The sequence below is a fragment of the Microvirga sp. HBU67558 genome (genome assembly GCF_018069605.1).
Classification (GTDB): Bacteria; Pseudomonadota; Alphaproteobacteria; order Rhizobiales; family Beijerinckiaceae; genus Microvirga; species Microvirga terrae.
On the sequence record NZ_JAGPUP010000561.1, the window covers coordinates 56,572 to 112,891 of the forward strand.

Sequence of the window (56,320 nt, forward strand, 5' to 3'; positions counted from 1 at the left end):
TGAACATTTCGGGCTTCAGTGCCCCCTGGCTCGGGAGCTTCAGCCCGATCGAGGCGAGCACCTCGCTCAGCGACCGCATCTTCTCGAGCGAAGGCTCATCGTGGACCCGGTAGATCAGATCGGAATCGGCCTTTTCCAGGCTCTCGGCCGCGGCCACGTTGGCGAGGATCATGAACTCCTCGATGAGCCTGTGCGCCTCGAGCCGTTCCGGAACGAACACGCGGTCCACGGTGCCGTCGGGATTGAGCACGATCTTGCGCTCGGGCAGGTCGAGGAACAGCGGCTCGCGGATATCACGGGCTTTCTTGACCAGCTCGTAGCCGGCCCAGAGAGGTTTGAGGATCGTGTCGAGGATGGGCTTCGTCACGTCGTCGGGCCGGCCGTCGATGGCCGCCTGGGCCTGCTGATAGGACAGCTTCTCCGCCGAGCGCATCATGATCCGGTGGAAGCTGTGCCGAATCTTCCGACCGTCGGGACCGATCACCATGCGAACCGCGAGGGCAGGGCGGTCCTCACGCGGCCGCAACGAGCACAGGTCGTTGGAGATACGCTCCGGCAGCATCGGCACGACACGGTCGGGGAAATAGACCGAGTTTCCGCGCTCCTGCGCCTCCCGGTCCATGGCCGAGCCGGGGCGCACATAGGCCGCCACATCGGCGATGGCGACCGTCAGGATGATGCCGCCCTCATTGTTCGGATCATCGTCCGGGACGGCATGGACCGCATCGTCATGGTCCTTCGCATCAGGCGGGTCGATCGTGACCAGGGGCAGGGTGCGCCAGTCCTCGCGACGGTCCAGGGTCACGGGCTTCGCGCTCGCGGCCTCGTCCAGCACCGCTTTCGGGAAGTCGTTGGGAATGTTGTGGGCGTATATCGCGATGAGGCTGATGGCCTTCTCCGATTGGATCGTGCCCAGGCGCTCCTTCACCTTGGCCGTAGGAAGGCCGAAGCGCCCGTGCTTCACCACCGCCACGGAGACCAGGTCGCCGTCCTTCGCCTCGCCCTCGTCGCCAGGTCTGATCTGGAGTTCCTGGTCGCGCGCCTTCTTGTCGACCGGCACGAGCCGGCCTCCGCCTTCCGGTAGGGCTCGGAAGAGGCCGAGCACCTGCGCCTGCTTCTTGGCGATGATCTTGATCACGCGGCCGGAATAGCGGTGGATGTCGCCGGGCTTAAGCGGGTCGACCCGCAGCAGAGCCCGGTCGCCCACGCCCGCGACGGGCATGCCGGGGCGCGGCTTGCGCGGGGACAGGATGATGATCGTCGGGATGGAGCCGTGCTCCTCCTCGTCCCATTCGGTCGGGACGGCAACCAGCTCGCCGTCCTGGTCCCGCCGGGTGATGTCCGCCAGAACGACCGGGGGGAGCTGGCCGGCCTTGTGCATCGTCTTGCCCCGTCGGTCGAGGATACCCTCATCCTCCAGGTCCTTGAGGATCTGCTTGAGCCAGATCCGGTCGTCGCCTTTGATGCCGAAGCGCTGCGCGATCTCCCGCTTGCCGACCTTGCCCTGCGCATGGGAGATGAAGGACACCACCTCCTCGCGGGAGGGAAGGGACGGCTGGTCGGCTTTCGGACGTTTGGGCAAGAGGAGTTCTCGTCGGGTTCGCGGGGTCTTGTCGCATGCAAGCGTGGCGGCGGCTAGTCCGTTCGGTCCGCCATGCTGAAGACGTTCCCGCGCGGCAAGAGATCCACGGAGGTGGAAGCGATTCGACCAAAAAATAAGGCCCCGAAATCGGAGCCTTTGAGGGACCGGCCCGTGGGGGCAGAATGAGCCGGTGAGCTTGTAAAACGCCCTGAACCGGGGTTGGTTCCAAAGATTCGGGAAAATTTCGAAAAATTTTCGGCGGCCCGAGGAGTACCCTGAGCCCGTCATGGCCAGGCTTGCTCTAGCCAGCCCGATCCTGAAGAGCACAGGGCGTTGCCGACTGCGATCACCGGCACAAGGTCGGTGATGACATTGTACGGCGGACGCTCGGGCCGAACGGGACTAAATATCCAGATCGGCCTCGTCGGCGAAGGCGGCGCGTTCCTGGATGAAGGCGAAGCGGGCTTCGGGCTTGTTGCCCATCAGGCGCTCCACCGCGTCGCTGGCCTCAGGCTTGTCGTCCGCCTCCACGATGACCTTCAGCAGCAGGCGCTTCTTCGGGTCCATGGTGGTTTCCTTGAGCTGAGCCGGCAGCATTTCGCCGAGGCCCTTGAAGCGGCCGATTTCGACCTTGCCGTTGCCCTTGAACACTGTCTTCATCAGCTTTTCCCGGTCCGCGTCGTCCCGAGCATAGGCCGATTTCGAGCCCTGGGTCAGCCGGTACAGGGGCGGGACGGCCAGGTACAGATGCCCATCGTCAATGAGCTTCGGCATCTGGCGGTAGAAGAAGGTGATCAGCAGGGACGCGATATGGGCGCCGTCCACGTCCGCGTCGGTCATGATGACGACCTTCTCGTAGCGCAGGTCGGTGGACTTGTAGTGGGAGCCCGTCCCGCAGCCCAGAGCCTGCACGAGATCGGAGAGCTGCTGGTTTTGGTGCAACTTCTCCCGCCCGGCCGAGGCCACGTTCAGGATCTTTCCCCTTAGCGGGAGCACCGCCTGGGTGGCACGGTCGCGGGCCTGCTTGGCGGAGCCGCCGGCCGAATCGCCCTCGACGATGAACAGCTCGGAGCCCTTGGCGCCGGCATTGGAGCAATCCGCGAGCTTGCCCGGCAGGCGCAGCTTGCGGGTCGCGGTCTTGCGGGCGACTTCCTTCTCCTGGCGGCGGCGCAGACGCTCCTCCGCCCGATCGATGACCCAGTCGAGCAGCTTGTTCGCCTGTTGCGGGGCTGCCGCGAGCCAATGGTCGAAGGTGTCGCGGATCGCGTTCTCGACGATGCGCCCCGCCTCGACGGTCGCGAGCTTGTCCTTGGTCTGGCCCTGGAATTCGGGCTCGCGAATGAAGACCGACAGCATGGACGCGCAGGTGGCCATCACGTCGTCGGTCGTCACTGCCGCCATGCGCTTGGACTGGCCGACGCGCTCCGCGTGCTCGCGCAGGGCACGCAGGAGGGCGATCCGCAGTCCATTCTCGTGAGTGCCACCCTCAGGCGTCGGGACGGTGTTGCAGTAGGAGGTCGAGAACCCGTCCTCGTTGGTCATCCAGGCGACGGCCCATTCCAGCGAGCCATGGCTGCCGGGCTTGGTGATCTTGCCGGCGAAGATCTGATCGGTGACCAGGTCCTTGCCCTCGATGTCGTGGAGCAGGTAGTCCTTCAGGCCGTTCGGGAACTTGAAGGTGGCTTCCGCGGGAACGTTCTCCACGCCTTCGATCAGGGATGGGGCGCATTTCCACCGGATCTCGACACCGCCGAAGAGATAGGCCTTGGACCGGGCCATCTTGAACAGGCGGCGGGGCTGGAAATGCGCCTCCTTGCCGAAGATCTGCCAATCGGGCTTGAAGCGCACTTTGGTGCCGCGCCGGTTGAGCACGCGGCCTACCGTCTCGAGCTTGCCCTGGGGAAGGCCGCGGGCGAAGATCTGGCGGTACAGGGTCTGGCCGCGCGCCACCTCGACCTCGAGGATCTCGGACAGGGCATTGACCACCGACACGCCGACGCCGTGCAGGCCGCCCGAGGTCTCGTAGACCTTCGAGTCAAACTTGCCACCCGCGTGGAGGGTGGTCATGATGACTTCGAGAGCGGATTTCTTCGGGAATTTGGGGTGCGGGTCAACCGGGATGCCGCGCCCGTTGTCGGTTACCGACAGCCAGCCGCCTTCCTCCAGCTCCACCTCGATGAAGCTCGCGTGTCCGGCGACCGCTTCGTCCATGGAGTTGTCGATCACCTCGGCGAAGAGGTGGTGCAGGGCCTTCTCGTCCGTTCCGCCGATATACATGCCGGGACGGCGGCGGACGGGCTCGAGCCCCTCCAGCACCTCAATGGCCGAAGCGTCATAGCCGGCTTCCCCCGGAGTGCCCTGCTGGGGCGCTGGCCGGGACACCTTCACGGCGGCGTTGCGGGCCGAGGCAGGCGCGGCGCGCTTGGCGCTCGCGCCTCCGAAGAGATCGTCGTTGTCTGTCATTGGGACCTTGGTCCGGGATGATGATTCGCGCTTCTTTACACTATTTCTCATTCCGTTTTTATACGAGAACAAAACGGAAACAGGAAGGGCCTTCGAGCTTAAAGGGTGGACAAATGTTCAATCAGGTTAGGCCGTAAAGGTTACCAACGTTTCCCTCGAAAGGATGTCTTCCGGCTGTCACGAGGAACTGTTTAAATTCCATTCACGTTAAATGGTTAAGCATGAGCTTGACAGGAGAAACGGACGTGACGACGCGGACGACATTGGGACCGGCACAGAAGCTTCATTTGGACCGCGCCGCACGCAATGCCGGCGAGGCCTTCGCTTTCGACGAGCCGGATGTCACGCGCACCGCCCACCGATCCTACGGGTCGAGCCTGATCTGGCTCTCCATGGCGGCCGTGGCCATTTTGGGCCTCGGGCTCGTTCTCTAATCGTCCTCGTCAACCTCTTCGCTCCGGCCGAAGAGCCGAATCAGCACCTCCTCGATCCGTTTGCCGAACGTCAGAAGAAAGAGCGTGACCAGGGTGCCTGTAACCGTAATGAACCAGGCGCCCAAGCCTGCCGTCACGCCGAGGCCGGCCGCAATCCAGACGGTCGCCGCCGTCGTCAGCCCCTGAACCTGCATCTGGTCCCGACCGCGGAGGATCGCACCAGCGCCCAGGAAGCCGAGCCCGGTCATGATGCCTTGGACGACGCGGCTGACGGCATCCTGGCCAAAATGCAGTCCCTCATAGACCGAGCCGGACAGGATCACGAGAGCTGCCCCTAGGGCAACGAGACCGAGCGTCCGCATCCCAATCGGCTTGTTGTGGATGTCCCGGTTGATTCCGACCGTCATGCCGGCGATGGCCGCGCCGCACAGGCGCAGCATCATTTCAAATTGGTCGGCATACTCAACCGAGAGCCAGGACAGCCACTCCCGCATCCGGATCAGCCTGCCTTCGCGGTCTTCTTGGCTGGCGCCTTCTTGGCCACCGGCTTCTTGGCGGCCGCCTTTTTTGCCGCCGTCTTGGGAGCGGCTTTCTTCGCGGCAGGTGCCTTGGCGGCCACCTTCTTGGCAGGAGCCTTGCGACCGCGGGCCGCCTTCTTCGACGGGCCGGCGGCGCGACGCACCTTCAGAAGCTCGACCGCCTCGTCCAGCGTCACCGCCTCCTGGGCCATCGTCCGCGGCAGGGTGGCGTTGGTCTCGCCGTCGGTAACGTAGGGGCCGAACCGGCCTGCCTTCACGACGATCGGCTTGCCGGATTCCGGATCGTCGCCCAGCGCACGGCCCGGATCGGCCGCGCCGCGGCGGGCGCCTCCGCCACCGCTCTCCTTCGTGACGATCAGGTCGATCGCCCGGTTGGCCCCGATCTCCAGCACATCGTCGCCGGGCCCGAGATTGGCATAGATCTTGCCGTGCTGAACGTAGGGTCCGTATCGGCCGATGCTCGCCAGGATCGGTTCGCCCGATTCTGGATGTGTCGCCACCTGGCGCGGCAACGCCAGGAGCTTCAAGGCCTTTTCCAGCTCGACCAGAGCCGGAGACAGCCCCTTTGGCAGGGACGAGCGCTTGGGCTTCTCGCCTTCGCCGAGCTGCACGAACGGGCCGAATCGGCCATCGCGCAAGGTAACTTCAAGCCCGGTCTCGGGATCGGTGCCCAGCACTTTCACGCCCGGCTGCCCACCATTCTCCGACGAGCCGTCGCCTTCGCCCTCGACGCCGTTGGCGGCGAGCTGGCGGGTGTACTTGCACTCAGGATAGTTCGAGCAGCCGATGAAGGCGCCGAACTTGCCAAGCTTCAGCGAGAGCTGCCCGGTGCCGCAGGTCGGGCAGGTGCGCGGGTTGGAGCCGTCGCCCTTGTCGGGAAAGATATGCGGCCCGAGAAGCTCGTTGAGGGCGTCAAGCACCTCCGTGGTGCGCAGCTCCTTGGTGCCGCCGATGGCGGCGGAGAAGTCGCGCCAGAAGTCGCGCAGCACCTGCTTCCAGTCGATCTCCGAATTGGAGATCCGGTCGAGCTGCTCCTCCAGATCGGCCGTGAAGTCGTATTCCACGTAGCGGCGGAAGAAGCTCTCCAGGAAGGCCGTGACGATCCGGCCCTTGTCCTCGGGCACGAGCCTCTTCTTCTCGATGCGCACGTATTCCCGGTCGCGCAGGGTCTGGAGCACGGCCGCGTAAGTCGAGGGGCGCCCGATGCCGAGCTCCTCCATGCGCTTCACGAGAGAGGCCTCCGAGTAGCGGGGCGGCGGCTCGGTGAAGTGCTGGGAGGCGTTGATGCGGCGGCGCTCCAGTGGATCTCCGGCCGTCATCGGGGGCAGACGTCCCTCGTCCTCGTCGCCTTCGTCGTCCTTGCTCTCATTGTAGAGGGTGAGGAAGCCGTCGAACTTGATCACCTGGCCGGTGGCGCGAAGGTCGAGCTTGCGCGGACCGACCCGGGCGGCGATCTCGGCCGTGGTCCGCTCGAGTTCGGCCGATTCCATCTGGCTCGCCACGGTGCGGGTCCAGATCAGATCGTAGAGGCGGGCCTGCTCCGGCTCCAGATACTTGGCCACGGCCTTCGGCAGACGGCCCATGTCCGTCGGCCTGATGGCCTCGTGGGCCTCCTGGGCGTTCTTGGCCTTGGTCGTGTACTTGCGGGGCACGGATGGCACGTAGCGGTCGCCGTACTCCTTGCCGATCACCCGGCGGGCGGCCTGCACGGCCTCTGGCGCCATGTCGACGCCATCCGTTCGCATATAGGTGATGAGGCCGACCGTCTCACCGCCGATATCGACGCCCTCGTAGAGACGCTGCGCGATGCGCATGGTCTGGGCCGGGGCGAGGCCGAGCTTGCGCGAGGCCTCCTGCTGCAGGGTCGAGGTGGTGAAGGGCGGATAAGGATGGCGCTTGGCCGGCTTGGCCTCGATGTTGGCCACCGAGAAGGTCGCCAGCTCCAGGTCCTTCTTGAAGGCTTCCGCGTCCTTGCCGTTGCCGATGTCGAGGCGCTGGATCTTCTTGCCGTCGGCGCCGACGAGCCGCGCGTCGAACACCCCGCCGTCTTTCGTGGCGAGCGTGGCGATCAACGACCAGTATTCCCTGGGCTTGAAGGTCTCGATCTCGAGTTCCCGGTCGCAGACCAGGCGCAGAGCCACCGACTGGACGCGGCCGGCCGAGCGGGCGCCCGGCAGCTTGCGCCAGAGAACCGGCGAGAGGGTGAAGCCCACGAGGTAGTCCAGCGCCCGGCGGGCCAGATAGGCGTCGACGAGCGCCTGGTCGATCTCCCGCGGCTGACGCAGGGCGGCCTGAACGGCGTCCTTGGTGATGGCGTTGAAGGTCACCCGCTCGACGGGCAGGTCCTTGAGGACGCGCTTCTCGCGCAGAGCTTCCAGGACGTGCCAGGATATCGCCTCGCCCTCGCGATCCGGGTCGGTGGCCAGGATGAGCTTCTCGGCGCCCTTGATCGCCTTGGCAATATCGGAGACCCGCTTCGAGCCCCGGTCCTCGAGCGTCCAGATCATGCGGAAATCGGCATCCGGGTCGACCGAGCCATCCTTGGCGGGCAGATCGCGGATATGCCCGAAGGAGGCCAGGACCTCGTAATCCTTGCCGAGATATTTGTTGATCGTCTTGGCCTTCGCAGGCGACTCGACGACGAGGACTTTCATGAACGACTTCCTAAAAGCGGGAGCAGGCAGACGCCCTGTCGCCAGGGCCGATGCGCCGGTCAGCCCCGGGCCAGCGCAGGGCGGGATAAGTGGTAGATGATTGCAGACAAGTCAAATCGGACTTGTACGTATGTTTCCTATATGGCCACGAATGCCCGCTCCAGCAAGGGATTCGCCGCTCCTCCGATGTCGTTGGCCCCGATCGTTCGCGACGGGGCGGCCAAGCGGGTGAGGGCATAAGCCTCGACTATCTGGGACGGAGCAGACCGGGTCAGGGCCGCGGCGGCAGCAAGGACGAAAAGCCGCTCGGCCACGAATCTGGCCTTCGCCTCCGGGTCGGTGGATTGCAGGGCCAGGACGATGTCACGGGCCGCATCCGAGGCGCCCGGAAGGTCGCCGGCATCGTTCATCAGGCGCTCCAGCACGGAGGCAGCAACCTCCGGCTCCCGGTTCTCGGCGCGGAGGATATCAAGGGCGATCACGTTGCCCGAGCCTTCCCAGATCGCGTTGACCGGCGCCTCCCGGTAGAGCCGCGACAGGGCGCTCTCCTCCACATAGCCGTTGCCGCCGAGGCACTCCATGGCCTCGTAGAGGAGGCGCGGGGCGGCCTTGCAGATGCCGAACTTGGCCGCCGGGGTCACAACGCGGGCAAAGGCGGCTTCGTGACCATCCGCCTGCTGAAGGTCGAAGCTGCCGGCCGCCCGCAGGGCAAGGGCCGTCATGGCCTCGCTCTCCAGTGCGAGGTCGGCGAGCACCATCCGCATGGCCGGCTGGTCGATAAGCCGCTTCTGGAACACCTTGCGGTGCCGGACGTGATGGGCGGCGAGCGCCAGTCCCATCCGGATGAGCCCGGCCGAGGCCACGGCGCAGTCGAGCCGGGTCAGCTGCACCATCTCGATGATGGTGCGCACCCCGCGACCTTCCTCGCCGATCCGCCAGCCGAAGGCCTCCCGGAACTCGACCTCCGAGGAGGCGTTCGAGCGGTTTCCGAGCTTGTCCTTCAGCCGCTGCAGCCGCAGGGCGTTGAGCGAACCGTCGGGCCTGAAGCGGGGAACGAGGAAGCAGGTGAGCCCGCCGGGCGCCTGGGCGAGCATGAGGAAGGCGTCGCACATGGGGGCCGACATGAACCACTTGTGACCCGTCAGCTCGTATTCGTCCCCAGCCTTGGGCGCAGCCCGAGTCGTGTTCGCCCGGACGTCGGTGCCGCCCTGCTTCTCGGTCATGCCCATGCCGAGCGTGACGGCATCCTTCTCCCAGAAGGGGATGAAGCGGGAATCGTAGACTCGTGAGCGGATTTTCGGCAGCCACTCCGCAAGCCGGTTCGGCGAGGCTGCAAGCGCCCCCACCGAGGCATGGGTCATGGTGATGGGGCAGACATGTCCGCTCTCGACGCCTGCCGCCGTGTAGAGCCGGGCCGCCCTCGCCACGTGGGCGTGGCTGGTCCCGGGCTCGTCCCAGGTCGAGGCGTGAAGGCCATCCTCCATGCTGGCCCGCATGAGCAGATGGTAGGCCGGGTGGAACTCCACCGCGTCGATCCGGTAGCCACGCGAATCGTGCGTGCGCAGCTTGGGCGGGTTCTCATTGGCGAGACGGCCGATATCGAGCCGCTCGGCGGATCCCCAGGTCCCGCCGAATTCAAGGAGCCGTTCTCCCTCGGTGTCGAGGCCACTCGCCTTCAAGGCATCGAGCAGGGGCTGGTTGGCGGCGATCAGGTTCACGTCACTGAAGGGCGGTGGCTGATTGAGAACGTCGTGGGTCTCGAACGCATGCATGGTGATCGCCCCTCGGCACAATCCCTCATGATTCTAGGGTCGAATGGCGTCCGGCGTAGAGACCCTGCTTGCCGCGGTTTCCCGGAGCGCCTATAGCCATCGCTTTAAGATGACTGACGCCCCCCGATCCGTTTTCCCCCACCGGCATCTCCTCGGCATCGAGGGGCTGTCTCCCCTGGATATTCAGGCGCTGCTCGATCTGGCCGACGAACAGGTCGAGGTGAGCCGCCAGATCGAGAAGAGCAAGTCGACCCTCAGGGGCCGGACGCAGATCAACCTGTTCTTCGAGGCCTCCACCCGCACGCAATCCTCCTTCGAGATCGCCGGAAAGCGGTTGGGCGCCGACGTGATGAACATGCAGGTCGCCTCGTCCTCCGTGAAGAAGGGCGAGACCCTGATCGACACGGCCGTGACGCTGAACGCCATGCGGCCCGACATCATCGTGGTGCGCCACCATGCGGCGGGCGCAGTTCACCTGCTGGCCCAGAAGGTCGATTGCGCAGTGGTTAATGCAGGCGACGGCGCCCACGAGCATCCGACGCAAGCACTGCTGGACGCGCTCACGATCCGCCGCAACAAGGGGCGGATCGAAGGCCTGACCGTGGCGATCTGCGGCGACATCCTGCATTCCCGCGTGGCGCGCTCCAACATGATCCTGCTCGCCGCCATGGGCGCGCGGGTGCGCCTCGTGGCTCCCTCGACCCTGCTGCCGCCCGGCATTGCGCGTCTCGGGTTCGAGACCTTCACCAGCATGGAGAAGGGGTTGAAGGATGCCGACATCGTCATGATGCTGCGCCTGCAGCGCGAGCGCATGAACGGCTCGTTCGTGCCCTCTGTGAAGGAATATTTCCGCTTCTACGGCCTCGATCAGGAAAAGCTCGCCTTCGCCAAACCGGACGCGCTCGTGATGCATCCCGGACCCATGAACCGGGGCGTGGAGATCTCGTCGGACGTCGCGGACGGGGCCCAGTCGCTCATCCGTGAACAGGTCGAAATGGGCGTCGCCGTGCGCATGGCGGTGCTGGAGGCTCTGGCGAGCCATCTGCCGAACCGGTGAGGCGCGTCATGAGCAACGGACCCATCCTCTTCAAGAACGCCCGTCTCATCGATCCCGCGAGCGACCGCGAGGAGCGGGGTGGCGTGCTGGTGCGCGACGGCCTCATCCAGGCGGTGGGACCGCAGGTGACCGAGGCTTCCGACGCGCAGGCGATCGATTGCGGCGGCCAAGTGCTGGCCCCGGGCCTCATCGACATGCGCGCCTTCATCGGCGAGCCCGGCGGGCCGTATCGCGAGACGCTGAAGAGCGCCGGCGAGGCCGCCGCCGCTGGCGGCGTCACCACAGTCGTGTCCATGCCCGACACCAGCCCGGCGCTCGACGATCCGGCGGTCATCGACTTCATCGTGCGCCGCGCACGCGACACCTCCATCGTCAACGTCCGCCCCGCCGCCGCCCTGACCAAGGGACTCGAGGGCCGGGAGATGGCCGAGATCGGCCGTCTCAGGGAGGCGGGCGCGATCGCCTTCACGGACGGTGCCCGCTCCGTGACGAACGCCCAGGTGATGCGCCGTGCCCTGACCTACGCGGGCGATTTCGACGCACTCATCATCCATCACGTGGAGGATCCCGACCTTGTCGGGCAGGGGGTCATGAACGAGGGCGAGTTCGCCTCGCGGCTCGGGCTCCCCGGCATTCCGCGGGAGGCCGAGACGGTGATGCTCGAGCGCGACGTCCGGCTCGTGCGCCTCACGGGCGGGCGCTATCACGCGGCGATGATCTCCTGCGCCGATTCGGCCGGGATCGTGCGGAATGCGAAGGACCGGGGGCTGCCGGTGACCTGCGGGGTCTCGATCAACCACTTGGCGCTCAACGAGAACGATATCGGCGATTACCGCACCTTCCTGAAGCTCTCGCCGCCCCTGCGCCACGAGGACGACCGGCAGGCCATGATCGAAGCTCTGGCCGATGGGACCATCGACGTGATCGTTTCCGACCACAATCCACAGGATGTGGAAAACAAGCGGCTGCCCTTCGCCGAGGCCGCCGACGGAGCCGTGGGGCTGGAAACGCTGCTCTCGGCCGCCCTTCGGCTCGTCCATTCAGGTCGCCTTTCCCTGCCGAGACTGCTGCGTGCCATGTCCACGAGGCCCGCTGAGATCCTGGGGCTTCCGGCCGGGCGGCTCGCGGTGGGCGCTCCGGCCGATCTGATCGTCTTCGATCCGGACGCGCCCTACGTGCTGGACAAGCGACAGCTCAGGTCCCTGTCCAAGAACACACCCTTCGACGAGGCACGGCTGGAGGGGCAGGTTTCGACCACGATGGTTGCGGGCAGGGTGGTCTTTCAACGCGATACGATGTAACGAGAAGAGAATGTCCGACGAAGCCAACCTCCTCCACCTGCTGGCCGCCCTGATCTTCGGCTATCTGCTGGGCTCGATCCCATTCGGCCTGATCTTCACCCGCATGGCGGGCTTGGGAGACGTTAGGAAGATCGGCTCCGGGAATATCGGCGCCACGAATGTCCTGCGGACCGGACGCAAGGGCCTCGCGGCCGCGACCCTCGTGGGCGATGCCCTCAAGGGGACGGCGGCGGTGGTCATCGCCGCGCAATGGGGGCCGCAATTCGCCACCGTGGCGGCGCTCGGCGCCTTTCTGGGTCATCTTTTCCCGGTATGGCTCGGGTTCAAGGGCGGCAAGGGCGTGGCGACCTTCATCGGGGTGCTGATCGGGCTTAAGCCGGTCGCGGCGCTCGTCTTCTGCCTGATCTGGCTGGGCGTGGCGTTCGCGTCCAAGTACTCGTCGCTCTCCGCCCTGATCGCCAGCGCGGCGACACCGGTCGTCCTGTGGCTCTTGGGCGAGCCCGGCATGGCCGGCATCGCGGTCATCCTCGTGGCACTGCTTTGGTGGAAGCACAGCCAGAACATCAGCCGCCTTCTGGCCGGGACCGAAGGCAAAATCGGCCAGAAGGGATAAGGCATGATCCTCACGGATGAGCAGCGTCTCGATTGGCTTCGCCTCATCCGCTCAGAGAAGGTCGGCCCCCGCACGTTCCGGGCGCTGGTCAACCAATATGGAGGCGCTGCCGGGGCACTGGAGGCCTTGCCCGACCTCGCCCGTCGCAGCGGACGCCTGATGCTGAAGGTCTGCAGCCGGGCTGAGGCCGAGAAAGAAATGGCCGCCGCGGCGCGTCTTGGCATCCGGTTCATCGCCATGGGCGAGCCCGATTACCCGAAGACCCTTCAGGCCATCGACACCGCACCGCCGCTGATTGCCCTCCGGGGTTCGGCCGAAATTCTGGCCAAACCGTCGGTCGCCATCGTGGGGTCGCGCAACGCGTCCGCGTCAGGGCTGACTTTCGCCGAGCGCCTCGCACGGCAAATCGGCGAAGCCGGCTACGCTGTCGTGTCGGGACTGGCGCGCGGCGTCGACACGAAGGCCCACAAGGCGAGCTTGGCAACCGGCACCGTCGCGGTGTTGGCCGGAGGGCACGACCGGATCTATCCGGTCCAGAATGCACAATTGGTAGAGATCATCGTGGAGCAGGGTGGGGCTGTGCTCTCCGAGATGCCCATGGACTGGGAGCCTCGCGGACGGGACTTTCCGCGCCGGAACCGGATCGTGTCGGGTCTGTCCTACGGCGTGGTGGTCGTCGAGGCGGCGCGGCGCTCGGGTTCTCTCATCACGGCCCGCTTCGCCCTGGAGCAGGGACGCGAGGTCTTTGCCGTGCCGGGTTCCCCCCTCGATCCCCGCGCCGAAGGAACCAACGATCTGATCCGGGACGGTGCAACCCTGTGCGCCGGCGTCGAGCATGTGACGAGCGTCCTGGAGCCGCTGATCGCGTCTGGTCCCCGCCTCGATCAAAGCGCCGAGGAGCCGATCCACATTCTCGGCTCGGAAGAGCTCTGGGACGAACTTGATCTTCCCGACATCCTGCGCGCACCCGTGCGCCCGATCATGCCTGAAGCCGGGGTGGACGAGGATACCGCTGACCGCCAGTCCGATCTTGTGGCGCTCCTCGGCCCTTCGCCAGTGGCGGTCGACGATCTGGTCCGGCAGTCCGGCCAGTCGATCCGCAACGTCCAGATGGCTCTCCTGGAGCTTGAGATCGCAGGACGCCTTGAGCGGCACGGGGGCAACGCGGTCTCGTTGATCACCAATCCTTAACGGTCCTTGGCGGGGGCTTGGAGGGCCCGGACGGCTTCCAACCGTGCCATGTCCAGCAGGTAGGCCAGAAGGTCGAGCTTCGCCTCTCGAGCGAGGGAGGACAACACGGCAGAGAATTCCGAAATGTACTGAGCCGTCTCCATTACCGACGTGTCCAGACGGCCCGCATCGGCTGCCCGGTTCCCGTGCTGTTCATCCGCCAGGGGAGCTTTGAGAGATCGGTGCGGAGGTTTGGACATCGATGCCGACGCTGTCTCTTTGTTTCAATTCCTCTAGATAGCAGCACAACTAAAAATAAGACAAGGCCATTTAGTTAAGCCACAAGTTGTATAATTAGCTGAACACTGAGATCAGAAGTGGCATCGAGATCAGAGCCAACACGGTTTGCAGGGTGAGGATCTCGGCCATGAGACCCGCATTGCCGCCCATCTGGCGTGCCAGCACGAACGCGGCGCTGGCCGAGGGTACGGATGCTGCGACGATCGTCACGGTCAGGTCGTTGCCTTCCACGCCGATGAGACCCGCGTAGGCGACGGCCATCACAGGCATCAGAACGAGCTTGAGACCGGCTGTCAGCAGGTGGGGGACCCCTGGGCGGGCGAGCCTGCGGATGTCAAGACCCGCGCCGACGATCAGCAGACCGGCCGCGAGCGCCGCGCGTCCCATGACGTCGATGTAGGCGGCCAGAGGCTTAGGCAGTGGCGGCGCCAGGACGTTCAGCAATAGGCCGATGGCGCAGGACCAGATGAACGGATTGGTCACGAACGAGCGGAGAATGTCCCATGGACTTTGCTTGGGCCTGCCGGCGAAGCGGATGAAGACGTAGAAGGCCAGCAGGTTGAGGAGCGGCACCATGGCCGCGATGGCGACGGCGATCAGGGCGATCCCCCGCTGGCCATAGAGGCTTCCGGCGACCGCCAGCCCGACGAAGGTGTTCCAGCGGGTTGCTCCCTGGAAGATCGACGTGAAGCTCGGTCCGTCGATCTTGAGTCTGCGTTCGAGGATGGGCCGCAACCCGAGCACCAGCACGGCCATGGTCAGAATGGCGCCGATCAACGCACCGCCGACGCCGAGGACGGGCACCGAGGTCAGATCGGCCCGGGAGAGGGTATCGATGATAAGGGCCGGGAAAAAGATCACATAGGTGACCCGCTCGAGACCAGACCAGTGCTGCTCGCTGACGAAACTCGTCGCCCGGCAGAGCCATCCGGTCGCGATGATCAGGAAGGTGGGGATCAGGCTGGCGAGGATGGCGGACATGGAGAGCCACGGGAGAGGCCGGATCATATGATCCGGAAAAGCGGGGTGTATGAGGCGCTTAAGACGTCCCGAGCCCATCGACAAGCGCCGGATAAGCTTGCATTGGAATTACGCTCTGATGCTCCACTTGTCTTAAATCCGTCCGGACCGAGGCCTTTGATGATCCAGGTGACGAATTCCATCGCCCTCGACGAGGCGGAGCTTCAGGAGAGCTTCATTCGCGCCTCAGGACCAGGAGGCCAGAACGTCAACAAGGTCGAGACGGCCGTCCAGTTGCGATTCGATGTCCGTAACTCCCCTTCGCTGCCGGATTTCGTAAAGGAGAAGCTGGAGCGACTTGCCGGCAGGCGCGTGACGAATGACGGCGTTCTCGTGATCACGGCACAGCGCTTCCGCAGTCAGGACCGCAACCGTGAGGATGCACTCGCGCGCCTGGTCGAACTGATCCGGCAGGCAACGGAGCGCCCCAAGCCGCGCCGGCCCACCCGTCCGACCCTGGCCTCGAAGAAGCGCAGGCTCGAGGCGAAAGGGCGGCGGTCCGAGATCAAGAAAGGGCGCAGCGGCAAGCCGGGCTTCGACTAGAGCAGCAGACCGAAAAATGGACCGACTTTTCGCTGATGCGGCCCGCTGGGCGGGTATGGTGTGCTCGGCGTCATCCCTGAAGGACGATGCCGCCGAACCCGAGGAGGTCGGCGAAGACAGCGAGCACCACGCCCAGGCCGACGAGGCTGAGCCCTGTGAGGAAGAACCGAACCGAGCGGTTGTACCGCTTGAGCTGGAGCGACGACACCAGGAGCAGATCGGCCAGGGCTTTGACCTGAAGGGCCAAGCCCATCGTGATCAGCGCGACCGATACCAAGTCTGAATTGGCCCAATCACCCGGCAGCGCCGACCAGCGACTCAGGAAGCTCAGGGAGAAGCCGACCACCACGCCGATCGCCGTGATCGAGCCGTTGCGGAAGGTGGAATCGACGCGCTGGGGCTCCTCGGCCGGCTTGACCGCATCGTTCGCCATCGTCGGGCTCCGCCTCCGGCAGGTTCCGATGATCCTGCTTCAAGGCGATCCTAGCGCACTTTCCCGCCAGGGTCCTCCCGCGATGGTCGAAAGGGTTCTCAACCGTAGTCGCGGCCCACACCGATCTCGGCCGAGCCGGAGACGGGGATCGTCGTCAGGGCGACGGCGATCTCGAACAGTCCGACGATGACATGGGGCCAGTGCACCTGATCCGCGAAGCCGAAGAGCCAGGGGGAGGCGGCCAGCAGCAGGCCGCCGGCCGCATCGACCCCCAGATGAGCCCGCATGGGGATGAGGCGTCCCAAGGACAGTTCGTAGTCGGTCATGAGGCTCGTGATCAGGATGGCGGCTCCAAGGATCATCGGCACCCATTGGGCCGGCCCGTTGTCGGCGAAGCCCAGCACGAACGGCGCCATGATCAGGGCGAGCCCGGTCAGGTAGTCGATGGCGCCATGGATACGGGTTGGAATGAAGCGCATGAACAATCCTCTTCCGACAGGGCTAGGTAAGGGTGCGCGAGGGCACCAGTCAAAGTCTGCCTGGCGGGCAATGTTCCCGAATGTCCTGCGCTAAGTATATGAGTTAACTTATGTTATTTCTCAGGCGGATAGGCGTGCTCGCGGCCCCTGTAGTCTGAGACCGAGTAGCAGCCCTCAGTGCCCCGGATCGCATCGGGACCGATGACCGCCTTGCCGTGACCGCCCGGAATGTCGAGGATATAGGTCGGCTGGCACAATCCCGAGATCCGCCCGCGCAGACCAGCGACGAGAGCCCGGCCTTCCTCGATCGTCAGGCGGAAGTGGCTCGTCCCGGGAGCAAGGTCCGGATGATGCAGGTAATAAGGCTTCACCCGCGTTTCCACGAAGGCGCGCATGAGGGCCGCGAGCGTGTCGGGATCGTCGTTGACGCCCTTCAGCAGGACGGACTGGCTGATCATGACGATGCCTGAATCGACGAGCCGCGCGCAGGCGGTCCGCGCATCGTCCGTCAACTCGCGCGGATGGTTGGCGTGAAGGGCCACGTAGGCTGTCTTGCCGCTGGCCGTCAGAGCCGCGATCAGGGCATCGTCAATCCGCTCCGGCTCCACCACGGGGACCCGGGTGTGGAAACGAACGATCTTCACGTGATCGATGGCGGCAAGCCGCTCCATGATTTCCGCGAGACGACGAGGCGCGAGAACCAGCGGATCTCCCCCGGTCAGGATTACTTCCCAGATCTCCGGGTGACCGGCGATATAGGCGAAGGCTCTGTCCATGGCGTCCGGCGACAGGGTGCCGAGCCCCTGCGGCCCGACCATCTCGCGGCGGAAGCAGAATCGGCAATAAACCGGGCAGACATGGACGGCCTTGAGCAGGACCCGATCCGGGTAGCGGTGAACGATGCCTTCCACGGGACTGTGCGGGAGATCGCCGATGGGATCGGCGCGCTCTTCCGGCAGGATCGTCAATTCGGCTGCATCCGGCACGAACTGACGGGCGATCGGGTCATTCGGATCGTTCCGGTCGATCAGTCTTGCCATGGCGGGGCTGATCGCGACCGCGTAGCGCTCGGCCACGGCTTCGATCCCCGCGCGCTCTTCGGGCCCGACCAGGCCCGCCTCGCTGAGTTCGACAGGGGTACGGATGGGGCGGATCGCGTTCATTGGCTTGGCTCCGGCACGGGTGCCCAGAGCACCTGGTCGATGCGCGCGGCGCCGGTGGCGAGCATCACAAGGCGGTCGAAGCCGAGCGCGATGCCGCTCGCCTCGGGCATCCGGGCCAGTGCCGCCAGGAAATCTTCGTCCACCGGATAGTTTTCCCCGTAAATCCGCGTCTTTTCCGCCATTTCGGCCTCGAAGCGCCGCCGCTGTTCGGCTGCATCCGTGAGCTCGCCGAAGGCGTTGGCGAGCTCGACCCCGCAGGCATAGAGCTCGAATCGCTCCGCCACTCGCGGGTCGCGGGCAGTCGGCCGGGCGAGGGCCGCTTCCGCGACCGGGTACTCGTCCAGGATCGTGGCGCGACCGAGGCCGAGATTGGGTTCCACCCGTTCCACGATGACGCGACTGAACAGGTCCGACCAGGTGTCGTCCTCGGCCACCCGGATTCGCGCCGCCTCCAGGCTTGCGGCCAGATGGTCCCGATCCGTCGCGCCCTGCGGGTCGATGGAGGCGAGGAGGTCGATTCCGGCAAAGCGGTCGAACGCCTCGGCCACGCTCAGGCGCTCCGGCTCCTTGAACGGATCCGTCTCGCGGCCCCGCCAAGCGAGGCTGCGGGTGCCGGCGGTTTCCGCTGCCAGACGCAGGATCTCGGCGCAGTCTCGCATGAGAGCCTCATAGCTCTCGCCCGCACGGTACCATTCGAGCATGGTGAATTCGGGGTGGTGCAGGGGGCCGCGCTCCCGATTGCGGTAGACATGGGCGAAGCAGGCGATGCGGGTCTCGCCGGCCGCCAGGAGCTTCTTGCAGGCGAATTCCGGCGAGGTATGCAGGTAAAGGGGGGCCCGCGAGCCGTCGAGCCCGACGGCCTCCGTGGCGAAGGCGTGAAGATGCGCCTCGTTGCCAGGAGAGGTCTGGAGCGTGGCCGTATCGACCTCCACGAAGTCCCGTGAGGCGAAGAACGCCCGGAGCCCAGCCTGGATCCGGTTCCTGCTCAAAAGGAAGGGCCGGCGGTCCGCATGGACGTGGGGCGTCCACCAGGGGGAGGGGGAAGGTACGGGTCGATCCATTCCAAAGGGCTCATCAAGGTCGGACTGGCGATTTGCGCGAAGATAGGCTACTGCGGCTCGGAAAACCGTTTTCGGTGCTCCTGAAGGCTCGGCGACCCGACCCTCATGACGCGCCCCTATCTGTCACAAGGAAAGCTTCCCGTGAAGGTCATCGCCTCAACGCTCCGCAAAGGCAACGTCGTCGACATGGACGGCAGGCTCTATGTGGTTCTCACCGCTCAGAACATCCACCCCGGCAAGGGTACGCCGGTCACCCAGCTCGACATGCGCCGCATCTCCGACGGCGTGAAGGTGTCCGAGCGCTACCGTACCACCGAGCAGGTCGAGCGTGCCTTCGTGGAAGACCGCGAGCACACCTTCCTCTACGAGGACGGCGAGGGCTTCCATTTCATGAACCCGGAAACCTACGACCAGGTGACCGTGCCCGAGGACATCATCGGCGACCAGAAGGCCTATCTTCAGGAAGGCATGGCCGTGATGCTCTCGACCCATAACGGCGTGGCAATCGCCATCGAACTGCCGGCCCGCGTCACCCTCGAGATCACCGACACGGAGCCGGTGGTGAAAGGCCAGACCGCGTCGTCGTCCTACAAGCCCGCCATGCTGTCTAACGGCGTGCGCACCCTGGTGCCGCCCCACATCACGGCCGGCACCCGCGTCGTGATCATGACGGAAGACGGCTCCTACGTGGAGCGTGCGAAGGACTGACGGCCCGAGCCCTCGTCACCGGTCTTGTGCCGGCCTCGAGGGCCGACGGAACAATCAGGTCTTGAAGGGCAGGAGGTTTCGGTGGAAGGCTCGCCGGACGTCCTGCCCTTTTCTCTTATGTCGGAAGCGGATGGTTTCATGACGCGCGGTCTCGCGAACCCCATCAACCCTCTTGTTGCCGATGTCGGCTCTCCTCCGATTCCCGAAGCTCAGGCCTGGACCAAGCGCTATGACGGCTCCCTCGGCCCGCTGATCAACCTCTCGCAGGCCGTTCCGGGCAACCCGCCCCATGCCGATCTGCTCGCCCGGATGGGCGCTGCCGCGGGCTCTGCGGCAGGCTCGCAATATGGTCCGATCAATGGGGATGCGGATCTGCGTCAGGCCTACGCGGCGGATCTGTCCCGCTTGTACGAGGGCCGGATCGGGCCCGAGGACACGGCGGTGACCGCCGGCTGCAACATGGCGTTCTTCGCCGCCATGATGCTGCTCGCGCATCGCGGCGAAGCGGTATTGCTGCCGACGCCCTGGTACTTCAACCACCAGATGACCCTCGACATGCTCGGCATCGAGCCGCGCCCGCTGCCGTGCCGGGCGGACCATGGGTTCGTGCCCCGCGTGGAAGATGCGGAACCTCTGATCGACGAGAAAGTCCGGGCCATCGTTCTCGTCACCCCCAACAATCCCACAGGGGCCGTCTATCCCGCCCACGTGATCGAGGCCTTCGCTCAGCTCTGCGCCAGACGTGGCATTTATCTCGTGATCGACGAGACTTACCGGGACTTCCTGCCGCAGGGCATGAACCGGGCGCACGGTCTGTTCATTGGCGAGGAATGGCGCAAAACGGTTGTTCAGCTCTATTCCTTCTCGAAATCCTACGCGATCCCGGGGCACCGCACCGGAGCCGTCACGGCCGATGCGGCGCTCATCGAGCAGATCGCCAAGATCCTCGACTGCATCCAGATCTGTGCACCTCGAACCGCCCAGGCTGCACTGCCCTGGGCCATCGACGCCTTGCACGACTGGCGCGAGGACAACCGGGCCGAGATCAACCGGCGTGCACAGGTTTTTCAGGAGGCGCTCGCTCCACTGCCGGAATGGACGATCGACTCGGTGGGAGCTTATTTCGCCTATCTGCGCCACCCGTTCCCGCAGGCCAAGGCCCAGCAGGTTGCGGAGAAGCTCGCGACGGAGAGAGGGGTTTTGTGCCTGCCGGGGAGTTATTTCGGGCCCGGGCAGGAAGAGCATCTGCGCGTTGCCATCGCCAATGTCGGGGCCGATGTCTTGAAGGGGCTCACGGAGCGCTTCAAGGGGTTCCGGCTCTGACCGTCCCGGAAGAGGTAGGGTACAATCTGCGGCGCTTGCCCTTGGCAGGACCGCACGGCGATGGTTACTCTCTTGGTCAAATGCGGCGTCCGATCGGGATGCCCGGGGATTCGTTTTGACCGTCAAAGTGGACGCGACAGCAGAACCAGGAGACCGACATGCGGATCCGCTGAACGGGTCCGCAAACGGCGCCTCCTTGGTCGCGGAGCGTCCCGCGCCGACGCGGACGGATCCTCGCCGGCGGTCTTCCAAAAGCTATGCTGCGCTCGATCTCGGCACGAACAACTGCCGCCTTCTCATTGCGGAACCTGCACATTTCGGCTTTCGGGTCGTCGACGCGTTCTCCCGCATCGTCCGGCTCGGCGAAGGTCTCGGCCTCGGCAACCGCCTGAGTGATGACGCGATTGCCCGCACGATCGACGCCCTGCGCGTGTGCCGTGAGAAGATGGCCGCGAAGGACGTCACGCGGACGCGCCTTGTCGCCACGGAGGCCTGTCGTCTCGCCGAGAACGGGCCGTCCTTCATCGGCCGTGTGCGCGACGAACTCGACCTGGAGCTCGAGATCGTCGATCGCAAGACCGAAGCCTATCTGGCCGTGACCGGATGCGCATCCCTGGTCGATCCCAAGGCGCATTCCGTCATCATCTTCGACATCGGTGGTGGGTCGACGGAAATCGCCTGGCTCGACGGGCAGGCGCCGCACGCCTTCGCCGATCCCTGCAAGCGGATCCGCGCCTGGGACTCGCTCCCCGTGGGCGTGGTGACCCTGGCCGAGCGCTGGGGCGGCATCGATGTCACGCCCGAGACCTTCGAGGGAATGGTCGAGGAGGTGTCCGACCTTCTGCTCGATTTCGCCCTTGTGGCAGCACAGGCGGGACGGGCCCGCAATTTCCATCTTCTCGGGACCTCGGGAACCGTCACCACGGTCGGGGGCATTCATTTGGGACTCGCGCGCTACGACCGGCGCCGCGTGGACGGAATGTGGATGCGCAACGGCGAGATCTCGACAGTGATGCAGCGTTTGCTGCATTCGGATTTTACGCAGCGGGCAGAGAATCCCTGCATCGGCAAGGAGCGCGCCGATCTGGTTCTCGCGGGCTGCGCCATATTGGAAGCAATCCGCCGGGCTTTCCCGTCGGAGCGCCTGCGCATTGCGGATCGCGGATTGCGCGAAGGAATCCTGATGAAGATGATGCGAGAGGATTTCGTGTGGCGAGGGGGCCAGCGGTGAGCGCGAAAACGGGATCCGGGGCCCGCAATCTCAAGCAGCGCGTAAAAACCGCCCACAAGCGGACGCTCTCGTCTCAGAAGTGGCTCGAACGCCAGCTCAACGACCCTTATGTCGCGCGCGCCAAGCGCGAAGGTTATCGCTCGCGCGCGGCCTTCAAGCTGCTGGAGATCGACGAGAAGTATCATCTCCTCAAGCCCGGTCAGCGGATCGTCGACCTTGGTGCCGCGCCCGGCGGCTGGTCGCAGATCGCCGCCACGAAGGTCGGCCCGAAGGGCAAGGTGGTCGGCATCGATCTCCTGCCGATCGATCCCATGCCGGGGGTCGAGTTCATCCAGCTCGACTTCCTGGACGAGAGCGCTCCCGGCCGGCTGATCGAGATGCTCGGCGGTCCGGCCGACATCGTCATGTCCGACATGGCGGCCAATACAACCGGCCACAAGAAGACCGATCACCTGCGCATCATCGGCCTGGCGGAGGCCGCGATCTATTTCGCCCGCGAGATCCTGGCGCCGGGCGGCGCCTTCGTGGCCAAGGTGTTCCAGGGGGGCACCGAGAACCAGCTGCTGGCCGATCTCAAGCGCGACTTCGCCGTGGTGCGCCACGTGAAGCCGGCGGCGAGCCGAGCCGACTCGGCGGAACTCTACGTGATGGCGACCGGTTTCCGGGGGCGGGCCGACGAGACACCGGGCGCCTGACGGGGCTCGCCACGAGGCCTGATTTTGCAAAGGACACGACCATGGCAGCGCACCAGATCGGCATCATCGGCCTCGGCAAGATCGCGCAGGATCAGCATCTGCCGGTCATCAAGGCCAACCCGGACTTCGAACTCCTGGCGGTTGCGAGCCAGCGCGGGCTGCAGCCGGACGAGGCGAAATACAGCTTTCAGGATTACCGGGACCTCCTGAAGATCCCCGAGGTGGAGGCGGTGTCGATCTGCACGCCGCCTCAGGTCCGACACCAGATCGCCCGCGAGGCGCTTCTCGCCGGCAAGAGCGTGCTGCTCGAAAAACCGCCGGCCGCCACCTTGAGCGAGCTCGAGGATCTCAAGGAGCTCGCCGCCAAGGTGGGGAAGGTCGTGTTCACCACTTGGCACGCCCAGTACAACAAAGCCGTCGAGGAGGCCAAGAAGGCGCTCGCCGGCTGGACGATCAAGCGCCTTCTGGTGACCTGGAAGGAGGACGTGCGGCACTGGCATCCGGGCCAGCAATGGATCTGGCAGGCGGGCGGCTTCGGCGTGTTCGATCCCGGGATCAACGCGCTCTCCATCGTCACCCGCATCATGCCCGAGCCGGTCTTCATCAAGGCATCGGAACTCGAATTTCCTGCCAACCGCGATGCGCCGATCGCCGCCCATCTGACGTTCTCCATGAGCCACGGACAAGGCGACCTGCAGGCGGTGTTCGACTGGCGCCAGACCGGGCCGCAGACCTGGGACATCGAGGTCGAGACGGAAGCGGGCCTGAACCTCAAACTCAGCCATGGCGGCAGCTGCCTGGAAATCGGCGGCCGGCAGGTGGTGCAGGAGGAGTCCGCGGAATACCAAGGAATCTACCGTCGCTTCGACGAATTGCTGAACGCCCGCCAGTCCGAGGTCGACGACGCTCCGTTCCGCCTCGTGGGCGACGCCTTTATGATCGGCAGGCGGGTTCAGGTCGAGCCGTTCCAGGATTAACTCCACGCCGTCATGGCCGGGCCTGTCCCGGCCATCCCGATGGGAGAAGCGTTGCGCCCTCCCGTAACGGGATCACCGGCACGAGGCCGGTGGTGACGAGGCAGGGAACCGCCCAATCCGAGCCGACGCTGCCGCGGCACCCCTCAAGCCAAAGTCTTCTTCAGGAACCCGATCGTCCGGCTCCAGGCAAGATCGGCGGCCTCCTTGTTGTAGCGGGCAGCGCCGGTGTCGTTGTTGAAGGCGTGGTTGGCGCCCTCGTAGACGTAGATCTCGTAGGTCTTGCCCGCCTGCTTCAGGGCTGCCTCGTAGGCCGGGATGCCGGCATTAATGCGCTCGTCCATCCCGCCGTAATGCAGCATCATGCCGGCATTGATCTTCGGCACGTCCTCCGCCTTGGGCTGCCCGCCGTAATAGGCAACGCCCGCATTGAGGTTCGGCTCGTTCACCGCCAGGTTGTTCACCGCGCCGCCGCCCCAGCAGAAGCCGATGGCTCCGACCTTGCCATTGCCGTCCGGACGTCCTTTCAGGTACGCGACCGCCGCCTTTCCGGAGGCGATCACGTCCGGCTGCTTCAACTGGCCGATCATCTCGCGGCCCTTGTCCTCGTCGGCCGGCGTTCCGCCCATGGGCGACAGATAGTCGAGGCCGAGCGCCACGAAGCCCTGGGTGGCGACGCGACGGGTCACGTCCTTGATGTGAGGGTTGAGGCCGCGGTTCTCATGGATGACGATCACGGTCGGCAGCTTGCCCGCACTGTCCTTCGGCCTGACAAGATAGCCCTTCAGCCCTGGAACGCCGGGGATATCCACGGTCTCCGTGGTGATCCGCGGATCGCTCTCCTCGACGGTCTGGGCCTTCGCGTAATTGCTCTGCAGGACCGACAGGAGGGTCGTCGCGGCGGCGGTGCTGCCGGCCAGCGCTGCGAGCTTGTCGAGAAAGTTGCGGCGGTTCATGCCGCCATGCGTGAAGTCGTCGTAGAGATCGATGATGCGTTGATCCATGCGGGCCTCCCGAAGCACCGGATTGGGCCGGTGCGTTTATTCCCAGCCGGAAGGTAGCGCGGCCTAGCGTCCCGACATACCGTCACCGAGGCCAGTGGAGGCAGGTTTTTCCTTCACAATCCTGTGTCCCGACATCTCGGCGCCGGCCGTCGGCGCGAGGCCGATGAAGACGAAGCCGGCTAGAGCCGACACGGTCGCGACGGCCCAGAACGCCGGGCCGAAATCGGCCGCCGTGATCGTAGCGTCACCGTCGAGGCTGGCCGCCGTCTCCAGCACGAAGGCCCCGAATGCGACGCCGATGCTCAGCGAAACCTGCTGGAGGGCGCTGGACAGGCTCGTGGCATAGCTCATCTCCCGGTTGGAGATCTCCGCATACCCGATGGCGTTGAGGCTGGTGAACTGGAGCGACCGGAAGCAGCCGCCGACCAGCAGGATGATCATGATCAGCCAGTGCGGCGTCTCCGGCGTGAAGAAGCCGTTGGCGGCGACGAAAGCCGCCCCGATGAAGGCGTTGATGATCAGAAGCCGGCGAAATCCCGTCCGCTCCAGGATGCGTTTCGCCATGGTCTTCATGAACAGGGCGCCGACCGCCGCGATGAAGGTGAGCGATCCGGATGCCAGGGGGCTGAGGCCGAAGCCCACCTGGAGCATCAGCGGCAGCAGGAACGGGATCGCCCCGATGCCGACCCGGAACAGGAACCCGCCGACCACGCTGATGCGGAAGGTCGGGATCTTCAGGAGGCCGAGATGCAGCACCGGGTACGGGGTGCGCTTGGCGTGGACGACGTAGAGGACGAGGCAGATCGCGCCGATCACCACACAGCCGGTCGAGATTTCGGCCGGAATGAGATGCCGGCCGCCCGAGGCGAAGCCGAGCATGAGCAGGGCGAACCCGAAGCCTGAGAGCAGGAAGCCGATCACGTCGAGCGGCGGCGTGTCCTCCTCCTTGATGTTCGGCACGTAGATCGTGGCCAGGACGATGCCGAGGATGCCGATCGGGATGTTGATGAAGAAGATCCACCGCCAGTCGAAATAGGTGGTGATGAAGCCGCCGAGCGGCGGGCCCACGATGGGGCCGACGAGGGCTGGGATCGTCAGGGTCGCGAGCGCCTGAACCACCTCGCTACGGGCGACGCTGCGCAGCAGAACGAGGCGCCCCACGGGAACCATCATGGCGCCGCCGGCCCCCTGGACGAACCGGGCGATCACGAACCATTCCAAGGAATTGGCGCCCGCGCAGGCAAGAGAGCCCGCCATGAACACCCCGATGGCCGCGGTGAAGATCGTCCGGGCCCCGTACTTGTCGGCCATCCAGCCGGAGATTGGGATGAAGATCGCAAGGCTCACCAGATAGGAGGTCAGAGCGAGCTTGAGGGCGATCGGGTCCGTCCCCAGGCTCTGCGCGATCATCGGCAGCGACGTGGAGATGACGGTCGAATCCGTGTTCTCCATGAACAGGGCGGTCGCGATGATCAGCGGGAGAAGGCGGGACGGACGCATGACTCGCAGGACTTAGCGTCCGGCAACCCCGTTGCAAAGGGCAAAAAGGCGCAGAGCAGGTCTACGGGGGAAGCGCCTCTTCGACCCTTTGCGAATTGACAAGCCCGTGCTACGGACCCGTGCCAACTCGCCAAAGCGTTATTCTCTCATATCCGCACCCTTGAAGGAGTTGGTCATGGCCTCTGTATTCGCCGATAAGTTCATCGAAGGACTGACCTTCGATGACGTACTCCTCCGGCCAGGCCGCTCCGAAGTCCTGCCCGGCGACGTGGACGTGGCGACCCGGCTGACCCGGACCATCCGCCTGAACATGCCGATCATCGCGTCCGCCATGGACACGGTCACGGAAGCCCGCATGGCCATCGCCATGGCCCAAAACGGCGGCCTCGGCGTAATCCACCGCAACCTGGAGCCGGAAGCCCAGGCCGAGCAGGTCCGCCTGGTCAAGCGCTACGAGTCGGGCATGGTGATGAACCCGATCACGATCCACCCGGACGAGACGCTGGCCGATGCCCTCGCGATGATGAAGCATCACGGCATCTCGGGCATCCCGGTGGTCGAGCGCGGACCGAACGGGACCAAGGGGAAGCTCGTCGGCATCCTGACCAACCGAGACGTGCGTTTCGCCAACAACCCTGGCCAGCCGATCTCCGAGCTGATGACCAAGGACCGCCTGATCACCGTTCGCGAGGGCGTGAGCCAGGATGAGGCGCGCCGCCTCCTGCACCAGTTCCGCATCGAGAAGCTCCTGGTCGTCGACGATCATTACCGCTGCATCGGCCTCATCACCGTGAAGGACATTGAGAAGCAGGTCGCCTATCCGAACGCCGCCAAGGACGCGCAGGGCCGTCTCCTCGTGGCCGCCGCCACCACGACCGGCGAGCAGGGCTTCGAGCGGGCCGAGCGCCTCATCGATGCGGGTTGCGACGTGGTCGTGGTCGACACCGCTCACGGCCATTCCGTCAAGGTGCTGGAGAGCGTCACCCGCGTGAAGAAGCTTTCCAACGCCGTCCAGGTCGTGGCCGGAAACGTCGCGACGCGGGAAGGGGCCCAGGCCCTGATCGACGCCGGCGCCGATGCGATCAAGGTCGGCATCGGGCCTGGCTCCATCTGCACCACCCGGATCGTGGCGGGCGTCGGTGTGCCCCAGCTCACTGCCATCATGGAGGCGGTCGAGGCGGCGTCCCAGGCGGATGTTCCGGTGATCGCCGACGGCGGCATCAAGTTCTCGGGCGACCTCGCCAAGGCGCTCGCAGCCGGCGCCTCCTGCGCCATGGTTGGCTCGCTGCTCGCCGGCACAGACGAGACCCCCGGCGAGGTGTTCCTCTACCAGGGCCGCTCCTACAAGTCCTACCGCGGCATGGGGTCGGTCGGAGCCATGGCCCGCGGCTCAGCGGACCGCTACTTCCAGGCCGAAGTGCGCGATACCCTCAAGCTCGTTCCGGAGGGCATCGAGGGCCAGGTGGCCTACAAGGGCCCGGTCTCGGCGGTGCTGCACCAGCTTACCGGCGGCCTGCGCGCTTCCATGGGCTATGTCGGGGCCGCGACCCTGCCGGAGTTCCAGGAGAAGGCCCGCTTCATCCGCATCACGAGCGCGGGCTTGCGCGAGAGCCACGTTCACGACGTGACGATTACGCGGGAAAGCCCTAATTACCCGACTCGCAGCTAAGCTTCAGTCGAGTGAGTGTCCATGAGCATCAGTTCCGTCATCCTGCCCGTCCTCGTCCAGGTCGGGCTCACCTTCCTGCTCCTTCTTTGGCTCGGACGGTCCCGGGTCGGGCATCTGCGCTCCGGGGAGGTGCAGGTGAAGGACATCGCTCTGGGCGAGCGCAACTGGCCGAGCCGTATCCTGCAGATCCAGAACTCGTATCACAACCAGTTCGAGCTTCCGGTCCTGTTCTACGTGCTGGTGACGCTGGCGCTCATCACCCGCAAGGCCGACATGCTGTTCGTGGTCATGTCCTGGATGTTCGTGACGAGCCGTCTGGTTCACGCGGCCATCCACACGACGTCGAACAAACTCTCCCATCGGTTCATGGCCTTCGTAGTCGGCGTGCTGATCCTCGCCGCCATGTGGGTCATCTTCGGCATCCGCATCTTCGCGGCGGAAGCCGGCATTTGAACGAGCGGACGGGATGGGCGCAACGCCCATCCCGCTGATCGTATCAGTACTTCCGGCCGCTCTCGAGCTGGGTCTTGGCGTCCATCGCCTTGGCGGGAGGCGGGGTGAGATCGGCGGCCGGGGCCGTTGCGCAGGCGGCGATCGTCAGGGTCAGGCCGGCGGCGATCAGGCCGCGGGTCAGTCGGGTCAACATCGAGAGTGGCTCCAAATAGGAATCGTGCGGAATGCACGCATCCTCACCATCTACTCTCGATGGAGACGAAAAATAGGTAACAATGTGTCGTTTATACGGCCAAGCTTGGATGTGCTCTTTCGATGACACCAGCCGCCCGCATCTCCGCCGCCATCGAGGTTCTGGCCGATATCGAGGCCCGTCGCCGGCCGGCTACGGACGCCCTCAAGGATTGGGGCCTGTCCCATCGCTTCGCCGGCTCCAAGGACCGGGCCGCCATCGCGAGCCTCGTCTACGATGCCTTGCGCCGGAAGGCCTCCGCGGCTTGGATCATGGGAGAGACGACGCCCCGGGCCATCGTCCTCGGCATGTTGAGGCTTCAGCGCGGCCTTGATCCCGCGGCCGTGGCGGCTCTGTGTTCCGGCGAGCGTTTCGCCCCCGAACCCTTGACCGCCGATGAGAGCGTCAGACTCGAAAGCGCCGACCTCGGCGGTGCGCCGGCCGCTGTGGCGGGCGACTTCCCGGACTGGATCGAGCTCTCGCTGCAGCGCGTGTTCGGGGAGGACCTCATATCCGAGATGAGGGCGCTCACCGCCCGGGCCCCACTCGATCTGCGGGTGAACACCTTGAAGGTCTCCTCCCGGGAGGAGGCGCACGACGCCCTCCCGCATCTCGGCGCCGTCGAGACCCCGCTCTCGCCCCTGGGCCTGCGCATCGCACCGGGCGAGGACGGGCGCGGCCCCGCCGTGCAGTCCGAACCGGAGTTCCTGAAGGGCTGGATCGAGATCCAGGACGAGGGCTCGCAACTCGTCGCGCTGCTCGCAGGAGTCAAGCCCGGCGAGCAGGTGGTCGATCTCTGCGCCGGTGGCGGCGGCAAGACCCTGGCGCTCGCGGCCATGATGGAGAACCACGGCCAGATCTACGCCACCGACAACGATGCCCGCCGTCTCGCGCCGATCCACGACCGGCTCGCCCGTGCGGGTGTCCGCAACGTGCAGGTCCGTACCCCGCGACCCAAGGCCGATGCGGTGACCGATCTCGACGGGAAGATCGACTGCGTGGTGGTGGACGCGCCCTGCACAGGCGTCGGCACTTGGCGGCGCAACCCCGATGCCAAATGGCGCCTGCGCCCCGGCAGCCTGGATGTGCGGCGCAAGGAGCAGGAAGCGGTCCTCGACCGGGCGGCACGGCTCGTCAGGCCCGGCGGACGCATCGTCTACATCACCTGCTCGATCCTGCCGGAGGAGAACGACGATGCCCTGGCGGCGTTCATGGAGCGCCACGACGGGTTCACGCCTCTGCCGCTGACCAAGATCCTGGACGCCTCGCGGCTCGGCCATATCGAGAAGGCCGTGCGCGCGACCGCCCATGGGCTCCAGCTGACGCCGCTCAGGACCGGGACGGACGGCTTCTATGCTGCGATCCTGGTGCGAAACCCATGAAAAGCCTCATATTTGAATTGTCGTCACGACCCGGAAAGCCGTAAGAACCCGCCATGACCCAGACCCACGACAAGATCCTCATCGTCGATTTCGGCTCCCAGGTGACCCAGCTCATCGCACGGCGCGTGCGCGAGGATGGTGTCTACTCGGAGGTGGTGCCGTTCCAGAAGGCCGCCGAGGCGATCCGGACCATGAAGCCGAAGGGCGTGATCCTCTCGGGCGGACCGGAATCGGTCACGTCGGACATGTCGCCCCGGGCCCCTCAGGAGCTGTTCGACACCGACCTTCCGGTTTTCGGCATCTGCTATGGCCAGCAGACCATGGCGGCGCAGCTCGGCGGCGAGGTCGAGAGCGGGCACCATTCAGAATTCGGCCGCGCCGAGGTCGAGGTGCTCACCGAGAGCCCGCTGTTCCAGGGTGTGTGGCAGGTCGGCAAGAAATATCCTGTCTGGATGAGCCACGGCGACCGGGTCACCAAGCTTCCCGAAGGCTTCGAGGTCCTGGCGGCCTCCGAGAACGCACCTTTCGCGGTTGTGGCCGACGAGGGGCACAGGTTCTACGGCGTCCAGTTCCATCCCGAGGTGGTGCATACGCCCCAGGGAGCCCAGCTCATCCGCAACTTCGTGCGCGACATCGCGGGCTGCAAGGGCGACTGGACCATGAAGGCTTTCCGCGAGGAAGCCATTGAGCGCATCCGGGCGCAGGTCGGCACCGGCCGGGTAATCTGCGGCCTGTCCGGGGGCGTCGATTCCGCCGTCGCGGCGGTGCTGATCCACGAGGCCATCGGCGACCAGCTCACCTGCGTATTCGTCGATCACGGCCTGCTGCGCGCGTCGGAAGCCGAGCAGGTGGTGACGCTCTTCCGCGACCACTACAACATCCCGCTCGTCCACGTGCAGGCACAGGATCTCTTCATCGGAGCCCTGGAAGGTGTGTCGGACCCCGAGGTCAAGCGCAAGACCATCGGCCGGCTCTTCATCGACGTGTTCGACGAGGAGGCGAAGAAGATCGGGGGAGCCGACTTCCTGGCGCAGGGCACGCTCTACCCGGACGTGATCGAGAGCGTATCCTTCACCGGCGGCCCCTCGGTCACGATCAAGAGCCACCACAATGTCGGCGGCCTGCCCGAGCGCATGAAGATGAAGCTCGTGGAGCCGCTGCGCGAACTGTTCAAGGACGAGGTGAGGGTGCTCGGCCGCGAGCTCGGCCTGCCCGACGCCTTCGTGGGCCGGCACCCGTTCCCGGGTCCGGGCCTTGCCATCCGGGTTCCCGGCGAGATCACCCGTGAGAAGCTCGACATCCTGCGCAAGGCCGATGCGATCTATCTCGAAGAAATCCGCAATGCCGGCCTCTACGACCAGATCTGGCAAGCCTTCGCGGTGCTGCTGCCGGTGAAGACCGTGGGTGTCATGGGTGATGCGCGTACCTATGACCACGTCTGCGCGCTGCGCGCCGTCACATCCATCGACGGCATGACGGCGGATTTCTACCCGTTCGACATGGGCTTCCTCGGCCGGGTCGCGACCCGGATCATCAACGAGGTAAAGGGCATCAACCGCGTCACCTACGACATCACCTCGAAGCCGCCCGGCACCATCGAGTGGGAGTGAGCCGATGGCGACGACCCTTTACGGCATCAGGAACTGCGACACGGTGAAGAAGGCGCGCGCTTGGCTCGAGGGCAGAGGCTTGCCTTACGCCTTCCACGACTACAAGGCGGAAGGCATCGACCGGGCACGGCTCGAATCCTGGGTGTCCCAGGTGGGCTGGGAGTCGCTTCTCAACCGGGCCGGCACCACGTTCCGCAAGCTCCCGGAGTCCGACAAGGCGAACCTCGAACGGACCAAGGCGATCGCGCTCATGCTCGACCAGCCATCGATGATCAAGCGCCCGGTGCTCGACCATGGCGGGCGGGTCGTCGTCGGCTTCAAGCCGGAACTCTACGCGGAACAGATCGGGTAGCGGCGTTCCTGAGGGAGGTGTCATGATCCGAAGGCGCGGGAAGAGGATCGCGGCGGCCGTGCTTCTAGGGGCCGCCTGGGCCGGTCCTGCCCTGGCCGAGAGCGCCGGATGTTTCCACTTCGGCTACGATCTCAAGGACCTCGAGGCGAACCGGGACGTCTACCTCGGGCGGATCAACACTCTCGCGCCGCGAGTGAATTTCGTGAAGCGTGACGTGTTTCAGAAGGGCTGCCCCAGCAGCAGCGCCGCCTGCAGGGACAAGCCCTACCTCGTTCCCGGCGACGAGGTGGTGATCTCGGGCGGCAACGGCGATTTTCTGTGCGCCAGCTATGCCGGCCGGAACGGCGCCGTGACCGACGGCTGGCTGCCGCGCGCTGCGGTGTCGGTCGTGCCGGGGGAACCCGTCGCAGCGCCACAGGGCTGGCTTGGAACATGGCAGAGCGGACCCGAGCAGACGATCGCGATCGGATCAGGCGCGCAAGGGACGCTGACGATCAAGGGTAATGCCACCTGGGGAGCGTCCGATCCCGGCCGAGTCGCGCGCGGCGCCGTCAATATCGGTGAACTCGACGGGGAGGCGCCGGTGCGCGGCCCGATCCTCTCCTTCGGCATGGGAGAGGACGGCCCCCTGCCATACGACGAAGCCGACGAAGCGGATTGCCGGGTCCAGCTTCTCCGTCTCGGCTCCTACCTGCTCGTGAGGGACAACGCCATGTGCGGCGGCCACAACGTCACCTTCACGGGGATCTACCGGCGGCAGTAGCCGAGCGGCCCACACCGGCGATGCTCACCCCCTGAAGAACAGCAGCGTCAGGAGCAGGAAAGTCGGAATCAGGATGGCGCCCGACCAGAGCAGATAACCGAAGAAGCTTGGCATCTTTACCCCGCCTTCTCGGGCGATCGCATAGACCATGAAGTTGGGCGCATTACCGATATAGGAGTTCGCGCCCATGAACACCGCACCGGCCGAGATTGCCGAGAGCGTCAGCGCCCCAGTGGTCATGAGCCGCTGGGGATCGCCGCCGGCCAGTTCGAAGAACACCAGATAGGTCGGGGCATTGTCCAGGAACGAAGAGAGTCCGCCGGACAGCCAGAAATAAGCAGCGTTGTTGGCGCTGCCGTCCGGGTTGGTCACGAGCGCGACGAGTGGTGCGAAAGCCCCATTCGCGCCGGCCTTGAGCATGGCGAGCACCGGAATGATCGCGATGAAGATGCCGGCGAAGAGCTTTGCCACCTCCAGGATCGGCCCCCAGGAGAAGCCGTTCTCGATCCGGTTCGCCTTCGACGTCGTCTTCAGGGAGATGACCGTCACGACGACCATGATGAGGTCGCGCAGGGCATTGGCGAACTCGATCTCCACGCCGAGCACGGTCGTGCGGCCGAGGTCGGCGGTGGCGCTCATCAGGATCGCCGCAATGATAATGAAAATCAGGAGGAAGTTGATGCCGCCCGTGACCCGTACGGGATTGTCCGGCGTCGGATCGGGGCGGACGCGGCCTTCCTTTCGATAGACCACGAGATCGATCACGAAGAACAGGGCGAGGAGGAAGAGGCTGGCGAACAGGGTCTCCGGCAGCAGGTGCCTGGTGGTCCAGAAGAAGTCGACCCCGCGCAGGAAACCCAGGAACAGCGGCGGGTCGCCGAGCGGCGTGAGCGAGCCGCCGATGTTCGACACCAGGAAGATGAAGAACACGATCACGTGGACGTTGTGCCGTCGGTCGTCGTTGGCGCGCATGATCGGGCGGATCATCACCATGGAGGCGCCGGTCGTGCCGATGAAGCTCGCCAGAACGGTGCCAAGGCCCAGGAGCATCGTGTTGGTGCCCGGTGCCCCGTGGATGTTGCCGCGCACGAGAATGCCGCCCGCGACCGTGAACAGCGCCAGCAGGAGGAGGATGAAGGGAATGTACTCGAGCAGGGCCGTGTGGGCGAGGGCGTGGATTGCCGCCGTGGGCCCGAAGACCATCCCCATGGGGATCAGCACCAGGAGGCCCCAGGCGGCAGCGATCTTGCCTTGGTGGTGTTCCCAGACATGGGGTGCGAGAAGCGGAAACAGCGCGATGGAGAGAAGGATGCCGGCGAAAGGCAGTGCCCAGGCGAAGCCGAGGCTCGCCCCGTTGAACTCGGCCGCAAAGGCCGCCTGTGGCAGGAGGGTGAACACGCCGGTCAGCGCCAGGCTCGTGGTGCGAAGCATATCCTCGGTTTCCCCTCAAGCGCCGCTTGGACCGGCGTGTTTCTTCTCGGCCGCGCCGTGGTTTTATGGGACGGGCGAACGGTCCGCAACGGTTTGCCCGCTACCAAAAAGGCGGGCTTCGGAGCCCGCCTTTGTTGTTTGAACGAAGCGCCCGTTATTGGATCTTCGGCGGCTCGTCGAAGTTCAGGCCGGGCAGGCCGCCTGGTTCGCTTCCGGGAGCGCCGAGGCCTGGGACCAGGAGCTCGTCGAGCTTCTGCTGCACCGCCGCCGGATCGACCGCGGGACCGGCCGCCTTGTAGTGCGTGACGAGGCCCGGAAAGGCGATCACGATAGCCACCATGATCAGCTGGATGACCACGAAGGGAACGGCGCCCCAGTAGATCTGACCCGTGGTCACGGGATCCATCTTCCGCCCCGTCACGCGGTCGATATACGGCACCTTCGGAGCCACCGATCGCAGGAAGAAGAGCGCGAAGCCGAACGGCGGATGCATGAACGAAGTCTGCATGTTCACGGCCAGGATGACGCCGAACCAGATCAGGTCGATCCCGAGCTTGTCGGCCGCGGGCCCGAGAAGCGGGATGATGATGAAGGCGAGCTCGAAGTAGTCGAGGAAGAAGGCCAGGAAGAACACCAGCACGTTCACGAAGACCAGGAAGCCGACCTGACCGCCCGGCAGCGAGGTGAGCAGGTGCTCGACCCAGATGTGGCCGTTCACGCCATAGAAGGTGAGCGAGAACACGCGCGCACCGATCAGGATGAACAGCACGAAGGCCGAGAGCTTCGCGGTGGCCTCCGTGGCCTGACGGACCAGAGTCCAGTTGAAGCGGGCAGGGTTGTTGTCGAGCTTGCGCTTGACGGCGGCCAGGATCACCGAGCCCAGAGCGCCCATGGCGCCGCCTTCGGTCGGTGTCGCAAGGCCGATGAAGATGGTGCCCAGCACCAGGAAGATGAGCAGGAGCGGGGGCACCATCACGAAGGTGACCTGCTGGGCCATGTTCGACATGAGGCGAAGGCCGGTGAAGCGCTCGACGATGCCGACGATCAGCGCATAGATCACACCAGCCAGAATCATTTCGAAGGTCAGGGCGAGGTTTTCATGGCCCTGACTGTGGAGATAGGCGTAAATGCCTGCCAGAAGGGCCGCGAGGACGATAGAAACCACGATCCTCTTGGCGCCCAGCATCCTGTTCATGAGGGCGCAGATCAGCGCCACGACAGTGGCCACGCAGATCGTCAGGATCACGAAGTCGGCGCCGGCCTTGGTTCCGGTCTGCGACAGGACGTAATAGCCGACGAGCCCCGAGAACACGACCAGGATACCCAGCTGCCACACACCGCGCGCACCATCGGGCTCGCGGTAGCCGATCGCCTCCGGGGGCAGGCCCGGGGCTGATTTCGGGTACACGATCGACATGAACATGACGTATCCGGCGTATAGCGCAGTCAGGATCAGGCCGGGCAGGAACGCGCCCTCGTACATGTCGCCCACCGAGCGACCGAGCTGGTCGGCCATGACGATCAGCACCAGCGATGGCGGGATGATCTGGGCGAGGGTACCGGAAGCCGCGATCACGCCCGAGGCAAGACGGCGGTCATAGCCGTAGCGCAGCATGATCGGCAGGGAGATCAGGCCCATCGAGATCACCGAGGCCGCGACGACGCCCGTGGTGGCGGCCAGAAGCGCACCCACGAAGATCACCGCATAGGCGAGCCCGCCGCGCACGGGGCCGAAAAGCTGGCCGATCGTGTCGAGCAGGTCCTCCGCCATGCCGGACCGTTCGAGCACCAATCCCATGAAGGTGAAGAACGGGATCGCCAGCAGCACCTCGTTGGACATGGTGCCGAAGATGCGGTCGGGCAGCGCCTGGAGGAGCGGCCAGGACAGGGTGATGGTCTCCGGGGCGTAGGGCGCGAGCTCGACGGCGATGAAGAAGAACAAAAGGCCGTTCGCCGCAAGGGCGAAAGCGACCGGATAGCCGAGCAGGAGGAAGACCACGAGCGCCGCGAACATGATCGGCGCGAGGTTCTGGGCAATCAATGCAGCCATTGACGGGAACTCCGGAAAACTGTGACTTGGCGCCTGAAGATCAGCTCACGCCGTCGCCGGGCGGCGTGCCGCCCTTGCCGGGCGTATTGACGGTGCCGATTTCCTGAATCAGGCGCTCGGCCTCCGCTTCGGCACTGTGATGGCCGGCGCTGTCGTGCTCGTCCACGAGCTCGCCCCTCATGATCGCCACCCGCTTGATCAGCTCGCTCATCCATTGGAAGAACATCGAGATGAAGCCGAGCAGGATGAGCCCCTTGGCCGGCCAGATCAGCAGGCCGCCGGCATTGGACGAGACCTCGCCGGAGCGGTAGGAATTCAGAAAGAACGGGGTGCACAGCCAGAGCAGCAGCGCCACGAAGGGAAACAGGAAGAACAGGTGCCCGAAGATGTCGATCCCGTCGCGGGCGCGCTTGGAGAGCCGGCTCGAGACGATGTCGATGCGGATGTGCTCGTTCGCCTTCAGGGTCCAGGCCGCGCAGAGCATGAACACGGCGCCGAACAGGTACCATTGCAGTTCGAGCCAGGCGTTGGACGAGACGCCGAAGATGCGTCGGATGATGGCATTGATCGCGGAAACCAGGACGGCCGCCACGATGGCCCAGGCGGCGATCTTGCCGACGCGCTCGTTGATCGAGTCGATGACACGGGATAGCCCAAGAAGTGCCGTCACCTGTCTCCCCCTTGAAATCTGTTGAGATATTGCGGCCTAGCTATCGGACTTGGGGCGGCGTCGCTAGTGCCGATTTAGTCTAAAGCAAGGTTTGACGCGTCCGTAGCGGAGAAATTTTCAGGCTGCAAGCGGCCACCTTGTTAAAAGTTTAGGCAGTCCAAGGGTTTGATGACGATAGGAAACTTGCGGGTTCCCCTGCCGGGCTTTTCGTCCCATGGCGGTCGTCCCGTGCCTTCGGCTTGGTTTTCCCTGACTGGAATGGCTATAAGTTCCTAGAACCCGGAGACCTCCTGTGACGCTGCTGATCCTTGGCCTTGTGATCTTTCTTGGCATGCACGCCTTCAGCATGGCACGAGGCGCGCGGGCTGCCCTGATCGCCAGGATCGGGGAGGGCCCGTACAAGGGCCTCTACTCCCTCGTTTCCCTGGCCGGGATCGTGCTGATCTCGGTTGGCTATGGTCAATATCGCGCGGGCGGGTACGTCCCGGTCTGGGATCCGCCGGTCTGGACCCGCCATCTCGCCCTGCTCCTTGTCTGGGTGGCCTTCGTCTGCTTCGTCGCGGCCTATCTCCCGGGGCGCATCAAGCGGGGACTGAAGCATCCCATGCTCGTGGGCGTGAAAATCTGGGCTCTGGCGCATCTTCTCGCCAACGGGGATCTCGGGTCGATCCTGCTCTTCGGCTCCATCCTGGCCTGGGCAGTGCTGGCCCGCATCAGCGTCAAGCGCCGGGATGTGGCGGCCCAGCACGGAGGCACGGCGACCCCGGCCGGATGGCGCAACGACGTTCTGGCGGTGGTGATCGGCACGGCGGTGTATCTGGCGTTCGTGTTCTGGCTCCATCCCTGGCTGATCGGGGTTCCGGTCCTGCCCATGCGGGCATGAAGCCTCTCGCCTTGTGCGACCGTCTATGTTAGGCGACCTCCTTCGATTGCAGGAGGCGGCTGCCCGAGCCGCATGAGAGACACGATGGCCCCGAACGACGAGTTCATTCGCGAAGTCGATGAGGAATACCGCCGCGACCGGATCGCCCAGATCTGGCAGCGCTACAACGGAATCATCATCGCGGTCGTGGTTTTGATCGTGGCGGGCGTCGGTGGCTGGCGCTTCTGGCAGCACACGCAGGAAACCCGCGCCCAGGAAGCGGCCGTGCGCTACGAGGAGGCCCTGCGCCTCTCGTCGGAGGACAAGGGACAGGAATCCCAGGCCGCCTTCGAGAACGTCGTGAAGGAAGACGGCGCGACCGGCTACGCCATGCTGGCCCGCTTCCGCTTGGCTGCCGAGCTGGGGCAGCAGAACGCCGAGAACGGCGCCTCCGCGTTCGACGCGCTCGCCAACGAGGCGTCCGTTCCGCCGCTGTGGAAGGATCTTGCGCGCCTGCGCGCCGCATGGCTACGCATCGACAGCGCCGAACCGGCGCGCCTGCGTCAGGCGGTGGAGCCGCTGGCGGCTCCGTCCAACGCCTGGCGTCATTCGGCCAGGGAACTCTTGGGATTATCCGGTCTTAAGGCCGGTGATATGGATTATGCGGGTCGATGGTTCGACCAGATCGCCGCCGATCGCGAGACGCCCTCTTCCCTGAGACAGCGGCTCGCAGTCTACACCGCCCTCGTGGCGGGCGGTCCGGTCCAGGCGACCCAGTAAGACCAGCAGGATAGGACAGGACATGACGGCGACCGTCGCCATTGTCGGGCGGCCGAATGTCGGCAAATCGACTCTCTTCAACCGGCTTGTCGGCAAGAAGCTGGCGCTCGTGGACGATCGGCCGGGCGTGACCCGCGACCGGCGCGAGGGCGAGGCCAAGCTCGGCGATCTGGAGTTCCGCATCATCGACACGGCGGGCCTCGAAGAGGCCACCGAGGAATCGCTCCTGGGCCGCATGCGTGCGCAGACCGAGGCGGCCATTGCCGATGCCGACGTCATTCTCTTCGTGATCGATGCCCGGGCGGGCATTCTTCCGGCCGACCGGCCGTTCGCCGAAATGGTCCGCCGCTCCGGCAAGCCCGTGATCCTCATTGCCAACAAGGCCGAGGGCTCGGGCGGCATGGCGGGCGCTTACGAGGCGTTCGGACTGGGGCTCGGGGAGCCTGTTCCCCTGTCCGCCGAGCACGGCGAAGGCATGGCCGACCTGTTCGAGGCCCTGATGCCTCACTTCCCCCACCCGGACGACGCCGAGGAGGAGGACGACCCTAACAAGCCGCTCCAGGTCGCCATCGTGGGCCGGCCGAATGCCGGGAAATCGACCCTCATCAACCGGATGGTCGGCGAGGAACGCCTGCTCACCGGCCCAGAGGCCGGCATCACCCGCGATTCAATATCCCTGGACTGGGAATGGCGCGGGCGTCCGATCAAGCTGTTCGACACGGCGGGCCTGAGGAAGCGCGCCCGGGTCGAGGACAAGCTCGAGAAGCTGTCCGTGGCCGATGCGCTGCGCGCCGTTCGCTTCGCTGAGGTCGTGGTCGTTCTGCTCGACGCCACGATCCCGTTCGAGAAACAGGACCTCTCCATTGTCGACTTGGTGGAGCAGGAGGGCCGCGCCCTCGTGATCGGCCTCAACAAGTGGGATCTCGTCGCCGACCAGCAGGGTCTCCTGAAGGATTTAAAGGAGAAGGCCACGCGCCTCCTGCCGCAGGTGCGCGGCGCGCCCGTGGTGCCGCTCTCGGGGCTGGCCGGCAGCGGCATCGATCCGTTGATGAAGGCAGTCCTCCAGGTCTACCAGACATGGAACACGCGCATTTCGACCGCGCGGCTCAACCAGTGGCTCGGCGAGGCTCTGGAAGCCAACCCGCCCCCCGCTGTGTCGGGTCGTCGCATCAAGATCCGCTACATGACCCAGGTGAAATCGCGGCCGCCCCATTTCGCCGTCTTCGGCAACCAGCTCGACGCCCTGCCGAAGAGCTACACCCGATACCTGGTCAACGGCCTGCGCGAGGCCTTCGAACTGCCGGGAACGCCGATCCGCGTCTCGCTGCGCATGGGACAGAACCCATTCGACAAGGAGCGGAAGTAGGCCAGGCTCAATTCCTGGCCGCTTTGACGTGGGGCTGCGGCAACGTCACGACGTTCGCGGAGATCAGCGGCACGAATTCCTTGATAGGCGCCGGCCGGCCGAACAGGTAGCCCTGCGCCTCGGCGCATCCCTCCAGACCGAGAAAGCGCAGCTCTTCCGCAGTCTCGACGCCTTCGGCGATCACGGGGAGGCCCAGGCCGCGCCCGAGGCCGAGCACGGCACGCACGATGGCGGCCGCCTGTGGGTTCGCGTGGACGGCCTGGATGAACGATCTGTCGATCTTGATCTTGTCGAACGGGAAGGCGCGCAGATTCGAAAGCGACGAATAGCCCGTCCCGAAATCGTCCATGGCGATGTTGACGCCGATGGCTTTCAGCCGCTGAAGCGAGTGGAGCGCCCGGTTGGGATCCCGGACCAGGGCCGTCTCTGTGATCTCGATTTCGAGGCGATGCGGCGGCAGCTTCGTCTCGCCCAGGGTCGCCTCGATGAACTCGACGAAGCCGTCGCTGGTCAGCTGAAGGGCCGAGACGTTGACCGCGATGGTCAGGGGACGCATCCAGGTGGCGGCCTCGCGGCAGGCCTCGCGCATCACCCATTCGCCGAGCTTGAGGATCAAGCCACTCTCCTCGGCGATCGGAATGAAGAGGGCAGGCGGAACATTGCCGCGCGCGGGATGGTTCCACCGCAGCAGAACCTCGAAGCCGTTCACCTCGCCCGTCTCGACCTGGGCCTGCGGCTGGTAGGCCAGGCTCAGTTCGTTGTTCGCGATGGCGCCGCGCAGATCATGCTCGATACTGCGACGCTCCCGGATCTGGGCCCCCATGGCGGCCTCGAAGAAGCGATAGGTTCCCTTGCCCTCGGTCTTGGCACGGTAGAGGGCGGCGTCGGCACTGGAGAGGAGCTCCGTGCGGTCCTTGCCGTCCGACGGATAAAGGGCGACACCGATGCTGACGGAGACGAGGCCTGCGGGAATGCCGTCCTGCTCCCATGCGAGGCTTTTCAGCAGGGTGTCGGCGAGCTGACCCACCTGAGCCGGATCGGTCACGAGGGGAGCGATGATGGCGAATTCGTCGCCGCCGAGACGGGCGAGCATCTGACCCTCGCCGAGAACCGATGAGAAGTGCTTTGCGATGTCCTGAAGCACGCGGTCGCCGGCGGCATGGCCGTAGATATCGTTCACCTCCTTGAAGCCGTCGAGGTCGAGACACAGCAGGGCGAGCTGCCGGCGCGCTCTGCGATGGAAGCGGATCTCGCGGTCGAGACGATGGTCGAAGCTGGCCCGGTTGCCGAGGCCGGTGAGGGGATCATGATGGGCAAGATAGCGGATCTGGGCTTCCGCGTCCCGACGGTCGCGGAGATCCCGGAACGCCACGACGTTGTGGGGCGCGCCGTTGTAGCTGATCTGCCGGGCGATCAGTTCGACGGGCATCAGAGCGCCGTCCGCATTCCGCAGTTCGGTCTCGATGGCGCGGCCGAGGAACGTGAAGAGCGTGTCGCGCTTGGCGGCATCGGGCACCCATTCCGACAGGTCCCGGCCGGCGATCTGCTCGGCTGTCAGGCCCGTCAACCGCGCGAAGCTCTGGTTGACCGTCACGATGACGTCGCCCGCACAGACGACGAGGCCTTCCACCGCAGCGTCGGTCAGATCCCGCATTCTCTCGATCTCCAGGGAGGCGCGCCTGCGATCCCGGATATCGAGGCTCAGCGCGACGACCGCGATGAGGAGAATGGCGAGGCTGACGAGCGCCACCCCGGCCGCCAGCCACCCCGCATGGATCGAAGAGGATGACAAAGCGATGGATGGATCCGGCGTGATGGCGACCGCCCCCATGGCGGTGAAATGGTGGCTGCAGATCGCAAGCGTGAGCAGCAGCGCGCCCGACAGCTTCGCGCGCAGCACCGTGCTGTCGAGCGCTACGGACAACGCGGCGGCGCCGATCGCAGCCCCGAGCCCGATCGACGCCGCCACCAGCCAATGGTTCCATGTGATCGTACCCGCGACCTCGAAGGCCGCCATGCCCGTGTAGTGCATGACCGCGATGCCCCCGCCGACAATCGCCCCGCCGATCCAGGGAGCCGCGACGAGGCCGGGCCGGAGAGCTGCACCGAATCCGATGCCGGTCAGCAGAACCGCCGCTATCAGCGAAACCACGGTCAGGACGACGTTGTATGCGGTCGGCACGGACGGAGAGAAGGCGAGCATCGCGATGAAATGCGTGGCCCAGATGCCGAACCCCGTCGAAGCCGCCGCGATGCAGAGCCAGGATGCGCGGTTGCCCCGATCCGCGCGGCGCACGTGATGCAGCAGGTTGACCGCCGTCAGTGAGGCGAGCGCACAGACCAGGGCCGCCAAGGCGACGAGCCGGAGATCGTGGTCGGAAACGATGCAGTCATAGACGGTCAGCATAACGGGCCTTCGCTGGCGATCCGCTGCGGCAACATCCCCGCCGAAAAGCCTGTCGGAATACGATCGATTGAAAGAAGGCATCCGGTCTTTCACCGGGATGGCGGGGCGGCATCATGCCTATGGACCGGCCTCACAGAGAGGCGCCAATCCGCCATGGACTTCGGGACAATTTCCCGCTCGGTAAAATGAGCCATCACCCCGCCAAGTCAACGAGCCGGTAGGCTCCGTCCTTGGCTATCGATGGTCAGGGTTAACGCCCGATGTCTCGACCCTCCCGATAGCCCGGTTCATCGTCAAGGGAAGTTCGATGTGAACCTCCAATCCACCCGGTTCGAAGGAGAGCCGCACCGTCGCCCGGCACTGGGCCTGAAGGACACGTTCGAGCAGGGTGAAGCCGAAACCGTGATGGGCGGGAGGCTCCACGGGAGGGCCGTTCCGTTCGACCCACGTGAGACGGAGCGCCCGCATACCATCGGTGGTTCCGACGTCCCACCTCACCGCGACGCAGCCCTTGCGGACCGAAAGCGCGCCATAGCGCGCCGCATTGGTCGCCAGCTCGTGCAGTGCCATGCTCAGGGGGATCGCCAGGTCAGCCGTGAGGTTGACCTCCGGCCCCTCCAGGATGAAGCGCCGATGCCGTCTTTCCTCGAACGGCCGGAGCTCGCAGAGCAGCATGTCGCGCAGGAGCGCGGTCTGCCAGTAATCTTCCGTCAGCAGGGACTGGGTCCTGGCGAGTGCCGCAATCCTTGACGAGAACGTGTGATTGAACTGCCTGACATTCGTCGCGCTGCGCGCCGTCGCGCTGGCGAGGGCCTCGACGACCGCGAGCGTATTGCGCACTCGGTGATGAAGTTCGCGCACCAGCAGGGCTTGCCGCTGCTCGAACCGCTTCCGCTGGTCGATGTCCTGGATCACCCGCACGCTGTACTGAAATTGTCCATGCTCGCCGAAGACGGCCGTCGACGAGACGTGAAGCCAGACATTCGTGCCGTCCTTGCGGATGCAGCGCCGCTCCAACGTATAGGTCTTCAGCTCGCCTGCGATCTGCCGGTCATATAGGGCCTTCTCGGCCTCAACCCCGTCCGACGGGACGAGATCGAAGAGGGTCATGACCAGCAGTTCGTCTCGGGAATAGCCGGTAATCGACGACAGGCCCTTGTTGACCGTCAGAAAGCGCCCGGCCGCGTCCGTCTCGCCGATGCCCACGCTCGCATGCTCATGGGTGGCCCAGAGGCGTTCGCGGCTTTCGCGCTCGGCGCGCTTTCGAACGGAATTTTCCGCCGCCACGGAAGTGATCTGCGACAGCTGGACGAGAATCGCCTCATCATCGGCCGTGAAGTCGCCGTATTCCTTGTCCGACAGCATGAGCACACCGAGCATTCCGCCCGACGCTGCGGGAATGGGCACGGCGATCAGCCCCTCGGTCATGAGGAGATCGGCCTCCGCGTTCCGCACGCCCTGGAGTTCCGGATAGTGGGACAGCTCCTCCGCGCTCATGCGCAGAGGTCGCTTCGTCTGGACCACATGCGTGTAGATGCCGACGCCGCTCTCCGCGAGCGCGGAGCTCGAGAATGCACGATACTTGTCCGAGACCGAAACGATGATCGGATTCTCGGGCCAGAGAACGTACGGGATCGTATGGGTCGAGGCCCAATGTGCGCCGATGATCCGCCGCGCCTCCTCCGTAGCATCCCGAAAAATTGTCGCCGGCAGCTCCTCCGAGGCGATCCGCGCACAGGCAGCCGCCAGAGATCTCAGCTGCTCCTGATGCCGGTGCGCCCGAGCCAGAAGGGCCTGACGTTCCTGCTCGACCAGAATGCGGTCCGTGATGTCGTGATGGGCCACGACCGCATAGACCACGCCGTCGTGGACGAGGCGGGAGGCCTGAAGTTTGAACCAGCGCGTCTCGGTGGGCGAGTGGCAGGGATATTCGAGCGAGAATGTGCTCTTCCCGGCGAGCACGGACCTGATCCCGGCCGCGGCCGCCCGGGCGCAGGGACCGTCCGCCCCGACGGCACGGTCGCATATATCGAGATAGTTGACGCCGTCCCCTATGGCTGCCGGAGCTCCGTTCGCCTCGCCGAAACGGTGCCACGCCCGGTTGACCGCAATGATGGTGCCGGTCGGATCGAGCACCACCACGGGCCCCGTGATGGCGTCCAGGATGCTCTGAGCCGGGGGGACGGCGATTATTCCATTCTGCTCCGACAGCCGGCTCATCGCACTTCATCTGTGAAGACGGGTTGGAACAGGGAGGAAACGGCCAATCCGGCGTCCGGTTCATTCGGGGTTGATTTGAATGTCGGTTCGATTCCCGTCTCGGCCCGCCGGGCGCTGCGGCCGACCCGCGATAAGCTCGGCCGTTAGGGTGGGAACTGACCCGATGCGGCGCGCGCTTGATTGAACGAGGCGCGCTTCTTGTGCCTCGTCGGAGGTCAGATACGCCGAAACCCTTGCCACGCAAGGGTTTCCTTGGAATAATTTCGTCCACGGATGGCTTTCGAGGCCGGGACGCGCCCATTTGGGAAAAGGTCCAGCCCGGGAGGGGACACCGATGGGCGAGGTGCTGGCGCATCGCAGGCTGTCGGAGCTGATCGGGTCAATCTACGATTGCGCCCTCGATCCCGGCCGCTGGGAGGGAACTCTGGCGGATGTCGCCGAGACCTTCGATTGCGCGGTCGTATCCCTGACCCTGAACGATCTTCACAACAACCGTTTCCTCATCAACAAGGCCTCTGGCTGGGAGCCGGCCCTGTTGCGCCTGAAATCGGAACGTCATGTGCCCGAGATCAATGCCCGGCTCACCGAGTGGCTCGCCCAGCAATCCTCCATCGACGAGATGTTCGTGACCTCGGCCCATCTCTCGCCCGACTACATCCAGGCCTCGCCCTATGTGGAGGAGTGCCTGAAGCCCCAGGGGATCGTGGACATCATGCACATGTTCCTGATGCACACGCGGCGGCAGTTCGCCGAGATCGGTCTGGGGCGCCACGCCCGGCAGGGAGTTATCACGGCGCGGGAACTGGAGCTGGGTCGCCTGCTTCTGCCTCACCTGCGCAAAGCCGTGACGATCAGCGATATCCTGGATGTGAGCTCCATCGAGCAGGCTCACATGGCCGAGGCGCTCGACGCACTCCGGTGTGGTGTCGTGCTCACCGACGAGCGCGCCGGAATCCTGCACGCGAACCGGTCCGCCGAGCGGATGATGAGCAAGGGGGCTCCCATCCGCAGCGTCCGCCGTGTCCTGGCGGCAGGCACGTCCGCCGCCAGCCGAGAACTGCGCAGGGCGATTCTGCATGCTGCCCGCAACGAAACGCATTCGGGTGAGGGCAATGCCGCGATCCGCCTCAACGACGCCGACGAGCCGCCGGCCTATGCGCACGTGCTCCCCATGGTGACGGGAGACCTGCGGACGCGGCTTCAGCCCAACGCGGTCGCGGCGATCTTCGTCGGCGCCACCGACGAGCAGACCGGCATCGGCCTGCTGGCCAAGGCCTACAACCTGACCGCCGCGGAGGTGAGGATTCTGGAAAGCCTCATGGCGGGACACACCCTGGCCGAGACCGCGCAGCATTTTGGCATCGCCAGGTCGACCGCCAAGACCCATCTGGACCACATCTTCGCCAAGACGGGCGTGTCCCGGCAGACCGAGCTGGTCCGGTTGACCATGCAGCTGACCCAGCCGGTCCACGGCCCCTTCGACATGGCCCATCCCTGGCCGCATCAGTTCGGCCCTCCGAGCTAGATCCTCATCTCCCAGGCATTCGCCGCCATCAGCACGCCGAGAGCACCGAGAATCAGGCCCGACGCCTTGTTGATGAAATTGAGGACCGTCACGTTCAGTTTCGAGCGCAGGGCCGCGACGCTGCCGCTCACGATCAGCCACCAGGTGACCGACGCCGCGAAGACCCCGGCGATCATCGTGGAGGCGGCGGTAGGCGCGGGCGACGCGACGGCCGGCAGGACCGCCGCAAGGAGAGCCGGCGTCAGCGGGTTGAGCAGCGCGCAGGCGACGGCGCTGCAATAGGACGAGAGGGCCCCCTGGTCCTGCGCGATGGATCCGGCCAACGATACCGTCCGCCGCAGCACGCGGGCGCTGAACCAGAAGAGAAGGCAGGCCGAAACGGCGCAAAGGAACGCCTGGCTCTCGCCCAGGACCGGGGAGATCGCCGGTCCGACGCCCAGGATCGCGCAGGTCGTGTAGATCACCAGGACCGTCGCGGCCCCGAGCCCCGTGGCGAAGCCCGTCACGGCTCCGTAGATCAGGGCCCGCTGGATACAGAGCACGCTCATCGGGCCGATCGGCACCGTGATGACGAATCCCACTGTCGCTCCGGAGAGAAATGCCGATGTGCCCGTCATGATCGCGCCTCGCCATGTCGTGTCGAGGCGGATGGTCGTCCCGGTGCGGGCCGGTGGACGCACCGCCTCATTCAGGAGAAGCGAGGGTAACGTGGCAAGACCGTGCGCCGCGTCCACCGTTTGGTGGAGACGGGGCCATTCGGGCCGGGGCCAGGATGCGGTCGTCGGGCTTGCCTCGTCCGGCTCTCAACCGTTTCGGCGAGTCGAATGTTCGGGCGGGTCAGGCCGGCGGCTGCGGCTCGATGATCTTCCCGTCCTGCGTGAAGTCGTAGATCTTGCCGGTCTCGGTCCAGGACGGCAGGGCGAGCTTGACGATGTGAGGAGCGAGATCGTCCGGCGTCTTCAGGGTCAGCGGATCCTCGCCGGGCATGGCCGTGCGGCGCATGGCGGTGCGCAGCGGGCCCGGATTGAGCAGCATGGCCTTGACCGGGGTCGTGGCGGTTTCCGCCGCATAGGTGCGCACCAGCGCCTCGAGGGCCGCCTTCGAGACCGAATAGACGCCCCAATAGGCGTTGTGCTTGTGAGCGGCCCCGGAGGTGATGAAGATCGCGCGGCCGGCGTCGGACTTACGAAGAAGCGGGTCGAGGGAGCGGATCAGGCGGTAATTGGCCGTCACGTTGACGGCCATCACCTCGTCCCAGACCGGCTGGTCGATGTGGGTGATGGGGGCCAGTTCGCCGAGCTGGCCCGCATTGCCGAGCAGGATATCGAGCTTGCCCCAGCGCTCGTAGATGGCGGCCCCAAGGCGGTCGAGGGCGTCGAGGTCCTTCAGGTTGACCGGCACGAGGGTGGCCGACGAGCCCTTGGCTCGGATCTCGTCGTCGAGGGATTCGAGCGCGCCCTGGGTTCGGGCCAGCGCGATCACGTGCGCGCCGGCCTCCGCGAGCGCGAGCGCCGCCGCGCGGCCGATGCCGCGCGAGGCGCCGGTGACGACCGCGACGCGGTCCTGAAGAGGCTTGTCCATGGAATTGCTCAGTCGGCTTCGGCGAGAACGGCGAGACGGCGCGGGGTCGCGACGGTGAGGTCGGTCAGCGGCGTCGGGTAATCGCCCGTGAAGCAATGGTCGGTGAATTGCGGCTGCGCCGGGTTTCGCCCCGTCTCGCCCATGGCCCGGTAGACGCCCTCGATGGACAGGAAGGCCAGCGAATCCGCCCCGATATACTGGCGCATCTGCTCCAGGTCGTGGGTGGCGGCGAGCAGCTTTTCCTTCTCCGGCGTATCGATGCCGTAGAAGTCGGGATGGGTGATCGGCGGGCTCGAGATGCGGAAATGCACTTCCTTGGCCCCCGCCTCTCGCATCATGCGGACGATCTTCACCGAGGTCGTGCCGCGCACGAGGCTGTCGTCGACGAGCACGATGCGCTTGCCGGCGATCGCCGAGCGGTTGGCCGAGTGCTTCATGCGCACGCCGAGCTCGCGGACGGACTGGGTCGGCTGGATGAAGGTGCGGCCCACGTAATGGTTGCGGATGATGCCGAGCTCGTAGGGCAGGCCGCAGGTCTGGGCGAAGCCCAGAGCGGCCGGCACGCCGGAATCAGGCACCGGGATCACCACGTCGGCATCGGCGGGCGATTCGAGCGCGAGCTCGCGGCCCATGCCCTTGCGGACCTCGTAGACGCTGCGGCCATTCACGACCGAGTCGGGACGGGCGAAATAGATGTACTCGAAGATGTCGGGGCGGGACGGCTGCTCCGGCACGAAACGGAAGGACTCGAGGCCCTCGTCCGAGATGACCACGCATTCGCCGTTCTCGACGTCGCGGATGAAGCGGGCCCCAATGATGTCCAGCGCGCAGGTCTCGGAAGCCAGGATGTAGCGGCCGTCGAGCTCGCCCAGCACCAGCGGGCGGATGCCGAGCGGATCGCGGGCGCCGATCAGCTTCTTGTTGGTGAGCGCCACGAGGGCATAGGCCCCCTCGAGCTTCTGGATCGCCTCGACGAAGCGATCGACCACCCGGTCCTTGCGGCTGCGTGCCACGAGGTGGACGATCACCTCCGTGTCCGTGGTGGACTGGCAGATGGCACCGTCGCGGATGAGATTGCGGCGCAGCGTCAGGCCGTTGGTCAGGTTGCCGTTATGGGCCACCGCGAAACCGCCGCCGTCGAGCTCGGCGAACAGCGGCTGCACGTTGCGCAGGACCGTCTCGCCGGTGGTCGAGTAGCGGGTATGGCCGATGGCGGAGAGGCCTTCCAGGCGCTCGATCGTCGCCCGGTCGGAGAAGTTGTCGCCCACGAGGCCGAGCTTGCGCTCGGAATGGAAGACCGAGCCGTCATAGGACACGATGCCCGCCGCCTCTTGGCCGCGGTGCTGCAGAGCATGGAGGCCGAGCGCCGTGATGGCGGCCGCGTCTGGGTGTCCGTAGATGCCGAAGACGCCGCATTCTTCGCGCAGGGTATCGCCGTCGAGGTCGAGGTTCACCTGCTTCGGGGTGACCTGCCACGTCTCTGACAAAGCAGACATCGATCAAATCCTTGGGATTCGCGCCCCCACCGGCGCCGCCCTTATGTAGTCGGCATCAGGCCAAACGCCAATGGCCAATCTGACGCTGGCGGAAACGTGATCCGGCCTGCCAGGGCATCGTGCGGACCCGCGTCAGTGAGGTCTTGACCCGGTTTTCGCCGACGCGGCCCTCCGGGTCGACGCTCAACGATGCGCCGCCTCGGAGCGGAGCATCGGATCCGATGCCCTAGCTGCGCCGCTGAGGGGCGGGCGGAGCCGGCGGGGCTGCCGGGGTGGCCGGTCGCTGCGGATCCGGCTCGGCCGGCTCGGCTTCCGTCGGCGCCTCCTTGTTGCGCAGGCGCTGGAGCAGGGCTTCGGCGTTTTCCGGCAGCATGGCGATGATGTTGTCGCGGGTGTTCTCCATGGCCGGCCGGGTCCGGGAGGAGGCCGCCCATTCGGGCTCCTTGCCCTGGAGCAGCCAGCCCAGGAAGGCCCATCCGATCACGCAGATGAGGAAGCCGCGGGCCGCCCCGAAGAACAGCCCGAGCGTCCGGTCGAGAGCGCCGATGCGGGAATCGAGGATCAGATCGGAGACCTGCACGGTAATGATCGACACGATGATCAGGGTGACGACGAAGATGCCCCCGATGGCGGCCACGAGCGCCACCGTGTTGCTGCTGATATATTGCTGCGCGATCGGCAGAGCCGTCGGATGCAGGTACCAGGCCGCGGCCGCCGCGACGACCCAGGCAACGATCGCGAGCACTTCGCGGGTGAAGCCGCGCACGGCAGCAAGGAGGGCCGAGATCAGAACGATACCGATGACGACGAGGTCCAGAACGGAAACGGGCATGGGCCGGGCCTACGCAATAGAACAGGAATGGAGCCGCCTTCGCGGGTTCGGAGCCTTGGCTCTATAGCGTTAAGAAAGGCTTTCGTCACCCTTGGAACGCGCGGCTTGTGCGAAGAGACGTGGGAGCCGGGCTGGATCAGGAAACCTGTACGATCAGCTTGCCGAAATTCCTACCTTCGAGCATTCCGATGAAGGCCTCGGGCGCGCTGGCGAGACCATCGACGATGTCCTCCTGATACTTGATCCGGCCCTCGGCGACCCATCGTGCCATCTCCCGATAAAAGTCCGGGCGCTGCGCATGAAACTCGCGCTGGATGAATCCGCGGATCGTCAGGCTCTTGGTGAGCACGTCGCGCATCAAGACCGGCAGACGGTCGGGCCCCTCGAACGGGCCGGTGCTGTTGTACTGCGCCACGAGCCCGCAGACTGGAATGCGCGCGAACGTGTTCAGCAGGGGAAACACTGCTTCCCACACCCTCCCGCCGACATTCTCGAAATAAACGTCGATTCCGTTAGGGCAGGCGGCGCGCAAATCTTCCGCGAAGGTCGGGGAATGGTGATCGAGGGCGACGTCGAAGCCGAAGACATCCCGCACCAGCGCGCATTTGTCCGGTCCACCGGCGATCCCTACCGCACGGGCGCCCTTGATACGCGCGATCTGGCCGACCGCCGATCCGACGGGGCCGCTCGCCGCGGCCACCACGACGGTCTCGCCCGGCTTGGGCTGCCCGAGGGTGAGCAGCCCGGCATAGGCGGTGAACCCCGGCATCCCGAGCACCCCCAAGGCGGTCGTGACGGGCGCCTGCTGCGGATCCAGCTTGCGCAGGTCGGCACCATCGGACAGGGCGTAGGACTGCCAGCCCGAATAGGACAGGACCCAGTCACCCGCGGCGTAGTCAGGATGCCGGCTCTCCAGCACCTCGGCCACGGTGCCGCCCTCCATGACCTGCCCGATTTCCACCGAGGCGGCATAGGATTTCGCGGCGCTCATCCGGCCCCGCATGTAGGGGTCGAGGGAGAGATAGCGGATCCTGAGCAGGACCTGTCCCTCGCCGGGGCTCGGGACAGGCGTTCGCACGAACTCGAAATGATCGGGCGAAGGGCGTCCGGTCGGACGGGAGGCGAGAAGGACTTGGAGATTCTGCTCTGTCACGGTGAGACTCCTGCGGCGGGCCGGCTCGGGTGACCGTCTGCCATGGCGCGGGGACAACGGGCCCCATAACGGATGGGGTCCCTGTCTCGTTCGTCAAGCCTTCGGAGCCTCTTCGATGCGGGTCTCCAACATGAAAAGCTCCGGCGGAGACCGCCGGAGCCCGGACTTGGAACGCTTTCGGGTCTCAGATGAACAGAATGTCGCTGAAGGCGAGGGCGGCGCCGGGTTTCAGCTTGAGAATCTCGATCGGCTTGGCGCTGCCGGAACCATCGACATCGAGATACACGGTCCCGCTCTTCTTGCTGTAGACGAGATAGTCGTTTCCGTCCTTGGACGCGGTCCCGACGGTGAAGAACTTCTTCTCCAGCTTGCCTTCCTTGAAGACCTTGTCGAGCCCGACCGAGGATTTCTTGTCGGGCCTGCCCTTCTTGGCCAAGTCGAGGACATCGCTCTTCGACGCCTTGACCTTGAAGGTCTTCAGGGCATCGAGATCGAACAGGATCTTGTCCTGTCCGGACTTGAAGTCCTGAATCTGGTCGAAATGGCCCTTCTTGAAAGGGGCATCGAACACGAACGTGTCCGCGCCGTCGCCGCCGAAGAGGAAGTCCTTGCCGGCGCCACCATTGAGGGTGTCGTCGCCGGCAAATCCCTTGAGCCTGTCGTTGCCGGACAGGCCGTTGATGATATCGGCTTCGGCGCTTCCATAGAGCTTGCTGTCGTTGCCGTTGGTGCCGGTCACGATTTCCGCACCGTTGGTCACGTTGACCGTAACCGAAACGGGATCCACCGTTGTCGGCGTGACGGTGCTCGTGCTTGTCGCCGTGATCGCGAGCATGAACACGTTCTGGCTCGCCTCGTAATCGAAAAGACCCGGCGTCTTCACGCGCAGTTCGCTGCCGACGATCTCGAACCGGTCGTCGAGGTCGTCGGAGAGAGCGAACGTGAAGGTTTCAGCCGATGCGCCGCCGTTGACGGTGAGTGTTGCAATGACTTGGCCGGCCTGCGGGTTCTCCGGCACTTCCAGAATGGGCGAAATGACAATGGTAGCCATGGATTTCCTGTAAAATGGCTCGCGAACTGGTCCGATACTTCTTTCGGGGTACCTTGAACGGGCACCGAGAAGCCACTTTCCTGGACTGGTTCTAAGGTGTCAATGCGGCCGAAAGGTCTAGTCTCCTGCTCGCTCGGACGCAGGCGTAAAGGCCTTCTGGCGGTCAACTGCCATGCACACCCTGAACCCGCTGATTTTGTAGATGCATGCAGTGGGGCAGGACCGACGTTTCCCCCTGCGTTTGACTTGCGCGGTGATGGCACAAAGGCACCGGAAATTATGGGATTGTTTCCTTCTTGCGCGCCTCCTCCGCAGCCACCAACCCTGACCGCGCCGGCGCGGCCCGCTTCGCCGCAGCGGGCCAGTCCGGATGGGTAATGATCCTGCGATGGGGACAGCACTAGAGCTTCGGCAGACCCGGCGATGTGCAGGGCGCCAGCGGCCGAGGGCGACGCGGCGATTGTCTCAGATGAACAGGAAGTCGTCGGCACCGAGCATCGTGCCCGGCTTCACCTTCAGAAGTTCGATGCCTTTGGCTTTGCCGGAGCCGTCCACATCCAGGTAAACAATGCCGCTCTTCCTGTTGTAGAAGACGTAATCGTTGGAGCCATCGGGGCTGTCCCCTAGCTTCGTGCCGACGTCGAAGAACTTCTTTTGAAGCTTCTGGCCTTTCGTGAAGATCTTGTCGAAGCCGACGTCCTTCTTGCCGCGCTTGTCGTCAGAGCCATTTTTCGGGAGCCCGTCGCTCGTCTTGGCCCCCTTCGCCTTGAATGCTTTCAAAGCCGAAAGGCTGATCTGGATGCTATCATCGGCGGAGTTGAAATCCGCGATGTGATCGAAATGCCCTTTCTTCAAGGGAGTATCGAAGACGAATACGTCGTGGCCGTCGCCGCCGTAGAGCTTGTCCTTGCCGGCGCCGCCGTTGAGCGTGTCGTCACCGGCGAAGCCGTAGAGTGTGTCGTTGCTCGACAGGCCTGTGATCAGGTCCGCTCCCGCGGTGCCCAGGAAACCGTCGCGCGCTGGCGCGGCGTTCCGGATGTCGATCGCATCGGACACGCCGACGATCAGTTTGGTCGTGTAGGTGTTCCCGTCGGAATCTTTGACCTCAACCTCGATCTGGTGCGACTTTGCCGTCGAGTAGTCGAGCAGAGAGCCGTCCTTTACGACAAGATTGCCGTCCTTGATAGCGAAGCGTCCGCCGGCGTCGTCCGTCAGGGTATAGGTGAAGGTGTCGTCGTCATCGGGATCGAATGCCCAAAGGGAACCGATCACGGTGCCAGTCTACGCATGCTCGACCACGGAACTGTCCGACAGGATGATCTCGGTCGGAGCCGTATTGTCCGTCACCGACACCGTGAGGGTCGTCGTCGCGACGACGGTGCCGAGATCTCCCGTCGCGGCAATCTTGAACGTGAACCGGTTGAGGGCATCGTTCTCGTAATCGAAGAGGCTGCTGCCGTCGCCGCTGACGTTGTTCCTGACGACCAGCACCCAGTTCAGGATGCCTTCCTGGGACATTGGCTTGATTTCGAAGCGGCCGCTGCCCGGATCGATCAATCTGAAGGTGGCGTTCTCGCTGGCACCCTCTCCGGTAATGCCGATGAAGCCCACGATCGTGCCGACCTGGGGATTCTCGATGACCGTCGAGTTCGAAAGAAAAACCGTCGCCATGTTGCCTCCAGGAACCCGGGCCCATCACCATGTTCGCCGATGAGATCATCCGGCAGGTCCAATGAGAAATGATACATCATTGCGTTATGTGATCAAGTCGGCCGGTTTGCCTAAGACAGTTGTCTGGGGACGGGTAATCAGGAGGCCTTGCGCCTGCGCGCCGCGATGCCTGCGACTAGGTCGGTGATATGCCCGATCGAGGATGCCGCGAGAGGCAGTCTTTCCGGCTTGCCTTTCTCGAGACGCGGCGCCGGGGCAACCGCGCCCGAGAACCCGAGCTTCGCCGCCTCCTTGAGCCGCGCCTGTTCCTGGGCGACTGGCCGGATGGCCCCGGAGAGGCCCATTTCGCCGAAAAAGACCGTGTCGGGCGGGAGCGGATTGCCGGAGAGCGATGAAACCAGTGCCGCTGCGGCTGCAAGGTCCGCGGCAGGCTCGGTGATGCGCAGGCCCCCGGCGACGTTGAGATAGACGTCGTGCATGCCGAGCTTCAGGCCGCCATGCGCCTCCAGCACGGCGAGAACCATGGACAGGCGGCTCTGGTCCCAGCCGACCACGGCGCGACGCGGGGTGCCGAGCGACGACGGGGCCACGAGGGCCTGGATCTCCACGAGGAGCGGGCGGGTACCTTCCATGCCGGCAAAGACCGCCGTTCCCGGCGTGGCCATGTCGCGGCCGGCCAAGAACAGCTCGGACGGGTTGGAAACCTCGCGCAGGCCCTGGTCGGACATCTCGAAGACGCCGATCTCGTCCGTGGGGCCGAAGCGGTTCTTCACCGCGCGCAGGATCCGGAAATGGTGGCCCGTGTCGCCCTCGAACGACACCACCGCGTCGACCATGTGCTCGACCACGCGGGGACCGGCGATCTGCCCGTCCTTGGTTACGTGGCCGACCAGGATGACGGCGGTTCCGGTGGTCTTGGCGAAGCGAATCAGCGCCTGAGCGGAGCCGCGCACCTGGGTGACCGTGCCGGGTGCCGACTCGACCGTCTCGGTCCACATGGTCTGGATCGAGTCGATGATGGCCAGCGCCGGCGGACGCCCCTGGCTCAAGGTGGCGATGATGTCCTCGACATTGGTCTCGGAGGCGAGCTCGACCGGCGAATGGCCGAGGCCGAGGCGCTCGGCCCGCAGCCGCACCTGCGCGACCGCCTCCTCGCCCGAGATGTACGCGACCCGTTCGCCCCGGTTGGCCAGCGCGGCGGAAGCCTGCATGAGGAGGGTCGACTTGCCGATGCCCGGATCGCCGCCGAGCAGGATGATCGAGCCATGCACGAAGCCACCGCCGGTGACCCGGTCGAGCTCGGCGATGCCGGAGGGCGTGCGCGGCGCCTCCTTGGTCTCTCCCGAAAGGCCCTCGAGCGGAAAGATGCGGCCCTTGGCGCGCGACGGACGGGTCGAGACCGGGCCTGCCATCGGGGACGCGGAGCCTGCCTCCTCGGCGATGGTGTTCCAGCCGCCGCAGGCCTCGCACTTGCCTTTCCAGCGGTTGTAGACCGCGCCGCATTCCTGGCACACGAAGGAGGGGTGACGCTTGGCCATCAGCCCTGGCCTCCATGGTAGGCGCGGGCGTAGCGGGACCCGAGACCGGTCAGGATCTCATACCCTATGGTGCCGGCCCGGCGGCCGACCTCGTCGACGGTGAGATCGCCTCCGATCAGGGTCACGGTGTCGCCGCGCCGGATCTCGTTCTCGGGCACGTCCGTCACGTCGACCGTGATCAGGTCCATGGAGACGTTGCCGGCGAACGGGCAGGGGCGGCCGGCCACGAGGGTCATGCCGGCGAGCAGCTCGTCGCCGCTTTTGCCACGGGCACTCGCCGCGCGCGGAAAGCCGTCCGCATATCCGACCGAGAGGGTCGCGATGCGGCACCTCGCGAGCGCGAGCCAGCGGCCGTTGTAACCGACCGTATGATCGGCCTCGACCCAGCGCAACTGCACGATGCGGGCCTCGAGGCCCACGACCGGCTTCATGGGATTGACCCGATCCGGGGTCGGGTTGCCGCCGTAGAGCGCATAGCCCGGGCGCACGAGATCGTAGCCGGGCCTGTCGGCGAGGAAGATCCCGGAAGAATTCGGGAGCGATGCGGGAATGCCGGGGAGGGACGACCGCACGGCCTCGAAGGCCTCGATCTGCTGGCCGTTCAGCGGATTGCCGCTCTCCTCGGCGCTGACGAAATGGCTCATGAGAAGAGTGGTCTCGAAATCCTTCAGCTCCGTCCGGTCCCTGAGGGTCAGACCCTGAGGAACCGTGAGGCCGAGGCGGTTCATGCCGGTATCCACGTGAATCGCGGCTTTGAGGTTCCGGCGTTGAGCGCGGCAGAAGCCCGCCCATTCCTCGATTTCCTCGAAGGACCCCAGAACGGGACGCAGGTCGAACTCGGCATAGGTCGGGCCGGTGCCTGAAAACAGGCCGTTCAGCACGTAGATCGCGGCGCCGGGCGCCGCAGAGCGGACGCGGATCGCCTCGCTCAGATGCGCCACGAAGAACGTGCGACAGCCGGCGCCCGCGAGGGCCGGGACGGCCTGCTCGATGCCGATGCCGTAGGCGTTCGCCTTGACCACGGCGGCGGTCTCCGCGCCGCTGGCATTGTCACGCAAGGTGCGCCAGTTCGACGCGAGAGCATCGAGATCGACGTGGAGGATGCCGCCGGCGGCGGTCTCGGGGATGCTGCCGGCGGCGGTGATGTGGGAGGTGAGCTGGGTCAATCGCCAATCCGTTCGGGAAGTTTGTCTTCATCCGCAAGGTC

Annotated in this window: 51 protein-coding genes (2 of these 51 running past the window's edge); 21 read left to right on the top strand and 30 right to left on the bottom strand. The window is 65.4% G+C overall.

The genetic code is table 11. The features are described from left to right. Together rnr and parE are read right to left on the bottom strand one after the other, a co-directional pair. Window positions 1–1,582: the 5' portion of a ribonuclease R gene (gene rnr / locus KBI52_RS29725; RefSeq protein ID WP_210812599.1), read on the bottom strand. The gene continues 752 nt to the left of window position 1, outside the view; 1,582 of the gene's 2,334 nt are visible here — the first part of the coding sequence; its start codon is at window positions 1,580–1,582; the stop codon falls past the left edge of the window. Between the two features lie 402 nt (window positions 1,583–1,984). Next, window positions 1,985–4,045, bottom strand: coding sequence for a DNA topoisomerase IV subunit B (gene parE / locus KBI52_RS29730; RefSeq protein WP_173950394.1), 2,061 nt, complete (start codon window positions 4,043–4,045; stop codon window positions 1,985–1,987). A 245-nt stretch (window positions 4,046–4,290) separates the two neighbouring features. Between parE and KBI52_RS29735 the strand changes: the two genes are divergently transcribed. After that, complete coding sequence (locus KBI52_RS29735) at window positions 4,291–4,479, top strand: hypothetical protein (protein ID WP_173950395.1); 189 nt, start codon at window positions 4,291–4,293, stop codon at window positions 4,477–4,479. Here the strand turns inward: KBI52_RS29735 and KBI52_RS29740 are convergent. From KBI52_RS29740 to KBI52_RS29750, 3 genes are all read right to left on the bottom strand, one after another. Further along, a complete protein-coding gene (locus tag KBI52_RS29740) occupies window positions 4,476–4,973 on the bottom strand; it encodes an MgtC/SapB family protein (RefSeq protein WP_173950396.1) in 498 nt (165 codons plus the stop codon). The two genes, KBI52_RS29735 and KBI52_RS29740, sit on opposite strands and share 4 nt — an antisense overlap. A 5-nt stretch (window positions 4,974–4,978) precedes the next feature. Continuing rightward, window positions 4,979–7,672: a type I DNA topoisomerase gene (topA, locus tag KBI52_RS29745; protein WP_210812600.1), complete on the bottom strand. Its 2,694-nt coding sequence runs from the start codon at window positions 7,670–7,672 to the stop codon at window positions 4,979–4,981. 137 nt (window positions 7,673–7,809) lie between these two features. Continuing rightward, entirely contained in the window at window positions 7,810–9,444 is a 1,635-nt protein-coding gene (locus tag KBI52_RS29750) for an isovaleryl-CoA dehydrogenase (protein ID WP_173950398.1), read from the bottom strand. Window positions 9,445–9,553: 109 nt separating this feature from the next. Between KBI52_RS29750 and KBI52_RS29755 the strand changes: the two genes are divergently transcribed. Genes KBI52_RS29755 through dprA form a run of 4 tightly spaced genes read left to right on the top strand, consistent with a single transcriptional unit; the run spans window position 9,554 to window position 13,606 of the window. Next, window positions 9,554–10,501: an aspartate carbamoyltransferase catalytic subunit gene (locus KBI52_RS29755; RefSeq protein WP_173950399.1), complete on the top strand. Its 948-nt coding sequence runs from the start codon at window positions 9,554–9,556 to the stop codon at window positions 10,499–10,501. An 8-nt stretch (window positions 10,502–10,509) separates the two neighbouring features. Continuing rightward, window positions 10,510–11,802 (top strand): dihydroorotase, encoded by a 1,293-nt coding sequence (locus KBI52_RS29760; protein ID WP_210812601.1) that lies wholly within the window; start codon window positions 10,510–10,512, stop codon window positions 11,800–11,802. Window positions 11,803–11,812: 10 nt separating this feature from the next. Further along, window positions 11,813–12,415, top strand: coding sequence for a glycerol-3-phosphate 1-O-acyltransferase PlsY (gene plsY, locus KBI52_RS29765; RefSeq protein ID WP_173950401.1), 603 nt, complete (start codon window positions 11,813–11,815; stop codon window positions 12,413–12,415). A 3-nt stretch (window positions 12,416–12,418) separates the two neighbouring features. Then, the gene (gene dprA, locus KBI52_RS29770) at window positions 12,419–13,606 is read left to right on the top strand and encodes a DNA-processing protein DprA (RefSeq protein ID WP_210812602.1); all 1,188 of its coding nucleotides are present in this window, start codon (window positions 12,419–12,421) and stop codon (window positions 13,604–13,606) included. On the opposite strand, the gene KBI52_RS29775 is transcribed toward dprA, so the two are convergent. After that, on the bottom strand, window positions 13,603–13,845 hold the full coding sequence (locus KBI52_RS29775; protein WP_210812603.1) for a hypothetical protein: 243 nt from the start codon (window positions 13,843–13,845) through the stop codon (window positions 13,603–13,605). The two genes, dprA and KBI52_RS29775, sit on opposite strands and share 4 nt — an antisense overlap. Before the next feature lie 94 nt (window positions 13,846–13,939). After that, on the bottom strand, window positions 13,940–14,866 hold the full coding sequence (locus tag KBI52_RS29780; protein ID WP_210812604.1) for an AEC family transporter: 927 nt from the start codon (window positions 14,864–14,866) through the stop codon (window positions 13,940–13,942). Window positions 14,867–15,025: 159 nt separating this feature from the next. On the opposite strand from KBI52_RS29780, the gene arfB reads away from it, so the two are divergent. Further along, the gene (gene arfB, locus KBI52_RS29785) at window positions 15,026–15,448 is read left to right on the top strand and encodes an alternative ribosome rescue aminoacyl-tRNA hydrolase ArfB (protein WP_173950404.1); all 423 of its coding nucleotides are present in this window, start codon (window positions 15,026–15,028) and stop codon (window positions 15,446–15,448) included. 70 nt (window positions 15,449–15,518) lie between these two features. On the opposite strand, the gene KBI52_RS29790 is transcribed toward arfB, so the two are convergent. From KBI52_RS29790 to epmA, 4 genes are all read right to left on the bottom strand, one after another. After that, the gene (locus KBI52_RS29790) at window positions 15,519–15,881 is read right to left on the bottom strand and encodes a hypothetical protein (RefSeq protein WP_173950405.1); all 363 of its coding nucleotides are present in this window, start codon (window positions 15,879–15,881) and stop codon (window positions 15,519–15,521) included. Between the two features lie 98 nt (window positions 15,882–15,979). Further along, window positions 15,980–16,360, bottom strand: a complete 381-nt coding sequence (locus KBI52_RS29795) for an SPW repeat protein (RefSeq protein ID WP_210812605.1) — start codon at window positions 16,358–16,360, stop codon at window positions 15,980–15,982. A 113-nt stretch (window positions 16,361–16,473) separates the two neighbouring features. Further along, window positions 16,474–17,523, bottom strand: a complete 1,050-nt coding sequence (locus tag KBI52_RS29800) for a lysine-2,3-aminomutase-like protein (RefSeq protein WP_173950407.1) — start codon at window positions 17,521–17,523, stop codon at window positions 16,474–16,476. Further along, the gene (gene epmA / locus KBI52_RS29805) at window positions 17,520–18,584 is read right to left on the bottom strand and encodes an EF-P lysine aminoacylase EpmA (protein WP_210812606.1); all 1,065 of its coding nucleotides are present in this window, start codon (window positions 18,582–18,584) and stop codon (window positions 17,520–17,522) included. Before epmA ends, KBI52_RS29800 begins: the two co-directional genes overlap by 4 nt. Window positions 18,585–18,689: 105 nt before the next feature. Between epmA and efp the strand changes: the two genes are divergently transcribed. The 5 genes from efp to KBI52_RS29830 all read left to right on the top strand — a co-directional run bounded on the left by efp (window position 18,690) and on the right by KBI52_RS29830 (window position 23,518). Then, on the top strand, window positions 18,690–19,292 hold the full coding sequence (gene efp / locus KBI52_RS29810; protein ID WP_173950409.1) for an elongation factor P: 603 nt from the start codon (window positions 18,690–18,692) through the stop codon (window positions 19,290–19,292). Between the two features lie 138 nt (window positions 19,293–19,430). Next, entirely contained in the window at window positions 19,431–20,615 is a 1,185-nt protein-coding gene (locus tag KBI52_RS29815) for an aminotransferase (RefSeq protein WP_173950410.1), read from the top strand. A gap of 115 nt (window positions 20,616–20,730) precedes the next feature. Continuing rightward, the gene (locus KBI52_RS29820) at window positions 20,731–21,846 is read left to right on the top strand and encodes a Ppx/GppA phosphatase family protein (RefSeq protein WP_371823228.1); all 1,116 of its coding nucleotides are present in this window, start codon (window positions 20,731–20,733) and stop codon (window positions 21,844–21,846) included. Then, window positions 21,843–22,541, top strand: a complete 699-nt coding sequence (locus tag KBI52_RS29825; RefSeq protein WP_173950411.1) for an RlmE family RNA methyltransferase — start codon at window positions 21,843–21,845, stop codon at window positions 22,539–22,541. The genes KBI52_RS29820 and KBI52_RS29825 overlap by 4 nt, the downstream gene beginning before the upstream one ends. Before the next feature lie 41 nt (window positions 22,542–22,582). Beyond that, window positions 22,583–23,518, top strand: coding sequence for a Gfo/Idh/MocA family protein (locus tag KBI52_RS29830; RefSeq protein WP_173950412.1), 936 nt, complete (start codon window positions 22,583–22,585; stop codon window positions 23,516–23,518). Between the two features lie 143 nt (window positions 23,519–23,661). On the opposite strand, the gene KBI52_RS29835 is transcribed toward KBI52_RS29830, so the two are convergent. Both KBI52_RS29835 and KBI52_RS29840 read right to left on the bottom strand, forming a co-directional pair. Then, window positions 23,662–24,519, bottom strand: a complete 858-nt coding sequence (locus KBI52_RS29835) for a dienelactone hydrolase family protein (RefSeq protein ID WP_173950413.1) — start codon at window positions 24,517–24,519, stop codon at window positions 23,662–23,664. 63 nt (window positions 24,520–24,582) lie between these two features. Then, the gene (locus KBI52_RS29840; RefSeq protein WP_210812607.1) at window positions 24,583–26,019 is read right to left on the bottom strand and encodes a DHA2 family efflux MFS transporter permease subunit; all 1,437 of its coding nucleotides are present in this window, start codon (window positions 26,017–26,019) and stop codon (window positions 24,583–24,585) included. Window positions 26,020–26,194: 175 nt separating this feature from the next. On the opposite strand from KBI52_RS29840, the gene guaB reads away from it, so the two are divergent. Together guaB and KBI52_RS29850 are read left to right on the top strand one after the other, a co-directional pair. Further along, window positions 26,195–27,688: an IMP dehydrogenase gene (gene guaB, locus KBI52_RS29845; RefSeq protein ID WP_173950415.1), complete on the top strand. Its 1,494-nt coding sequence runs from the start codon at window positions 26,195–26,197 to the stop codon at window positions 27,686–27,688. Between the two features lie 21 nt (window positions 27,689–27,709). Further along, on the top strand, window positions 27,710–28,141 hold the full coding sequence (locus KBI52_RS29850) for an MAPEG family protein (RefSeq protein ID WP_173950416.1): 432 nt from the start codon (window positions 27,710–27,712) through the stop codon (window positions 28,139–28,141). Window positions 28,142–28,184: 43 nt separating this feature from the next. Here the strand turns inward: KBI52_RS29850 and KBI52_RS29855 are convergent, their stop codons facing one another. Next, on the bottom strand, window positions 28,185–28,334 hold the full coding sequence (locus KBI52_RS29855; RefSeq protein WP_173950417.1) for a hypothetical protein: 150 nt from the start codon (window positions 28,332–28,334) through the stop codon (window positions 28,185–28,187). Window positions 28,335–28,456: 122 nt separating this feature from the next. Here KBI52_RS29855 and KBI52_RS29860 point away from each other — a divergent pair, with 122 nt between their 5' ends. Genes KBI52_RS29860 through KBI52_RS29875 form a run of 4 tightly spaced genes read left to right on the top strand, consistent with a single transcriptional unit; the run spans window position 28,457 to window position 32,480 of the window. Next, window positions 28,457–29,755, top strand: coding sequence for an RsmB/NOP family class I SAM-dependent RNA methyltransferase (locus KBI52_RS29860; protein ID WP_210812608.1), 1,299 nt, complete (start codon window positions 28,457–28,459; stop codon window positions 29,753–29,755). A gap of 53 nt (window positions 29,756–29,808) precedes the next feature. Continuing rightward, a complete protein-coding gene (gene guaA / locus KBI52_RS29865; protein WP_210812609.1) occupies window positions 29,809–31,365 on the top strand; it encodes a glutamine-hydrolyzing GMP synthase in 1,557 nt (518 codons plus the stop codon). Between the two features lie 4 nt (window positions 31,366–31,369). Beyond that, the gene (locus tag KBI52_RS29870; RefSeq protein WP_173950420.1) at window positions 31,370–31,717 is read left to right on the top strand and encodes an ArsC family reductase; all 348 of its coding nucleotides are present in this window, start codon (window positions 31,370–31,372) and stop codon (window positions 31,715–31,717) included. Window positions 31,718–31,739: 22 nt separating this feature from the next. Then, window positions 31,740–32,480 carry a hypothetical protein gene (locus KBI52_RS29875; protein ID WP_210812610.1) on the top strand — a complete coding sequence of 247 codons (741 nt, stop codon included), beginning with the start codon at window positions 31,740–31,742 and terminating at the stop codon, window positions 32,478–32,480. A 24-nt stretch (window positions 32,481–32,504) separates the two neighbouring features. Here KBI52_RS29875 and KBI52_RS29880 read toward each other — a convergent pair whose 3' ends face one another. From KBI52_RS29880 to KBI52_RS29890, 3 genes are all read right to left on the bottom strand, one after another. Continuing rightward, window positions 32,505–33,911, bottom strand: a complete 1,407-nt coding sequence (locus tag KBI52_RS29880; RefSeq protein ID WP_210812611.1) for a sodium:proton antiporter — start codon at window positions 33,909–33,911, stop codon at window positions 32,505–32,507. 154 nt (window positions 33,912–34,065) lie between these two features. Continuing rightward, entirely contained in the window at window positions 34,066–35,961 is a 1,896-nt protein-coding gene (locus tag KBI52_RS29885; RefSeq protein WP_210812612.1) for a TRAP transporter large permease subunit, read from the bottom strand. A 40-nt stretch (window positions 35,962–36,001) separates the two neighbouring features. Then, window positions 36,002–36,631 carry a TRAP transporter small permease subunit gene (locus KBI52_RS29890; protein WP_173950424.1) on the bottom strand — a complete coding sequence of 210 codons (630 nt, stop codon included), beginning with the start codon at window positions 36,629–36,631 and terminating at the stop codon, window positions 36,002–36,004. A 292-nt stretch (window positions 36,632–36,923) separates the two neighbouring features. Here KBI52_RS29890 and KBI52_RS29895 point away from each other — a divergent pair, with 292 nt between their 5' ends. From KBI52_RS29895 to der, 3 genes are all read left to right on the top strand, one after another. Further along, window positions 36,924–37,514: an NnrU family protein gene (locus KBI52_RS29895; protein ID WP_173950425.1), complete on the top strand. Its 591-nt coding sequence runs from the start codon at window positions 36,924–36,926 to the stop codon at window positions 37,512–37,514. 84 nt (window positions 37,515–37,598) lie between these two features. Then, window positions 37,599–38,273 carry a tetratricopeptide repeat protein gene (locus tag KBI52_RS29900; protein ID WP_173950426.1) on the top strand — a complete coding sequence of 225 codons (675 nt, stop codon included), beginning with the start codon at window positions 37,599–37,601 and terminating at the stop codon, window positions 38,271–38,273. 22 nt (window positions 38,274–38,295) lie between these two features. Further along, window positions 38,296–39,639 carry a ribosome biogenesis GTPase Der gene (gene der / locus KBI52_RS29905; protein WP_173950427.1) on the top strand — a complete coding sequence of 448 codons (1,344 nt, stop codon included), beginning with the start codon at window positions 38,296–38,298 and terminating at the stop codon, window positions 39,637–39,639. A gap of 7 nt (window positions 39,640–39,646) precedes the next feature. On the opposite strand, the gene KBI52_RS29910 is transcribed toward der, so the two are convergent. Then, window positions 39,647–42,046, bottom strand: coding sequence for an EAL domain-containing protein (locus tag KBI52_RS29910; RefSeq protein WP_210812613.1), 2,400 nt, complete (start codon window positions 42,044–42,046; stop codon window positions 39,647–39,649). A 234-nt stretch (window positions 42,047–42,280) separates the two neighbouring features. Further along, window positions 42,281–44,266 carry a PAS domain S-box protein gene (locus KBI52_RS29915; protein WP_173950429.1) on the bottom strand — a complete coding sequence of 662 codons (1,986 nt, stop codon included), beginning with the start codon at window positions 44,264–44,266 and terminating at the stop codon, window positions 42,281–42,283. 334 nt (window positions 44,267–44,600) lie between these two features. Between KBI52_RS29915 and KBI52_RS29920 the strand changes: the two genes are divergently transcribed. Further along, entirely contained in the window at window positions 44,601–45,791 is a 1,191-nt protein-coding gene (locus KBI52_RS29920) for a helix-turn-helix transcriptional regulator (RefSeq protein WP_210812614.1), read from the top strand. Here KBI52_RS29920 and KBI52_RS29925 read toward each other — a convergent pair. The 11 genes from KBI52_RS29925 to KBI52_RS29975 all read right to left on the bottom strand — a co-directional run. Continuing rightward, window positions 45,788–46,408, bottom strand: coding sequence for a LysE family translocator (locus KBI52_RS29925; RefSeq protein ID WP_173950431.1), 621 nt, complete (start codon window positions 46,406–46,408; stop codon window positions 45,788–45,790). The two genes, KBI52_RS29920 and KBI52_RS29925, sit on opposite strands and share 4 nt — an antisense overlap. Window positions 46,409–46,628: 220 nt before the next feature. Further along, the gene (locus KBI52_RS29930; protein WP_173950432.1) at window positions 46,629–47,372 is read right to left on the bottom strand and encodes an SDR family NAD(P)-dependent oxidoreductase; all 744 of its coding nucleotides are present in this window, start codon (window positions 47,370–47,372) and stop codon (window positions 46,629–46,631) included. 8 nt (window positions 47,373–47,380) lie between these two features. Next, window positions 47,381–48,868, bottom strand: coding sequence for an amidophosphoribosyltransferase (gene purF, locus KBI52_RS29935; RefSeq protein WP_173950433.1), 1,488 nt, complete (start codon window positions 48,866–48,868; stop codon window positions 47,381–47,383). 226 nt (window positions 48,869–49,094) lie between these two features. Beyond that, window positions 49,095–49,700, bottom strand: coding sequence for a CvpA family protein (locus KBI52_RS29940; protein ID WP_173950434.1), 606 nt, complete (start codon window positions 49,698–49,700; stop codon window positions 49,095–49,097). A 136-nt stretch (window positions 49,701–49,836) separates the two neighbouring features. Beyond that, window positions 49,837–50,853 (bottom strand): NADP-dependent oxidoreductase, encoded by a 1,017-nt coding sequence (locus tag KBI52_RS29945; protein ID WP_210812615.1) that lies wholly within the window; start codon window positions 50,851–50,853, stop codon window positions 49,837–49,839. A 184-nt stretch (window positions 50,854–51,037) separates the two neighbouring features. Beyond that, on the bottom strand, window positions 51,038–51,904 hold the full coding sequence (locus KBI52_RS29950; RefSeq protein WP_210812616.1) for a calcium-binding protein: 867 nt from the start codon (window positions 51,902–51,904) through the stop codon (window positions 51,038–51,040). A gap of 465 nt (window positions 51,905–52,369) precedes the next feature. Then, complete coding sequence (locus KBI52_RS33200) at window positions 52,370–53,176, bottom strand: hypothetical protein (RefSeq protein WP_210812617.1); 807 nt, start codon at window positions 53,174–53,176, stop codon at window positions 52,370–52,372. 9 nt (window positions 53,177–53,185) lie between these two features. Further along, window positions 53,186–53,575, bottom strand: a complete 390-nt coding sequence (locus KBI52_RS29960; protein WP_210812618.1) for a hypothetical protein — start codon at window positions 53,573–53,575, stop codon at window positions 53,186–53,188. 137 nt (window positions 53,576–53,712) lie between these two features. After that, a complete protein-coding gene (gene radA, locus KBI52_RS29965; protein ID WP_210812619.1) occupies window positions 53,713–55,113 on the bottom strand; it encodes a DNA repair protein RadA in 1,401 nt (466 codons plus the stop codon). Next, entirely contained in the window at window positions 55,113–56,279 is a 1,167-nt protein-coding gene (alr, locus tag KBI52_RS29970) for an alanine racemase (protein ID WP_247654720.1), read from the bottom strand. Before alr ends, radA begins: the two co-directional genes overlap by 1 nt. Next, window positions 56,276–56,320, bottom strand: the end of a protein-coding gene (locus tag KBI52_RS29975; RefSeq protein WP_210812620.1) for a replicative DNA helicase. The gene runs 1,449 nt beyond the window's last position; the window shows 45 of its 1,494 coding nt (coding positions 1,450–1,494); the start codon falls outside the window, past its right edge — the gene reads right to left on this strand; it ends in the stop codon at window positions 56,276–56,278. The genes alr and KBI52_RS29975 overlap by 4 nt, the downstream gene beginning before the upstream one ends.

What these genes read in the sequence shown, in the direction of transcription:
- KBI52_RS29940 (WP_173950434.1), bottom strand. Translation starts at nt 49,700, where the DNA reads ATGCCCGTTTCCGTTCTGGACCTCGTCGTCATCGGTATCGTTCTGATC.
- KBI52_RS29780 (WP_210812604.1), bottom strand. Translation starts at nt 14,866, where the DNA reads ATGTCCGCCATCCTCGCCAGCCTGATCCCCACCTTCCTGATCATCGCG.
- KBI52_RS29860 (WP_210812608.1), top strand. Translation starts at nt 28,457, where the DNA reads ATGACACCAGCCGCCCGCATCTCCGCCGCCATCGAGGTTCTGGCCGAT.
- arfB (WP_173950404.1), top strand. Translation starts at nt 15,026, where the DNA reads ATGATCCAGGTGACGAATTCCATCGCCCTCGACGAGGCGGAGCTTCAG.
- KBI52_RS29740 (WP_173950396.1), bottom strand. Translation starts at nt 4,973, where the DNA reads ATGCGGGAGTGGCTGTCCTGGCTCTCGGTTGAGTATGCCGACCAATTT.
- guaA (WP_210812609.1), top strand. Translation starts at nt 29,809, where the DNA reads ATGACCCAGACCCACGACAAGATCCTCATCGTCGATTTCGGCTCCCAG.
- plsY (WP_173950401.1), top strand. Translation starts at nt 11,813, where the DNA reads ATGTCCGACGAAGCCAACCTCCTCCACCTGCTGGCCGCCCTGATCTTC.
- KBI52_RS29910 (WP_210812613.1), bottom strand. Translation starts at nt 42,046, where the DNA reads ATGCTGACCGTCTATGACTGCATCGTTTCCGACCACGATCTCCGGCTC.
- der (WP_173950427.1), top strand. Translation starts at nt 38,296, where the DNA reads ATGACGGCGACCGTCGCCATTGTCGGGCGGCCGAATGTCGGCAAATCG.
- KBI52_RS29900 (WP_173950426.1), top strand. Translation starts at nt 37,599, where the DNA reads ATGGCCCCGAACGACGAGTTCATTCGCGAAGTCGATGAGGAATACCGC.
- epmA (WP_210812606.1), bottom strand. Translation starts at nt 18,584, where the DNA reads ATGGATCGACCCGTACCTTCCCCCTCCCCCTGGTGGACGCCCCACGTC.
- KBI52_RS29920 (WP_210812614.1), top strand. Translation starts at nt 44,601, where the DNA reads ATGGGCGAGGTGCTGGCGCATCGCAGGCTGTCGGAGCTGATCGGGTCA.
- KBI52_RS29960 (WP_210812618.1), bottom strand. Translation starts at nt 53,575, where the DNA reads ATGGCGACGGTTTTTCTTTCGAACTCGACGGTCATCGAGAATCCCCAG.
- KBI52_RS29925 (WP_173950431.1), bottom strand. Translation starts at nt 46,408, where the DNA reads ATGACGGGCACATCGGCATTTCTCTCCGGAGCGACAGTGGGATTCGTC.
- KBI52_RS29775 (WP_210812603.1), bottom strand. Translation starts at nt 13,845, where the DNA reads ATGTCCAAACCTCCGCACCGATCTCTCAAAGCTCCCCTGGCGGATGAA.
- KBI52_RS29800 (WP_173950407.1), bottom strand. Translation starts at nt 17,523, where the DNA reads ATGAACGCGATCCGCCCCATCCGTACCCCTGTCGAACTCAGCGAGGCG.
- guaB (WP_173950415.1), top strand. Translation starts at nt 26,195, where the DNA reads ATGGCCTCTGTATTCGCCGATAAGTTCATCGAAGGACTGACCTTCGAT.
- KBI52_RS29855 (WP_173950417.1), bottom strand. Translation starts at nt 28,334, where the DNA reads ATGTTGACCCGACTGACCCGCGGCCTGATCGCCGCCGGCCTGACCCTG.
- KBI52_RS29795 (WP_210812605.1), bottom strand. Translation starts at nt 16,360, where the DNA reads ATGCGCTTCATTCCAACCCGTATCCATGGCGCCATCGACTACCTGACC.
- KBI52_RS29815 (WP_173950410.1), top strand. Translation starts at nt 19,431, where the DNA reads ATGACGCGCGGTCTCGCGAACCCCATCAACCCTCTTGTTGCCGATGTC.
- KBI52_RS29885 (WP_210812612.1), bottom strand. Translation starts at nt 35,961, where the DNA reads ATGGCTGCATTGATTGCCCAGAACCTCGCGCCGATCATGTTCGCGGCG.
- dprA (WP_210812602.1), top strand. Translation starts at nt 12,419, where the DNA reads ATGATCCTCACGGATGAGCAGCGTCTCGATTGGCTTCGCCTCATCCGC.
- KBI52_RS29755 (WP_173950399.1), top strand. Translation starts at nt 9,554, where the DNA reads ATGACTGACGCCCCCCGATCCGTTTTCCCCCACCGGCATCTCCTCGGC.
- KBI52_RS29830 (WP_173950412.1), top strand. Translation starts at nt 22,583, where the DNA reads ATGGCAGCGCACCAGATCGGCATCATCGGCCTCGGCAAGATCGCGCAG.
- KBI52_RS29915 (WP_173950429.1), bottom strand. Translation starts at nt 44,266, where the DNA reads ATGAGCCGGCTGTCGGAGCAGAATGGAATAATCGCCGTCCCCCCGGCT.
- purF (WP_173950433.1), bottom strand. Translation starts at nt 48,868, where the DNA reads ATGTCTGCTTTGTCAGAGACGTGGCAGGTCACCCCGAAGCAGGTGAAC.
- KBI52_RS29950 (WP_210812616.1), bottom strand. Translation starts at nt 51,904, where the DNA reads ATGGCTACCATTGTCATTTCGCCCATTCTGGAAGTGCCGGAGAACCCG.
- KBI52_RS29870 (WP_173950420.1), top strand. Translation starts at nt 31,370, where the DNA reads ATGGCGACGACCCTTTACGGCATCAGGAACTGCGACACGGTGAAGAAG.
- KBI52_RS29850 (WP_173950416.1), top strand. Translation starts at nt 27,710, where the DNA reads ATGAGCATCAGTTCCGTCATCCTGCCCGTCCTCGTCCAGGTCGGGCTC.
- KBI52_RS29840 (WP_210812607.1), bottom strand. Translation starts at nt 26,019, where the DNA reads ATGCGTCCGTCCCGCCTTCTCCCGCTGATCATCGCGACCGCCCTGTTC.
- KBI52_RS29760 (WP_210812601.1), top strand. Translation starts at nt 10,510, where the DNA reads ATGAGCAACGGACCCATCCTCTTCAAGAACGCCCGTCTCATCGATCCC.
- KBI52_RS29750 (WP_173950398.1), bottom strand. Translation starts at nt 9,444, where the DNA reads ATGCATGCGTTCGAGACCCACGACGTTCTCAATCAGCCACCGCCCTTC.
- KBI52_RS29835 (WP_173950413.1), bottom strand. Translation starts at nt 24,519, where the DNA reads ATGGATCAACGCATCATCGATCTCTACGACGACTTCACGCATGGCGGC.
- KBI52_RS29875 (WP_210812610.1), top strand. Translation starts at nt 31,740, where the DNA reads ATGATCCGAAGGCGCGGGAAGAGGATCGCGGCGGCCGTGCTTCTAGGG.
- radA (WP_210812619.1), bottom strand. Translation starts at nt 55,113, where the DNA reads ATGGCCAAGCGTCACCCCTCCTTCGTGTGCCAGGAATGCGGCGCGGTC.
- parE (WP_173950394.1), bottom strand. Translation starts at nt 4,045, where the DNA reads ATGACAGACAACGACGATCTCTTCGGAGGCGCGAGCGCCAAGCGCGCC.
- efp (WP_173950409.1), top strand. Translation starts at nt 18,690, where the DNA reads ATGACGCGCCCCTATCTGTCACAAGGAAAGCTTCCCGTGAAGGTCATC.
- topA (WP_210812600.1), bottom strand. Translation starts at nt 7,672, where the DNA reads ATGAAAGTCCTCGTCGTCGAGTCGCCTGCGAAGGCCAAGACGATCAAC.
- KBI52_RS29880 (WP_210812611.1), bottom strand. Translation starts at nt 33,911, where the DNA reads ATGCTTCGCACCACGAGCCTGGCGCTGACCGGCGTGTTCACCCTCCTG.
- KBI52_RS29930 (WP_173950432.1), bottom strand. Translation starts at nt 47,372, where the DNA reads ATGGACAAGCCTCTTCAGGACCGCGTCGCGGTCGTCACCGGCGCCTCG.
- KBI52_RS29790 (WP_173950405.1), bottom strand. Translation starts at nt 15,881, where the DNA reads ATGGCGAACGATGCGGTCAAGCCGGCCGAGGAGCCCCAGCGCGTCGAT.